The sequence below is a fragment of the Janthinobacterium sp. CG_23.4 genome, assembly GCF_029892305.1.
Classification (GTDB): Bacteria; Pseudomonadota; Gammaproteobacteria; order Burkholderiales; family Burkholderiaceae_D; genus Janthinobacterium; species Janthinobacterium lividum_D.
Window position 1 is genome coordinate 1 of record NZ_JARXUX010000001.1, and the last position, 57,671, is coordinate 57,671.

Annotated in this window: 43 protein-coding genes, 2 tRNA genes, 3 rRNA genes and 1 pseudogene; 36 read left to right on the forward strand and 13 right to left on the reverse strand. The window is 59.3% G+C overall.

The genetic code is table 11. The features are described from left to right. The first annotated feature begins 317 nt into the window (after positions 1-317). From H4V96_RS00005 to rrf, 5 genes are all read left to right on the forward strand, one after another. Positions 318-1,848, forward strand: a 16S ribosomal RNA gene (locus H4V96_RS00005). A 98-nt stretch (positions 1,849-1,946) separates the two neighbouring features. Beyond that, positions 1,947-2,023: transfer RNA gene (locus tag H4V96_RS00010), tRNA-Ile, on the forward strand. A 68-nt stretch (positions 2,024-2,091) separates the two neighbouring features. Beyond that, positions 2,092-2,167: transfer RNA gene (locus H4V96_RS00015), tRNA-Ala, on the forward strand. A gap of 246 nt (positions 2,168-2,413) precedes the next feature. Then, positions 2,414-5,391 (forward strand): 23S ribosomal RNA (locus H4V96_RS00020). A 137-nt stretch (positions 5,392-5,528) separates the two neighbouring features. Next, a 5S ribosomal RNA gene (gene rrf / locus H4V96_RS00025) occupies positions 5,529-5,641 on the forward strand. Together the 16S, 23S and 5S rRNA genes with 2 tRNA genes alongside form the textbook arrangement of a ribosomal RNA operon. A gap of 172 nt (positions 5,642-5,813) precedes the next feature. Here the strand turns inward: rrf and H4V96_RS00030 are convergent. The 3 genes from H4V96_RS00030 to H4V96_RS00040 form a co-directional block, all read right to left on the reverse strand. Continuing rightward, on the reverse strand, positions 5,814-6,125 hold the full coding sequence (locus tag H4V96_RS00030) for a hypothetical protein (protein ID WP_010394047.1): 312 nt from the start codon (positions 6,123-6,125) through the stop codon (positions 5,814-5,816). A 121-nt stretch (positions 6,126-6,246) separates the two neighbouring features. Beyond that, entirely contained in the window at positions 6,247-6,870 is a 624-nt protein-coding gene (locus tag H4V96_RS00035; RefSeq protein ID WP_010394049.1) for a TetR/AcrR family transcriptional regulator, read from the reverse strand. Between the two features lie 448 nt (positions 6,871-7,318). Continuing rightward, positions 7,319-7,651 (reverse strand): hypothetical protein, encoded by a 333-nt coding sequence (locus H4V96_RS00040; protein ID WP_029496098.1) that lies wholly within the window; start codon positions 7,649-7,651, stop codon positions 7,319-7,321. Positions 7,652-8,086: 435 nt separating this feature from the next. Here H4V96_RS00040 and H4V96_RS00045 point away from each other — a divergent pair, with 435 nt between their 5' ends. Together H4V96_RS00045 and H4V96_RS00050 are read left to right on the forward strand one after the other, a co-directional pair. Further along, complete coding sequence (locus H4V96_RS00045; protein WP_029496099.1) at positions 8,087-9,100, forward strand: substrate-binding domain-containing protein; 1,014 nt, start codon at positions 8,087-8,089, stop codon at positions 9,098-9,100. Between the two features lie 63 nt (positions 9,101-9,163). Further along, positions 9,164-10,533: pseudogene (locus H4V96_RS00050) on the forward strand (IS3 family transposase). 84 nt (positions 10,534-10,617) lie between these two features. Here H4V96_RS00050 and H4V96_RS00055 read toward each other — a convergent pair. The 3 genes from H4V96_RS00055 to H4V96_RS00065 all read right to left on the reverse strand — a co-directional run bounded on the left by H4V96_RS00055 (position 10,618) and on the right by H4V96_RS00065 (position 16,629). Beyond that, positions 10,618-14,214 carry an indolepyruvate ferredoxin oxidoreductase family protein gene (locus tag H4V96_RS00055; RefSeq protein ID WP_196856919.1) on the reverse strand — a complete coding sequence of 1,199 codons (3,597 nt, stop codon included), beginning with the start codon at positions 14,212-14,214 and terminating at the stop codon, positions 10,618-10,620. A gap of 241 nt (positions 14,215-14,455) precedes the next feature. Beyond that, a complete protein-coding gene (locus H4V96_RS00060) occupies positions 14,456-15,502 on the reverse strand; it encodes a hypothetical protein (protein WP_196856920.1) in 1,047 nt (348 codons plus the stop codon). A gap of 191 nt (positions 15,503-15,693) precedes the next feature. After that, positions 15,694-16,629 (reverse strand): LysR substrate-binding domain-containing protein, encoded by a 936-nt coding sequence (locus H4V96_RS00065; RefSeq protein WP_029496100.1) that lies wholly within the window; start codon positions 16,627-16,629, stop codon positions 15,694-15,696. A 175-nt stretch (positions 16,630-16,804) separates the two neighbouring features. Between H4V96_RS00065 and H4V96_RS00070 the strand changes: the two genes are divergently transcribed. Next, positions 16,805-18,031 (forward strand): HD-GYP domain-containing protein, encoded by a 1,227-nt coding sequence (locus tag H4V96_RS00070; protein ID WP_029496101.1) that lies wholly within the window; start codon positions 16,805-16,807, stop codon positions 18,029-18,031. A gap of 70 nt (positions 18,032-18,101) precedes the next feature. Here the strand turns inward: H4V96_RS00070 and H4V96_RS00075 are convergent, their stop codons facing one another. Further along, positions 18,102-19,148 carry a GGDEF domain-containing protein gene (locus H4V96_RS00075; protein ID WP_196856921.1) on the reverse strand — a complete coding sequence of 349 codons (1,047 nt, stop codon included), beginning with the start codon at positions 19,146-19,148 and terminating at the stop codon, positions 18,102-18,104. 203 nt (positions 19,149-19,351) lie between these two features. Between H4V96_RS00075 and H4V96_RS00080 the strand changes: the two genes are divergently transcribed. The 16 genes from H4V96_RS00080 to H4V96_RS00155 all read left to right on the forward strand — a co-directional run bounded on the left by H4V96_RS00080 (position 19,352) and on the right by H4V96_RS00155 (position 33,180). Continuing rightward, positions 19,352-19,609 (forward strand): hypothetical protein, encoded by a 258-nt coding sequence (locus tag H4V96_RS00080; protein ID WP_196856922.1) that lies wholly within the window; start codon positions 19,352-19,354, stop codon positions 19,607-19,609. Between the two features lie 20 nt (positions 19,610-19,629). Then, the gene (locus H4V96_RS00085) at positions 19,630-19,812 is read left to right on the forward strand and encodes a Flp family type IVb pilin (RefSeq protein ID WP_010394067.1); all 183 of its coding nucleotides are present in this window, start codon (positions 19,630-19,632) and stop codon (positions 19,810-19,812) included. 61 nt (positions 19,813-19,873) lie between these two features. Continuing rightward, a complete protein-coding gene (locus H4V96_RS00090) occupies positions 19,874-20,407 on the forward strand; it encodes an A24 family peptidase (protein ID WP_280720626.1) in 534 nt (177 codons plus the stop codon). Between the two features lie 93 nt (positions 20,408-20,500). Next, entirely contained in the window at positions 20,501-21,865 is a 1,365-nt protein-coding gene (locus H4V96_RS00095; protein ID WP_196856924.1) for an ATP-binding protein, read from the forward strand. Beyond that, positions 21,862-22,722, forward strand: coding sequence for a Flp pilus assembly protein CpaB (gene cpaB, locus H4V96_RS00100; protein WP_196856925.1), 861 nt, complete (start codon positions 21,862-21,864; stop codon positions 22,720-22,722). The genes H4V96_RS00095 and cpaB overlap by 4 nt, the downstream gene beginning before the upstream one ends. A gap of 27 nt (positions 22,723-22,749) precedes the next feature. After that, the gene (locus H4V96_RS00105; protein WP_196856926.1) at positions 22,750-24,207 is read left to right on the forward strand and encodes a type II and III secretion system protein family protein; all 1,458 of its coding nucleotides are present in this window, start codon (positions 22,750-22,752) and stop codon (positions 24,205-24,207) included. 16 nt (positions 24,208-24,223) lie between these two features. Continuing rightward, positions 24,224-24,526 carry a hypothetical protein gene (locus H4V96_RS00110; RefSeq protein WP_010394073.1) on the forward strand — a complete coding sequence of 101 codons (303 nt, stop codon included), beginning with the start codon at positions 24,224-24,226 and terminating at the stop codon, positions 24,524-24,526. Further along, positions 24,516-25,946 (forward strand): pilus assembly protein TadG-related protein, encoded by a 1,431-nt coding sequence (locus H4V96_RS00115; protein WP_280720627.1) that lies wholly within the window; start codon positions 24,516-24,518, stop codon positions 25,944-25,946. Before H4V96_RS00110 ends, H4V96_RS00115 begins: the two co-directional genes overlap by 11 nt. Continuing rightward, complete coding sequence (locus tag H4V96_RS00120; protein ID WP_196856928.1) at positions 25,943-26,425, forward strand: TadE/TadG family type IV pilus assembly protein; 483 nt, start codon at positions 25,943-25,945, stop codon at positions 26,423-26,425. Before H4V96_RS00115 ends, H4V96_RS00120 begins: the two co-directional genes overlap by 4 nt. Continuing rightward, entirely contained in the window at positions 26,415-27,026 is a 612-nt protein-coding gene (locus H4V96_RS00125; protein ID WP_010394078.1) for a TadE/TadG family type IV pilus assembly protein, read from the forward strand. The genes H4V96_RS00120 and H4V96_RS00125 overlap by 11 nt, the downstream gene beginning before the upstream one ends. Before the next feature lie 52 nt (positions 27,027-27,078). Beyond that, entirely contained in the window at positions 27,079-28,248 is a 1,170-nt protein-coding gene (locus tag H4V96_RS00130) for an AAA family ATPase (protein ID WP_196856929.1), read from the forward strand. 57 nt (positions 28,249-28,305) lie between these two features. Then, a complete protein-coding gene (locus H4V96_RS00135) occupies positions 28,306-29,652 on the forward strand; it encodes a CpaF family protein (RefSeq protein ID WP_196856930.1) in 1,347 nt (448 codons plus the stop codon). 11 nt (positions 29,653-29,663) lie between these two features. After that, positions 29,664-30,641, forward strand: coding sequence for a type II secretion system F family protein (locus tag H4V96_RS00140; RefSeq protein ID WP_196856931.1), 978 nt, complete (start codon positions 29,664-29,666; stop codon positions 30,639-30,641). An 18-nt stretch (positions 30,642-30,659) separates the two neighbouring features. Beyond that, complete coding sequence (locus H4V96_RS00145) at positions 30,660-31,598, forward strand: type II secretion system F family protein (protein ID WP_010394086.1); 939 nt, start codon at positions 30,660-30,662, stop codon at positions 31,596-31,598. Between the two features lie 11 nt (positions 31,599-31,609). Further along, positions 31,610-32,680, forward strand: coding sequence for a tetratricopeptide repeat protein (locus H4V96_RS00150; protein WP_196856932.1), 1,071 nt, complete (start codon positions 31,610-31,612; stop codon positions 32,678-32,680). A gap of 188 nt (positions 32,681-32,868) precedes the next feature. Beyond that, positions 32,869-33,180 (forward strand): hypothetical protein, encoded by a 312-nt coding sequence (locus tag H4V96_RS00155; RefSeq protein ID WP_010394090.1) that lies wholly within the window; start codon positions 32,869-32,871, stop codon positions 33,178-33,180. A gap of 18 nt (positions 33,181-33,198) precedes the next feature. Here H4V96_RS00155 and H4V96_RS00160 read toward each other — a convergent pair whose 3' ends face one another. Further along, positions 33,199-33,870, reverse strand: a complete 672-nt coding sequence (locus H4V96_RS00160; protein WP_128089115.1) for a hypothetical protein — start codon at positions 33,868-33,870, stop codon at positions 33,199-33,201. Between the two features lie 124 nt (positions 33,871-33,994). Here H4V96_RS00160 and H4V96_RS00165 point away from each other — a divergent pair, with 124 nt between their 5' ends. Beyond that, positions 33,995-34,984, forward strand: a complete 990-nt coding sequence (locus H4V96_RS00165) for an ABC transporter substrate-binding protein (protein ID WP_280720628.1) — start codon at positions 33,995-33,997, stop codon at positions 34,982-34,984. Then, positions 34,981-37,341 carry an ATP-binding protein gene (locus H4V96_RS00170; protein WP_196856934.1) on the forward strand — a complete coding sequence of 787 codons (2,361 nt, stop codon included), beginning with the start codon at positions 34,981-34,983 and terminating at the stop codon, positions 37,339-37,341. Before H4V96_RS00165 ends, H4V96_RS00170 begins: the two co-directional genes overlap by 4 nt. Here H4V96_RS00170 and H4V96_RS00175 read toward each other — a convergent pair. Beyond that, complete coding sequence (locus tag H4V96_RS00175; RefSeq protein WP_029496103.1) at positions 37,301-37,960, reverse strand: response regulator transcription factor; 660 nt, start codon at positions 37,958-37,960, stop codon at positions 37,301-37,303. The genes H4V96_RS00170 and H4V96_RS00175 overlap by 41 nt on opposite strands. A gap of 241 nt (positions 37,961-38,201) precedes the next feature. On the opposite strand from H4V96_RS00175, the gene H4V96_RS00180 reads away from it, so the two are divergent. The 6 genes from H4V96_RS00180 (at position 38,202) to lnt (ending at position 46,737) form a co-directional block, all read left to right on the forward strand. Beyond that, positions 38,202-39,656 (forward strand): hypothetical protein, encoded by a 1,455-nt coding sequence (locus tag H4V96_RS00180; RefSeq protein WP_010394105.1) that lies wholly within the window; start codon positions 38,202-38,204, stop codon positions 39,654-39,656. A gap of 34 nt (positions 39,657-39,690) precedes the next feature. Then, positions 39,691-40,938 (forward strand): hypothetical protein, encoded by a 1,248-nt coding sequence (locus H4V96_RS00185; RefSeq protein WP_196856935.1) that lies wholly within the window; start codon positions 39,691-39,693, stop codon positions 40,936-40,938. Between the two features lie 403 nt (positions 40,939-41,341). Continuing rightward, complete coding sequence (locus tag H4V96_RS00190; RefSeq protein ID WP_196856936.1) at positions 41,342-41,761, forward strand: hypothetical protein; 420 nt, start codon at positions 41,342-41,344, stop codon at positions 41,759-41,761. A gap of 718 nt (positions 41,762-42,479) precedes the next feature. Then, the gene (locus H4V96_RS00195; RefSeq protein ID WP_196856937.1) at positions 42,480-43,574 is read left to right on the forward strand and encodes an SGNH/GDSL hydrolase family protein; all 1,095 of its coding nucleotides are present in this window, start codon (positions 42,480-42,482) and stop codon (positions 43,572-43,574) included. A 20-nt stretch (positions 43,575-43,594) separates the two neighbouring features. Further along, a complete protein-coding gene (locus tag H4V96_RS00200) occupies positions 43,595-44,266 on the forward strand; it encodes a hypothetical protein (RefSeq protein ID WP_196856938.1) in 672 nt (223 codons plus the stop codon). Positions 44,267-44,271: 5 nt separating this feature from the next. After that, positions 44,272-46,737: an apolipoprotein N-acyltransferase gene (gene lnt, locus H4V96_RS00205; RefSeq protein WP_280720629.1), complete on the forward strand. Its 2,466-nt coding sequence runs from the start codon at positions 44,272-44,274 to the stop codon at positions 46,735-46,737. A 276-nt stretch (positions 46,738-47,013) separates the two neighbouring features. Here the strand turns inward: lnt and H4V96_RS00210 are convergent, their stop codons facing one another. Next, complete coding sequence (locus tag H4V96_RS00210) at positions 47,014-48,360, reverse strand: type II toxin-antitoxin system HipA family toxin (RefSeq protein WP_196856939.1); 1,347 nt, start codon at positions 48,358-48,360, stop codon at positions 47,014-47,016. 2 nt (positions 48,361-48,362) lie between these two features. Beyond that, positions 48,363-48,626, reverse strand: coding sequence for a helix-turn-helix domain-containing protein (locus tag H4V96_RS00215; protein WP_196856940.1), 264 nt, complete (start codon positions 48,624-48,626; stop codon positions 48,363-48,365). Positions 48,627-49,047: 421 nt separating this feature from the next. Here H4V96_RS00215 and H4V96_RS00220 point away from each other — a divergent pair, with 421 nt between their 5' ends. From H4V96_RS00220 to H4V96_RS00230, 3 genes are all read left to right on the forward strand, one after another. Further along, positions 49,048-50,052: an IS481 family transposase gene (locus H4V96_RS00220; protein WP_280720630.1), complete on the forward strand. Its 1,005-nt coding sequence runs from the start codon at positions 49,048-49,050 to the stop codon at positions 50,050-50,052. Between the two features lie 976 nt (positions 50,053-51,028). Further along, positions 51,029-51,214, forward strand: coding sequence for a hypothetical protein (locus H4V96_RS00225; protein WP_196857166.1), 186 nt, complete (start codon positions 51,029-51,031; stop codon positions 51,212-51,214). Between the two features lie 17 nt (positions 51,215-51,231). Further along, positions 51,232-52,416 carry a helix-turn-helix transcriptional regulator gene (locus H4V96_RS00230; protein ID WP_196857165.1) on the forward strand — a complete coding sequence of 395 codons (1,185 nt, stop codon included), beginning with the start codon at positions 51,232-51,234 and terminating at the stop codon, positions 52,414-52,416. Between the two features lie 576 nt (positions 52,417-52,992). Here the strand turns inward: H4V96_RS00230 and H4V96_RS00235 are convergent. Together H4V96_RS00235 and H4V96_RS00240 are read right to left on the reverse strand one after the other, a co-directional pair. Then, a protein-coding gene (locus H4V96_RS00235; protein WP_280721166.1) for an IS3 family transposase occupies positions 52,993-54,500 on the reverse strand; the annotation gives its coding sequence in 2 pieces (ribosomal slippage) (positions 52,993-54,083 and positions 54,083-54,500; 1,509 coding nt in all). Between the two features lie 74 nt (positions 54,501-54,574). Continuing rightward, positions 54,575-55,381 (reverse strand): hypothetical protein, encoded by an 807-nt coding sequence (locus H4V96_RS00240; RefSeq protein ID WP_280720631.1) that lies wholly within the window; start codon positions 55,379-55,381, stop codon positions 54,575-54,577. A gap of 206 nt (positions 55,382-55,587) precedes the next feature. Between H4V96_RS00240 and H4V96_RS00245 the strand changes: the two genes are divergently transcribed. Continuing rightward, positions 55,588-57,095 (forward strand): IS3 family transposase gene (locus H4V96_RS00245; protein ID WP_280721167.1). Its coding sequence is split into 2 segments (ribosomal slippage): positions 55,588-56,005 and positions 56,005-57,095, totalling 1,509 coding nucleotides; the frame shifts between segments, so codons are not numbered across the junction. Positions 57,096-57,671: the final 576 nt, after the last annotated feature.

Genomic DNA, 57,671 nt, shown 5'->3' on the forward strand with positions numbered 1-57,671 from the left:
AAAAAAGAAGGTTGACGGATTTAGCGAAATGCTTCATACTCTTTCTTCTTCGCAGCTGACAAACACAACGCTTTGTCGATAGCGCGAGAGTGGTAAATAAGTAGTACCGAATACGTTCTTTAACAATTAACAGTCGATAAGTGTGGGCATTTGATGTAAGTGCAGCAGCGATCTTCGGATCGCTGTAAAACTTAAAATATCAAATGTTCACAAGAAATAATGAAATAGGCGCTACGAAAGTAGTGGCCTGTCAGTTTTTTGAGTGAGCGACCCATCAGCAATGATGGTGCCGGTAAAACGGCAAAGTAACAGAGATTAAACTGAAGAGTTTGATCCTGGCTCAGATTGAACGCTGGCGGCATGCCTTACACATGCAAGTCGAACGGCAGCACGGAGCTTGCTCTGGTGGCGAGTGGCGAACGGGTGAGTAATATATCGGAACGTACCCTAGAGTGGGGGATAACGTAGCGAAAGTTACGCTAATACCGCATACGATCTAAGGATGAAAGTGGGGGATCGCAAGACCTCATGCTCGTGGAGCGGCCGATATCTGATTAGCTAGTTGGTAGGGTAAAAGCCTACCAAGGCATCGATCAGTAGCTGGTCTGAGAGGACGACCAGCCACACTGGAACTGAGACACGGTCCAGACTCCTACGGGAGGCAGCAGTGGGGAATTTTGGACAATGGGCGAAAGCCTGATCCAGCAATGCCGCGTGAGTGAAGAAGGCCTTCGGGTTGTAAAGCTCTTTTGTCAGGGAAGAAACGGTGAGAGCTAATATCTTTTGCTAATGACGGTACCTGAAGAATAAGCACCGGCTAACTACGTGCCAGCAGCCGCGGTAATACGTAGGGTGCAAGCGTTAATCGGAATTACTGGGCGTAAAGCGTGCGCAGGCGGTTTTGTAAGTCTGATGTGAAATCCCCGGGCTCAACCTGGGAATTGCATTGGAGACTGCAAGGCTAGAATCTGGCAGAGGGGGGTAGAATTCCACGTGTAGCAGTGAAATGCGTAGATATGTGGAGGAACACCGATGGCGAAGGCAGCCCCCTGGGTCAAGATTGACGCTCATGCACGAAAGCGTGGGGAGCAAACAGGATTAGATACCCTGGTAGTCCACGCCCTAAACGATGTCTACTAGTTGTCGGGTCTTAATTGACTTGGTAACGCAGCTAACGCGTGAAGTAGACCGCCTGGGGAGTACGGTCGCAAGATTAAAACTCAAAGGAATTGACGGGGACCCGCACAAGCGGTGGATGATGTGGATTAATTCGATGCAACGCGAAAAACCTTACCTACCCTTGACATGGCTGGAATCCTGAAGAGATTTGGGAGTGCTCGAAAGAGAGCCAGTACACAGGTGCTGCATGGCTGTCGTCAGCTCGTGTCGTGAGATGTTGGGTTAAGTCCCGCAACGAGCGCAACCCTTGTCATTAGTTGCTACGAAAGGGCACTCTAATGAGACTGCCGGTGACAAACCGGAGGAAGGTGGGGATGACGTCAAGTCCTCATGGCCCTTATGGGTAGGGCTTCACACGTCATACAATGGTACATACAGAGCGCCGCCAACCCGCGAGGGGGAGCTAATCGCAGAAAGTGTATCGTAGTCCGGATTGTAGTCTGCAACTCGACTGCATGAAGTTGGAATCGCTAGTAATCGCGGATCAGCATGTCGCGGTGAATACGTTCCCGGGTCTTGTACACACCGCCCGTCACACCATGGGAGCGGGTTTTACCAGAAGTAGGTAGCTTAACCGTAAGGAGGGCGCTTACCACGGTAGGATTCGTGACTGGGGTGAAGTCGTAACAAGGTAGCCGTATCGGAAGGTGCGGCTGGATCACCTCCTTTCTAGAGTTTGCACGAATCAGCAATGATTCACGCATCAAATGTTCACACTTATCGGCTGTTTAATTAAGAAGAAACAGTAGTCGTAGTAGCACCGCGTTGGGGCTGTAGCTCAGCTGGTTAGAGCACCGTGTTGATAACGCGGGGGTCGTTGGTTCGAGTCCAACCAGCCCTACCAGTAAATACAAACCCGGGGGTAAGGTGGACACTAGTCCAGCCAGACCTACCAGTAATGTAATACGCACAGGGGGATTAGCTCAGCTGGGAGAGCACCTGCTTTGCAAGCAGGGGGTCGTCGGTTCGATCCCGTCATCCTCCACCAATACTTTGAAAGTGCAAACGTAAGCCAGTCAACAAGACTGTGGTTTAGGTTTGATCTTTTAGCGATCAAAGCTGTTTCGTTCTTTAACAATCTGGAAGAAGTAAAGATTATTTATTGATCGGTTTGCCGTAAAAAGCAAATCGATGGGTAATGATTGTATGTATCAACAAACAAGCAACAACGTTGTACTTTCTTATCCCTGTAGCGCTCTTTGGTCACCTCGGTGAACAGAGGCTAACGTTATAGGGACAAGCGAATAAGTGCACATGGTGGATGCCTTGGCGATTACAGGCGATGAAGGACGTAGTAGCTTGCGATAAGCTGCGGGGAGTGAGCAAACACACTTTGATCCGCAGATTTCCGAATGGGGCAACCCACCCTTTTAGGGTATTGCATACTGAATACATAGGTATGCAAGGCGAACGCGGCGAACTGAAACATCTAAGTAGCTGCAGGAAAAGAAATCAACCGAGATTCCCAAAGTAGCGGCGAGCGAAATGGGAAGAGCCTGTACGTGATAGTCGGACCGATAACAGAATCCTCTGGAAATAGGAGCCATAGTGGGTGATAGCCCCGTATGTGAAATCGGACCGGTGATACTAAGCGTACGACAAGTAGGGCGGGACACGTGACATCCTGTCTGAATATGGGGGGACCATCCTCCAAGGCTAAATACTCGTAATCGACCGATAGTGAACCAGTACCGTGAGGGAAAGGCGAAAAGAACCCCGGAAGGGGAGTGAAATAGATCCTGAAACCGTGTGCATACAAACAGTAGGAGCGGACTTGTTCCGTGACTGCGTACCTTTTGTATAATGGGTCAGCGACTTACATTCAGTGGCAAGGTTAACCGCATAGGGAAGCCGTAGAGAAATCGAGTCCGAATAGGGCGATCAGTCGCTGGGTGTAGACCCGAAACCAAGTGATCTACTCATGGCCAGGATGAAGGTGCGGTAACACGCCCTGGAGGTCCGAACCCACTAATGTTGAAAAATTAGGGGATGAGCTGTGGGTAGGGGTGAAAGGCTAAACAAACTTGGAAATAGCTGGTTCTCTCCGAAAACTATTTAGGTAGTGCCTCAAGTATCACCATCGGGGGTAGAGCACTGTTATGGCTAGGGGGTCATTGCGACTTACCAAACCATTGCAAACTCCGAATACCGATGAGTGCGAGCTTGGGAGACAGACGTCGGGTGCTAACGTCCGGCGTCAAGAGGGAAACAACCCAGACCGCCAGCTAAGGTCCCAAAGATTGGCTAAGTGGAAAACGAAGTGGGAAGGCTAAAACAGTCAGGATGTTGGCTTAGAAGCAGCCATCATTTAAAGAAAGCGTAATAGCTCACTGATCGAGTCGTCCTGCGCGGAAGATGTAACGGGGCTAAGCCAGTCACCGAAGCTGCGGATATGTGCGCTCCTTTAAGCGCATTGATAAAGCAGAGCTGGGCAATACTTACTTGCGAAGCAAGTTAGTAGAGACCAAAGCTCTTGCGAACATCGAGTGTATTTAAAGGAGCGCACATATGGTAGGAGAGCGTTCTGTAAGCCTGCGAAGGTGTCTTGTAAAGGATGCTGGAGGTATCAGAAGTGCGAATGCTGACATGAGTAGCGATAATGGGGGTGAAAAGCCTCCACGCCGTAAGCCCAAGGTTTCCTGTTCAACGTTCATCGGAGCAGGGTGAGTCGGCCCCTAAGGCGAGGCAGAGATGCGTAGCTGATGGGAAGCAGGTTAATATTCCTGCACCGTCGTATGATGCGATGGGGGGACGGATCGCGGAAGGTTGTCCAACTGTTGGAATAGTTGGTTTTTGGCTCATAGAAGGCACTTAGGCAAATCCGGGTGCGCAATTCAAGGGGTTGAGACGAGTGAACTTGTTCACGAAGCAATCGGAAGTGGTTCCAAGAAAAGCCTCTAAGCTTCAGTCATACGAGACCGTACCGCAAACCGACACAGGTGGGCGAGATGAGTATTCTAAGGCGCTTGAGAGAACTCGGGAGAAGGAACTCGGCAAATTGGTACCGTAACTTCGGGAAAAGGTACGCCCCGGTAGCTTGATTGGTTTACTCCATGAGGGTGAAAGGGTTGCAATAAACTGGTGGCTGCGACTGTTTAATAAAAACACAGCACTCTGCAAACACGAAAGTGGACGTATAGGGTGTGACGCCTGCCCGGTGCTGGAAGATTAAATGATGGGGTGCAAGCTCTTGATTGAAGTCCCAGTAAACGGCGGCCGTAACTATAACGGTCCTAAGGTAGCGAAATTCCTTGTCGGGTAAGTTCCGACCTGCACGAATGGCGTAACGATGGCCACACTGTCTCCTCCCGAGACTCAGCGAAGTTGAAATGTTTGTGATGATGCAATCTACCCGCGGCTAGACGGAAAGACCCCATGAACCTTTACTGTAGCTTTGCATTGGACTTTGAACCAATCTGTGTAGGATAGGTGGGAGGCTTTGAAGCGGGGACGCTAGTTCTCGTGGAGCCAACCTTGAAATACCACCCTGGTTTGTTTGAGGTTCTAACCTTGGTCCGTTATCCGGATCGGGGACAGTGCATGGTAGGCAGTTTGACTGGGGCGGTCTCCTCCTAAAGTGTAACGGAGGAGTTCGAAGGTACGCTAGATACGGTCGGACATCGTGTTGATAGTGCAATGGCATAAGCGTGCTTAACTGCGAGACTGACAAGTCGAGCAGGTACGAAAGTAGGACATAGTGATCCGGTGGTTCTGTATGGAAGGGCCATCGCTCAACGGATAAAAGGTACTCTGGGGATAACAGGCTGATTCCTCCCAAGAGTTCATATCGACGGGGGAGTTTGGCACCTCGATGTCGGCTCATCACATCCTGGGGCTGTAGCCGGTCCCAAGGGTATGGCTGTTCGCCATTTAAAGTGGTACGTGAGCTGGGTTTAAAACGTCGTGAGACAGTTTGGTCCCTATCTGCCGTGGGCGTTGGAAATTTGAAGGGGGCTGCTCCTAGTACGAGAGGACCGGAGTGGACGAACCTCTGGTGTACCGGTTGTCACGCCAGTGGCATTGCCGGGTAGCTAAGTTCGGAAGAGATAACCGCTGAAAGCATCTAAGCGGGAAACTTGCCTTGAGATGAGATTTCCCAGAGCCTTGAGCTCTTTGAAGGGTCGTTCGAGACCAGGACGTTGATAGGCTGGGTGTGGAAGTGCAGTAATGCATTAAGCTAACCAGTACTAATTGCCCGTACGGCTTGTCCCTATAACCTTAGCAGGTACAGAGGATAAGACGGTACAACGTTGTGAGTTTGTTGATACCATTCATTACCCAAAAATCTTTGCTTCTTCCAGATTCAGGCTTTGTCGTCCTACAGGAGACAAATGCCAGTACAAGTTATGCCTGATGACCATAGCAAGTTGGTCCCACCCCTTCCCATCCCGAACAGGACCGTGAAACAACTTTGCGCCGATGATAGTGCTGCAACCAGTGTGAAAGTAGGTTATCGTCAGGCTTGTTATTTGGTGCAACAGCTCCCGGCTGTTGCACCTAGAGAAAAACCCTGCCAGCAATGGTGGGGTTTTTTTTCGTCTGCCGGTTTTAGTAAAAGCAGCGCTATGCGCTGCCTTTGTCATGTGTGAAACCGGTCACCATCGAGGCGTGCGCTGTGCGCACGGGGGCTTGACTCAGGAGGGTTTGCCGCCCTTGAGCCGCTGCAGCAGCGTGTCCACGCTGTCGCTGACGGGCAAGCCGTGGCGGCGCAGTAGTTGCACGTGCAATACGAGGTTTTCCAGCACCAGCTTGGCCGCCACCGCCAGCAGGGCCAGGTTGCGGTCTTCCGGGCTGAAACTTTCCATGGCATCGGCCATCTCGCACAGGTGGTTGGCGATCAGGCCGCGCAATTCCTGCTCGTCAAAGGGCAGGTCGGCAAAATCGATGGGATCGGCCACTTCCACTTCCTGCATCAGCACGGCTAGTTCTTCCGGGGTAATCGTCATGCCTGGCCTCCTTGTTTACGCTGTTCTATTTTATGCCATGCGTCTTTGTATTGTCGGCAGTCTGGCATTGCGGAGATGAGGAAGAACATCGGCAGGCGGTGTCTGCCCAGTTGCCGCCTGTTTATGCAGTCGGTTTTGCCACGCTGTAGTAGCACAGGAAGATGTCGACAGCCAGTTGCGTCACTTCGTGTTGGCGTGCCGGGCCCAGCAAAGGTTCACCTAGGGTGATTTGCGGCCAGAATGCAAAGGTCTTCAGTGGCGACATCAGCAGGTGTGCCACTTCCAGCGTGTCGCCCGCCTTGATGCGCCCATCTTGCTGCGCCGCACGGATCCAGATATTGAGGCCTGTTTCCTTTTCATTCAGGCGTGCCACCATCGCTTGCGCACGCTCGGGCGAGTGGATGGTTTCGCCACAGATGACACGTGCTAGGTCGATGAATGCCGGGTCGCATAGCAAGACCATTTTCTGCTCGACCAAGGCCAGCACCTGCGGTCGCAGTGGCTGGTCCGCGACGTAGGGTACGGCAGGCTGTGCCACGATGCTTTCCCACATACGCTGCAGGATTTCCGCGAACAAACCGTCTTTGCTGGGAAAATGGTTGTATACGGTGCGCTTGGAAACGGCGGCCGTGGCGGCGATCTTGTCCATGCTGGTCGCGTCAAAACCGTGCTCGCGAAACTCGGCGATGGCGGCATCGACGATGGCGACGCGCTTGCGGTCGGTGAGGCGTTGCGGTGCGGCCATGGCGGGAAATCTCCTTTGAAAACAATATTTTACACCTCTCGGTTTACTTTGCCAGAAATGGGAACTGTACTGTGTAGTGCAACTTTATCCCTGTGTTTTATTCATTGCTCGTATAGGCATGCAGCGCAGCTTAGTCTTCGGGTTCCTGATCGTCATGCGTGCTGGCACCTTGCACACTGGGCCAGTGGCACCAACTTCTTCCCCAAGCTCGTCGTTACAACGCCACGCAGGCAAGTTGCACAATTCCGTGCAGATGCACAAGCTCGGTACGGTAGCAATGTTCAAGCTGATATGGATCTGGTTTGTTGCGATAAGCCCGACAGCACGCCGCCGGCCCCTGTCGTGCCCGTGCAGACGCTGAGCTAGGCGGTCGACTTGACGTAGCCAAAGAAGGGGAATAAATGGTGGTTGGCGATGCTGGAAGAGGAGATGGCCCGGTAAGAACGGCTCAGGCCGTCACATTGATCAGGCGGCCCAGACTCTGGCCATAACTGTTCAGCTGGGGCGCGCTTTTCGGCGCTGCCTGGCTCAGTTGTTGCGGTATGGCCACTTTGATCGCTTGGTCCAACTGCGGCGCCTTGACGATGCGCGTGTCGCTGTCCTGGGCTTGCCGGCTGCTGCGCTGTGTCCGGCTCAAGGTTTCCTGTTCCCGCGCCAGCGATTGGCGGCTTTGCGCCAGCTGTTCACTGTCGCGCTGTACCTGGTTCTGGCCTTGCTCGACCTTGCGCTGTGCCGTGGCCAGCGAGGCTTGCAGATTATTGACGGACGTTAGCGTGACCATATTGTTCACCTTTGAAAGTAGGCCCAGGCGTGCGCAGAGGGGGAAGGGCAGGCCGGTGAGGCGCGACATGTCGCCAGATAATATTTACCTGCATCAAGACTAGGATAGATTCTCGCATAGTTCCAGTTAATTATGCTTTCTTGATAATTTTATTGTGCACGTCTTGTGTTGCCAAAATAGCATTTTTAAGTCAGTGCGCATCTTTTTAAAGTGAGCACACGCTGTCGCTCATAGCTACTGGCTGTATGTCATCGTCGCTGCCATTTTGTGGACGCAGCGAAAATGGCGCGCGTCAAAAGCTCCTCTTCAGCGTGTCAATATGTTGTTGTTTTTTTACCATTGTGGTGCTCGGTAATGCCCGGCCTGCTTAGCGCCCTGGGCTATAATTGTCGGCTAGAGTTGGTTTCTTTTGCCATACAGACAGGTAGTTAATACATGAATCTCAAGAGCCTCGCAATTGCCCTCGGCATGTCGAAAACGACAGTCAGCCGGGCGTTGAACGGCTATCCGGAAGTCAATTCCCGCACCCGTGAAATCGTCCTGGCCGCAGCCAAGAAAGTCGGCTACCGGCCCAATCCGCTGGCGCGCAGCCTGGCCGTTGGCCGTACCAATGTGCTGGGCATGATCTATCCCTTGCTGCCCAGCGACCTGGGCGACAGCGTCTTTCTTTCCGTGGTCAATGGCATGTCAGACGCAGTCGAAGCGTCGAAGATGAGCCTCATTATCGCCCCCGTGTCGCCGCCGAACGAACAGCCCTCATATGAAACGATGGTGCGCGGACGCCAGGTCGATGGCCTGGTGGTGGGCCGCACCAAGGTGATCGATGAGCGCATCGCGTATTTGACCAAGGTGGGTTTTCCCTTTGTGGCCAATGGCCGCACGCGCATCGACGCGCCGTACGCGTATTTTGACTACGACCATGACACGGGCATCGACCTGGCCGTGTCCTTCCTGACGGCACACGGCCACCAGCGCATCGCCCTGCTGAGCGCGCCGCTGGAATTGCATTTCGCCTACGAGCGTAAGGAAAGCTTTATCCGCTGCATGGCGCAGGCGGGCTTGCCGCTGGACCCCAATTATCTGCTCGACAATACCTTCGATCGCCGCAGCGGCTACCAGGCCATGCAGCAATTACTGGCTTGCTCGCCGCGTCCCACGGCCGTGATCGTCGACAACCATTTGTCCGGCGTAGGCGTGGTGCGCGCTCTGATGGATGCGGGCATCGAGATCGGCAAGGAAATCTCCGTCATCGTCTGGGGCAATGTGGAAGACACCTTGATCGGCATCAACGTCACCACCATAGCCCAGCCCGACCTGCGCCGCGCCGGCGCCAAGATGGTCGAAATGCTGCAATCCTTGCTGGCCGGCACGCCGCCGGAAAAGCTGCAGGAAATCTGGCAACCGGTGCTGTTGCCGGGGGCGACGGTGGGACGTTGTCCCGACGCATAAAAAAACGCAGAGCCGAGGTGAACTGACCCCAATAAGTTGGACACCAACCTATTGGGGTTTTTCATGTCGAAGTACGCAGAACAGTTCAAGCTGGCAGTGGTCAAGCAATACCTTGCCGGCGCGAGTGGTTTCCAATTCTTGGCGAACCAGCATGGTGTTCCTTACTCCATGGTTCGCAAGTGGGTGGGACTATTTCGCCAGCATGGTGAGGACGGCTTGCGAAAGAAGTTCAGCCACTATGATGCAGACTTCAAGCTTTCGGTATTGCAACATATGTGGGCCAATGACTTGTCTTATGGCAAGACTGCTGCAGTTTTCAATATTCGGCATCATGCCGCCGTGGGCGTATGGGAGCGCTGCTATCATACGGGCGGTATAGACGCCCTCATGCCACGTCGCCGTGGCAGACCCACGAAAATGCCCAGCCCTCCAGACACAAAGCCATCTTTGCCCGTTAATGATTCAGAGCGTACCCACGAGGAGTTGGTCGCAGAGGTGAATCAGTTGCGCATGGAGGTGGCCTACCTAAAAAAGTTGCGGGCCTTAGTTCAATCACAGCAGCTACCGCAGGCGACAGCACGCAAAAAGCGCAAGTAATTATTGAACTAAGGCAGCACTTTCCCCTGGCTGGCCTGCTCAAGCTGGCCGGCTTGGCGCGCAGCACTTTTTACTATCAACAGAAGGCGGCGCAGGTCTGCGACAAGCATCAGGAACTGAAAAAGCAGATTGGCATCATCTTTGCCTTCCATAAGGGGCGCTACGGCTATCGGAGGGTCACAGCGGCGATTCGGCAGCTGGGCGAAAAGGTCAACCACAAGACCGTTCAAAGCATGATGGGCAAGCTCGGTCTCAAGTCACTGGTGCGGCCAAAGAAATACCGTTCGTACAAAGGCGAAGTAGGCCACGCTGCCCCTAACGTTCTGAAGCGGCAATTTGATGCACCATGCGCCAATCAGAAATGGGTCACCGACGTGACGGAATTCAATGTCTCTGGCGAGAAGCTGTATCTATCTCCGGTGATGGACTTGTACAACGGCGAAATCGTTGCATTTGAGACCGCCAGGCGGCCAGCGTTCGAACTGGTGGGTGTCATGCTCAAGAAGGCGCTGGCGAAGCTTAAAGCGGGCGAGAACCCCATTCTTCATTCGGACCAGGGATGGCAATACCGAATGCCTGCGTATCAGCGGGCGTTGCGGAACAAGCACGTTGTGCAAAGCATGTCGCGTAAGGGCAACTGCCTCGATAACGCGGCAATGGAGAGCTTCTTCGCAGTGCTGAAATCGGAGTTCTTTTACCTGAACAAATTCAGCAGCGTCGAAGAGCTACAAACCGGCATCAAGAAATACATTCACTACTATAATCACGACCGTATTAAGATGAAACTAAAAGGGCTGAGTCCCGTGCAATACAGAACCCAGCCCTTGGCCGCCTAACAAACTTAACCGTCCAACTTTACGGGGTCAGTTCAGAGGTCCGGCGTTTTTTATTCAAGCAGCGCTGGCTGCGGGTTTGCTAATTTACGCCACGTGCTTCCTGCCATCGGCCAGCACAGCCAACAATCTCACTTTGTCCTGGCGGTAGGTGGCGACGGCCGCTTCCTTGACGTGGCCGAAGCCGCGGATTTTCTCTGGCAGCGAAACCAGTTCCACGCAGGTCGCCAGGTTCTCCGCAGTCAGGTTGACCAGCAGGCCGGCCAGCAATTCGCGGTATTCGACGATCAGCGCGCGTTCCATCTTGCGCTCGTTTGTATAGCCGAAGACGTCGAAGGTGCCGCCGCGCAGACCCTTGGCTTTGGCCAGCAGCTTGAAGGCGCGCCACATCCAGGAACCGAACTCCGCTTTTACCAGATGCCCCTTCGCATCTTTCTTGGCAAACAGCGGCGGCGCCAGGTTGAATTTCACCGAAAAATTCCCTTCGAACTGCTGCTGCAATTGCTCCACGAAATGGCCATCCGTGTACAGGCGCGCCACTTCATACTCGTCCTTGTAGGCCAGCAATTTGAAATAGCTCTTGGCGACAGCCATCGACAGTTTCTGCCCCAGTCCCAGGGTGTTTTCCCGGTCGCGCACCTGTTTTACCAGGGTCAGATAACCGTCCGCGTACGTGGCGTTCTGGTAGGCGGTAAGGAACTCCACGCGCTTCTTGATGACGCTATCGAGGCTTTGCGGCATTTGCACAAGGATGGCTTGCGACGGCGTGGCGATCTGCGTGACACGACGCACGTCGATGGCGGCGCGGCGGCCCCACAGGAAACTTTTCTTGTTCGACTCTATACCCACGCCATTCAATTCGATGGCGCGCAGCAGCGCCGCTTCTGTCAATGGAATGCGGCCCTTTTGCCAGGCGTAGCCGAGCATGAACAGGTTGGCGGCAATCGAGTCGCCCATCAGCGCGGTAGCCAATTTGGTGGCGTCGATGAAGTCGGCCGCGTCGGCGCCGCCCACGGATTCTTCGATCAACTGGCGCACTTCCGCCGTCGGATATTGCCAGTCGGCATTCTGCGCAAACGTGCCCGGCGGTTGCTCGTGCAGGTTGACGACGGCCAGGCTGCGGCCAGGGCGCATCTTTGATACGGCATCGTGCGCGCCGGCCGTCAGCATGTCGCAGCCTAAAATCAGGTCCGCTTCACCCGTGGCGATGCGCTGGGCGCGGATGTGCGCGGGGGATTTTGCAATTTTCACGTGCGAGGTGACGGAACCGTTCTTTTGCGACATGCCCGTCATGTCCAGCACGGACGCGCCCTTGCCTTCCAGGTGGGCCGCCATGCCCATCAGCGCGCCCACGGTGATGACGCCCGTGCCGCCGATGCCATTGATGAGGATGTTATACGGTGCGTCGCAGGCGGGCAGGACGGGTTCCGGCAGGGGGCCGAAGTTGTCCGTCTCGCCCGTCTTGCCGGCACCCGTCTTGGTTTTCTTCAGGCTGCCGCCCTCGACGGTGACGAAGCTGGGGCAAAAACCCTTGGCGCACGAGTAATCCTTGTTGCACGAGGATTGATCGATGGTGCGCTTGCGTCCAAATTGCGTCTCTTTCGGCAAGATAGACACGCAGTTCGACTGCACGCCGCAGTCGCCACAGCCTTCGCAGACGGCATCGTTGATGACCATGCGTTTGGCGATGTCCGGATACTCGCCTTTTTTCCGGCGCCGGCGTTTCTCGGCCGCACAGGTCTGGTCGTAGATCAGCACGGACACGCCTTGCACCTCGCGCAATTCGCGCTGCACGGCATCCATGTCCTTGCGGTCATGCAAAGTCAGGTGCGCGGGCAAGTTGCTGCGGTCGCTGTAGCGGCTTAAATCTTCCGTCACCAGCGCGATGCGGGCGATGCCTTCGGCTGCCACTTGCTGCGCCATCATCGGCACGGTGATGAGGCCGTCCACCGGCTGGCCGCCCGTCATGGCGACGGCGTCGTTGTACAGAATCTTGTAGGTGATATTGACCTTGGCGGCTTGCGCGGCGCGGATGGCCAAGTAGCCCGAGTGGAAATACGTGCCGTCGCCCAAGTTCTGGAACACGTGCGGCAGTGTGGAAAACGCGGCTTGCCCGATCCACGGCGCGCCCTCGCCGCCCATGTGCGTGGTCAGCTTGTTCATTTCCGGGTAGATCGAGGTGGCCATCACGTGGCAGCCGATGCCAGCCAGGGCCAGGCTGCCGTCCGGCACCTTGGTCGAGGTATTGTGCGGGCAGCCGGAGCAGTAGAAGGCGGGACGGAATGGCGTATTCACGGCCTTTTTCAGGACCGCGTCCTTGGCGTCGAGGAAACTCAATCTCGCCTTGATCAGGTCGCAGGTGACGGGATCGGAAATCAGGCGCGCGATGCGACTGGCGATGACACGTGCCACTTGCGAGACGGAAAAGTCCACCTTGGAGGTGAGCAGCCATTCGCCGCGCGGCGCCACCCATTCGCCTTTTTCATCGAACTTGCCGATGACACGCGGACGCACGTCGTCGCGCCAGTTGTACAGCTGCTCTTTCAACTGGTATTCGACGATTTGGCGCTTCTCTTCCACCACGAGAATTTCATCGAGACCTTGCGCAAACTCACGCACGCTGTCCGGTTCCAGCGGCCACGGCATGGCCACCTTGAACAGGCGCATGCCGACAGCGGCCGCCATCTGCTCGTCGATGCCCAGCTCTTCCAGCGCTTCGAGCACGTCGAGATAGGACTTACCGGAAGCGATGATGCCCAGCTTGGCGTTCGGGCTGTCGATGGTGGTGTGGTTGAGCTTGTTTTCGCGCGCGTAGGCCAGGGCCGCATAGATCTTGTAGTCCTGCATCAGCGCTTCCTGATTGCGCGCCTGCTGGCCCAGCGGGATGCTCGACAGGCGTGCGTTCAGGCCGCCTTCGGGCATGACGAAATCCTGCGGAATTTTCACTTCTACGCGGAACGGATCGGCATCGATGGAAGCCGACGACTCGACCGTATCGGCCAGCGCCTTGAAGGCTACCGTGCAGCCGGAAAAGCGTGACATGGCCCAGCCGTGGATGCCCAGGTCCAGATATTCCTGCACATTGCAAGGATACAAGACGGGGATCATTGAGGCAGAGAACAGATGGTCGGATTGGTGCGGCAGGGTCGACGAATACGCGCCATGGTCGTCGCCGGCCACCAGCAGCACGCCGCCCAGTTTTGACGTGCCTGCATGGTTCATGTGCTTGAAGACATCGCCGCAGCGGTCCACGCCCGGGCCCTTGCCGTACCACATGGCGAACACGCCGTCGTACTTGGCCGGGCCGATCAGATCGACTTGCTGCGAACCCCAGACGGCCGTGGCCGCCAAGTCTTCGTTGACGCCGGGCACGAACTGCACGTGGTGTGCTTCCAGCTGTTTCTTGGCTTTCCACAGGTTCTCGTCGAGGCCGCCTAAGGGCGAGCCACGGTAGCCGGAAATGAAGCCGGCCGTGTTGAGGCCAGCGGCCTGGTCGCGCAGGCGCTGCATCATGGGCAGGCGCACCAGGGCCTGGATGCCGGACAGGAAGATGGCGCCGGAAGTGGCCGTGTATTTGTCGTCGAGGCTGACGCTGGTCAAGCGGGAAGATTCAAGCGGTGTAGATGGCGCGGCACCGGCGTTTCTAGCGAACGCTGCGGAGCCGTTTTCCGTGGTCACGGACATGGCTGTCTCCAAAAGGGTGTTTCAGATAGCGGCTGTACCAGGGCCGCGCCCGGTAAGGCGCGCGCTGTGCAGACGGGATGGCCGCGTGTGGGCGGCACATAACTATATTAAATATAAAATAGTTAATGTGCTCAGTGTAGAACGCGCGTGGGGAAGGAGCAAATACGCTTTGGCGATGGGGGTATAAGAAAAAATGATGGCCTGCCTTGCGCTGCAAGACAGGCCATGCAGCAAGGCACGCTTAGGGCTGCGTCCAGTAAACGGGGCGAGCCCGCTGCGGGTGGGACGCAGGTGTCGCTTCCGGCAAGAGAAGATTGGTCGACTTCAGGGCCAGCGTCAGGGCCTGGGCGGCATCGATTCTGTCCACATTCGTTTTGTTGAACAGTCCTCTGGATAAACGCAGATACACAGGGGCGCCGCCGGCTTCGATATCCACGCTATACGGTTCTGTCGTGAAAGACACTTCGTATTTCCCGGGTACTAATTGCAAGGCAACGTAACTCTTGTAGACGGCATTATAAAAAGCGAAATTGGTTTTTTCTGGCAAGTGCTGTGCCTTCAGATGGTACGGACGCCCGTAATAAGCATCGCTGCTATGCTTGCTGATGTTGCTGTAGTCGTTGAAGATGATCAGGTTGGCTTTTGTATTCAGGGCCGTGCCGGGAGGTGCGACGGCCGGATCAGCTTCCATTGCCGTGCTGCGGAGCAAGCCGGCGGCGTCCCTGCGCTGCGCCTGGTTTTCTGCCAGTACAGGAATGAGTGCCCTGGAGATCGCCTCCGGTCCCATGGTCGGGCCAGTTTTTTCATCATAGTGATCGGAGAAAATGGCACTGGGAATATTCTGGATAGAGTGCCAGATCAACTTGTTGTCGAGGCGGTCAACGACAGCGATTTCGCTGCTCATGGTGAAGGAAAAAACGCAGGCGATGAAGCTGCAGCTTGACGTTGAGGAGACGTTTTCGATATGCCAATCGACGAGGGCGGCATAGCGGCGTCCCGTCGGGCTCGCTGGCAATGCCAGCGCGGTAGCCAGCGCGGAAGGCTGTTTTGCGCTCGACAACGAGGGGATGAACGCCAGTTTTTGCGTCGGATCTGCGGCCGCTTCGACCAGTGCGCGGCAGGTCCAGCTATGCAGCATGGAAGTATTGTCCATCGCTAAGACTTTACCGAACAGGTTCTTGGTGGTGGCTGGCGTGCATTCTTCCGGTGACATGAAGGCGATGACGTCGATATCCTCATTCTTGATAGGCTGGTTGATATCGCGCACCAGCAATTCGAAGGCGGGCATGGATGTTTCTGGTACGCCCGCCGTGGCGCCGTGCCATGTGCTAAGGGCGCCAGTGCAGACAAACAGGAAAGATAAGGTAGGGCGAAGGAATGGCATAAGGCATTATTATGAAATAGATAATGCAGCATGATATTTCCTTGTGGAAATAATTGATAGTGTTTTTAGTACTTTACTGCACTGCGTGCACGATGCTACGCGGATAGCACGTGCGCCCCCACCCAGCGTCCGCTGCCGCACAGCTCGGCGGCCACTTGCAGCACCAGGTTTTTGACGGCGTTGCCTGCATTCGTCAGGGGAATGTTCTTCGACGCGCACAGCGCCACCGTGCGCGACAGCACGGGGCTGTGGATGGCATAGCTGCGCATGGCGCCGCTGTCCAGTTCGGCCAGCAGGGGCGCGGCCGGCAGGATGGTGGCGCCCATGCCAGCCAGGATGGCCGATTTCAGGATGGCGATCGAGTTGATCTCGATCACGTTCGCTGTCTCCAGGCCCAGTTCGCGGGCGCGGCTGTCGATGCGCGGACGCACGCCATGCTGCAAGCCGGGCAGGATCAGGGTGGCGCGCAATGCCTGTGGGAACGATAGGGCCAGGCCCGCAGGCGCGAAGGGCGAATCGCTGCGGCAGATAAAACGCATCTCTTCTTCCACTAAAGGGCTGCAGGCAAAGGGCGTCAACTGGCCATCGTCAAACAGTACGGCCAGGTTGATGCGGCCCGATTTCAATTGTTCGTTCAGGTTGCCCGTGATCTCTTCCGTCAGCTGCAGCGTGATTTCGGGGTAGCGTTCGCGCGCGGCCAGCAGCAAGGGCAGGGCGAGCGCGCCGGAGATGCTATGCGGCAAGCCGAGGGTGACATTGCCGGACGGTCGCGTGGCGCTTTGCGTGACGGCTGAACGGGCGTCGGCCACCTGTTTCAGGATCGCCTGCGCGTGTTCGTAAAAGACCTTGCCCGCATCCGTGCTGAGCACCCCCTGGGCCGAGCGGTGCAGCAGCTGCACCCCCAGTTCTTCCTCCAGTTGGCGCAGCTGCTGCGTCAGGGCCGGCTGCGCCACATGCAGGATCAGGGCTGCGCGCGACAGCGAGCCATGGTCGACGATAGCAACAAAGTAGCGTAATTGGCGCAGTTCCATGGGTCCCAGAAGCGGTGCATGCGCCATTGCCCGGCAAGTTTGCCGACAACAGCGCGGTGACAGGAAAAAACACGATGTTGCGCCGCAGCGCCAAACGTGGCCAGCAGAATAACAATTTTGTTATACTCATTCTAGCGCCTTCGGTGTTCCAGGCGCGCATTTGTGGGATGACAGCATGCTCAAGAAAGTGGATTCGTCTCAGCTAAAAGTGGGTATGTATATCCACGACCTCAGTTGCGATTGGATGACGCATCCGTTCGTGCGCAACCGTTTCCTGTTGCGCAGCGACGAAGAAATCAGCAAGATTGTGCAAGCCGGCATCCACGACGTGGTGATCGATAGCGGCAAGGGCCTCGATGTGGAGGATGCGCCAACCGTCGCGCAGGCGCAGGCCGAGACGGAACGCGAACTGGTGCTGATCGCTACTGCGCCACAGGTGGTCACGCGCGTGTCGCTGGGCATGGAGCTGGCGCGCGCCGCCCAAGTGCGGCGGCAGGCATCGAGCCTGGTGCGCACGGTGATGGCCGATGTGCGCCTGGGCAAGGCCGTCGAGATCGACCGCGTGCAGCACACGGTGCAAGATATCACCGAATCGATCTTGCGCAATCCCGGTGCCTTGGTCGGCTTGTTGCGTATCAAGAGCAAGGACGATTACACCTTCTTGCATTCCGTTAGCGTATGCGCGCTACTGGTGGCGTTTTGCCGCTCGCGCGGTGTCGATAGTGCCACCACGCACCAGGCCGGCCTGGGCGGCTTGCTGCACGACACGGGCAAGGCGCTGGTGTCTGACAGCGTGCTGAACAAACCCGGCCCCCTGACGACGGAAGAATTTGCCCTGATCAAGCGCCATCCGCGCGATGGCTACGACATCCTGTGCCGCGTGCCCGAGCTGGGCCCGATTCCCCTCGACATCACCCTGCACCACCATGAGCGGCGCGACGGCAGCGGCTACCCCGACCAGTTGGCAGGTGATGCCATCAGCGAGTTGGCGCAGATGGCCGCCATCGTCGACGTGTATGACGCGCTGACGTCCGACCGCAGCTATCACAAGGGCATCGCCGCCGCCGAAGCCTTGCGCAAGATTTATGAATGGAGCAAATTCCATTTCAATCCTGTGTTTGCGCAGGATTTCATGCGCTGTGTGGGGATTTATCCGGTGGGCACCATGGTGATGCTGGAATCGGGCCGTCTGGCCGTCGTCATCGAGGCGCACGAGAGCAACCTGCTGGCGCCAAAGGTGAATGTATTTTTCAGTACCAAGAGCAATGCCTACATCAAGCCGGAAACGCTCGATTTGTCGCGCGGCTTCGGCTTCGGCGGCGGCGACAAGATCGTCGGCCATGAGTCGGCTGCCAAGTGGCAGGTCGATCCCATGCGCTTTCTCTCCCTTGCGGACGCCTGATCAGGTTTTTTTGTTTTTGACTGAGAGCGCCTGCAACGCCGCCATGGACGTTTTCTCAGGTGTTCAACACTCAAAAAAATTCCGCTGTGTCATTGGAGGCAATCGCCGACAACAGGCCCTTTTCGACCAGCTCGTCATAGTGGCAAGCCAGGTTGCGGCCATGGCTTTTCGCGTAGTACAGAGCCTGGTCGGCACGTCCGAGAATGATGACGGGCGCCTCGTAGGCATTGAGGCTGACGAAGCCCACGCTGACGGTCACTCTGCCCACTTGCGGGAAGTCGTGTGCTTCGACATTGGCGCGGAAGCGGTCGATGATTTTCTGCGCATTTTCCAGGGTGATCGAGCGCAGCAGCACGACGAATTCTTCGCCGCCGAAGCGGAAGATGCGATCTTGCGAGCGGAACGATGATTGCAGCTGGTTGGCGATCAGGATCAGCACTTCATCGCCATACAGGTGGCCAAACTTATCATTGACCATTTTGAAATGATCGACGTCGATCACGGCCAGCCATTGCCGTTCCATGTCCGTATGATGGCGCCGTTCTTCATCGACGGGACGCTGCTTCTCCGTTTCCTGTTCACCATGGTTTTGCAGGATTTTCGCCAGTTGGTCGTCGAAAGTCTTGCGATTTAACAAGCCGGTGAGTGAATCGCGTTCGCTGTAGTCGAGCAGGTTCTGGAAATTGCGGTACACGCTGACGATGCCCCCAATCACCTGGATGGTGGCGCCCGTGTAGGGTGTGGGGTTGGTGATTTCCAGGCAGGTGGTGACTTGGTCGCCGATCCAGATGGGCAGCCACAGCAAGTGCCGGCCGTCTGCGCACAAGGTGTCGGCGCTCACCTCATGGCACGCGATGCACGCGGCCAGCGCTGGATAGTCCGACAGCGGTTCCCCCGGCAGCGACGGATCGGGATTATCTTCCATGCGCGCCACGCTGCCGGCCACGATGACGGCCCGCGACCGCACGTATATCTTGCCCTGCAGGGGGGTGAGTGCCAGCACACGGGTCTGCGACGCGCAAGCGAGTTCCTGCACCGCCGATATCACCGAGATGTCGAGCATCGTGTGGTCGCGGTGCCCGGTCATGTCCACCATGTGTTTCAGTAGGGAATCCATTGTCGTTCTCTGAAAAGTAGTCACACAAGTGTTGTCATAACAGCATTGCGTCAAGCAAGAGCATGTTCGCGTCCGTCTACAAGAAAGCAAGATTTATTTGGTGGCATGACGCTCTTTACCGCAGGGCGAGAGGCCTTTCCAAAGGAGAGCTAAGCAGGATAATGTCTTTTTGCCTAATAGGCAATTAACGTATGCAATATTTCATGAAAATACATGAGATTCATGCGCCGCGTTGCAAAAAACTTGCCCTGACGAAGGCTTTCAATCCTGATCGCAGCATCTGTTCGCGTCAGGCTTCATTTCAACAAGGTTTGATAATTTCCATGTGGAAACTTGTGACGCGTCAATTTGCCAAAACGTGGGCGCTTTATAGTCTATGCAATGGCGCAGAAATTTACGGCAGGAAACATGTTAGCTGGAATGAGCAATGTTTTACACCCGATTGTGCCAGGGACTTGTGATTCACTTTTGGGAGTTTGTCATGCATACCTTCCTGTCGGCAGTACAGCAGTTTCTCAAGGATGAGGATGGCATTACGGCCATCGAATACGGCTTGATTGCGGCCGTGATGGCAACCGCTATTACGGCCGGTTTCTTGCTGATCAAGACCAATTTGCTGGCCGTCCTCACCGACATTTCGTCGAACCTGGTATTGACGCCCTAAGCGGGTGCCCGCCGCTGGCCGGCACGTAGTCCGGTGGCGGGTTTTTTTCAGGGAGTGTGCCATGCCTGCAACTGCCTTGTGCGACCTGCTGTTGTTGTGCTTTGTGACGGCTGCCGCCGTCAGTGATTTGATCCAACGCAAAATTCCGAATTGGCTGGTGCTCGCTGGCATGCTGGCCGCGCTGGCTTTGCATTGGTGGCTGTGGCCGCACCGCGTGCCGCAGTTGGTGTTCGGTGGCATGGCGACGGGCTTCTTCCTGTTCCTGCCTTTATACGTGCTGCGCGGGATGGCCGCAGGCGACGTCAAGCTGGTCGCCATGGTGGGTGCCTTCGCCGGTCCGTGGCCCGTGCTGCTGATCTGTTTCGCCACCTTTGTGCTGGGCGGCCTGATGGCCGCGCTGATGCTCACTTACCAGGGAAAATGGCGCGCCTGCCTGGGCAATTTGCGCCAGCTGTTGTGGCCGATGATCGCGCGCCTGGCCGGCATTCCCCTGCTACCCATCGCATTGGGCAGCAGCGCTAGCGTGGGTAATTTGCCGTACGGACTGGCCATTGCCCTGGACTGCCTGGTGGTGCAAGGGCGACATTATTTCTGATTGTCATTTATTGCTTTGAATCAATGGGTGCCAGTCCCCGCTGGCTAGAATGACTTCTGTTCAATGCAGTCTTAACTGGCTTGGAGGCACAGGATGACCGTGGTCGACTATTCCATCAGCGCCGAGAGTGCGCCGCGTTCCGCCGACGCGAACCTGATGCCGCCCTTGCCGCCGCAGCCGAAAAGCTTGCGCGAAACAGGCCTGGAGCGCCCGCTGGTGGTCGAGCTGATCGCCAAGCTGATGTTTGTGAGCGGCAAGACGCACCTGTCCGCATTGACGACGCGCTTGCGCCTGTCGCTCAATGTCTTGCGCGAAGTGCTCGATTTCATGCTGACCGAGCAGATGGCCGAAGTGGCCTGGCGTGGCGAATCCGAGATCGACGTACAGTACCAGCTGACGGCTGCCGGCAAGCAGCGCGCCAGCGCCTTCCTCGAGCGCTGTGCGTATATCGGCGCCGCTCCCGTCACCCTGGAAGCCTACCGCGCCATGGTGGCGCGCCAGTCGTGGCTGGCGCAGGAGCAGCGTGTGAGCAGCGATGACCTCGCTGCCGTGCTGCGCTGCACCCATGCGGCGCCGGGCATGCTCGATGTGGTGGGGGCGGCGCTGCACTCGGGGCGCTCGCTGCTGCTGTACGGTCCGCCTGGCAGCGGCAAGTCGACGCTGGCGCTGCAACTGGGACAATTGTTGCAAGGGCTGGTCGCCGTGCCGTACGCCATCGTGGTCGGCCAGGACATTATCCAATTGTATGATCCGACGCAGCACTTGCCACCGGCACCGCAGCATGTCAGCCATGCGCGCCAGGCTCTGGAGCGGCGCAGCACCGACATTCGCTGGGTGCTATGTCAGCGTCCCGTGATCCATGTGGGTGCCGAGCTCGACGCCGGCATGCTGGAGCTGCGCCATGACGCCAGCGGCGGCTGTTACCAGGCGCCGCCACATGTGAGGGCAAATAACGGCATGCTGATCATCGACGACCTGGGCTGTCAGCGCCTGGGTGCACCGGAACTGCTGACGCGGCTGCTGGCGCGTGGCAGCGATCAGCTGGGCCTGCCTGGTGGCGTGCAGATTAGCGTGCCCTTCGACAACGCCCTGGTGCTAGCCACGAATGTGGCGCCGGGCGAGCTGTTCGATCCGACCTTGCTGCGCCGCATCGGCTACAAGGTGCAGGTGGGGCCGCTGGCCGAAAGCGCCTATTGCGCCTTGTTCCGCCAGCAATGCCGCCAGGTCGGCATGGCCATCAATGAGGCGGCGCTGAACCATCTGCTACAGTTGCATGGCGCCCAGGGACGACCCTTGCTGGCCAGTTATCCGCAGGAATTGCTGGCACGCATAGGCGACTTTGCTGGCTTTGCCGGCTGCGAAGCGCGCCTGACAGTGGCCACCCTGGAGCAGGCTTGGAGCAGCTTGTTTGCCAGCTGCGACATACCGGCCGCCAGCCTGTGCGAGCGCATCGCATGAAGAACCGGCGCGCCCTACTGATGATGGCCCTGGCGGTTTTGCTGGGCCTGCTTGCCGTGCTGCTGGCCTCGCACTGGCTGCTGCGCCAGACGCCAGCGGGCAAGGGCAAGATCGTCGTGGCCGCCAGCGATGTCAACCTGGGCCAGCGTCTGACGCCTGAAATGCTGCGCCTGGCCGAGTGGCCGGCGGAAAGCTTGCCACAGGGCGCGCTGCAAGACCCGACAAAACTGGCGGGACGGGTGCTGAAAACCAGCGTGCTGCGCGGCGAGCCGCTGAGCGAAGCCAAGTTCGCGCCGGTGGGCACGCTGGGCGGCCTGTCGGCCCTGATTACGCAAGGGCGGCGCGCCATCACCGTGCGCGTCAACGACGTGATCGGCGTGGCCGGCTTTGCCTTGCCGGGCAATTATGTCGACATCATCGTGAGCACCCAGCAAGATGCCAGCGATCGCGCGTTTCCGCAAAGTCGCAACATTTCCAAGATCGTCCTCGAACGTATCCTGGTACTGGCCGTGGCGCAGGAAGTGGGACGCGACGAGACCAAGCCGCGCGTGGTCAATGCGGTGACCTTGGAAGTGACGCCGGAACAGGCGGAAAACCTCGATCTGGCGCGCAGCGTGGGCAGCCTGTCGCTGGTGCTGCGCAACCAGGTCGACCCGCAGCCTGGCGTGACGGCGGGCGCCACCAAGCTGACCCTGCTGGGCGGGCCGCACGAAGCCGAGCCGATTTCCGCGCCTGCCGCCGTGCCACTACCTGCCGTGGTGCCGCGCCCGGTACGCGTGGCGAAGGCGCCGCTGCCGCCACTGCGCCAGTGCAGCGGCGTCATCGATGCGACGCGTCAGTCGCGCGAATGTTTTTAGCTACCTAGCTCAACCATGGACACGCTCATGAACCGCGCCCTGCTGACACTGTGCTGCCTGCTGTTACCGCTTGCCAGCGCGGTGGCCGATCCTGGCCTGCGCTGCGGCGGAGAAGCGGCGACACCCGGTAACTTGCAGTTGCAGGTGGGCAAGTCGAGCATGCTGCGCCTGCCCGAGACAGTGCTCGCGCGCAGCGTTGGCAATCCGGCTGTGCTGCAAGCCATGCTGGTAGCGCCCGATACTTTATATATGCTCGGCGTCGACGTCGGCAGCACCAACATGATCATCCAGGGACGCAGCGGCGTGTGCAGCGTGGTGAACGTCAGCGTCAGCATGGACCCGGCCGGCTTGCAGGCCACGCTGGCGGCCTTGATGCCGGAAGAAAAAGCCATCCGCGTGACGGCCGTGGCCGACACCTTGGTGCTGTCGGGTACGGTACAGGATGCGGGCGCCGTGCTGCGCGCCGTCGAGTTGGCGTACGCTTATGTGCGTCGCGCAACGTCGCCGCTGGCGCTGCCCAAGAGCGCCGCTGGCGCTGCCGGGCCGCTGGCAGCCACGGCACCCGCTGGTGGCGCGGGCAGCGTGAATAGCCGCGTCATCAATATGCTCGACATCAGTGCGCCGCAGCAAGTCATGCTGGCCGTGCAGATCGCCGAAGTGTCGAAGTCCCTGCTGGAGCGGCTGGAAGCAGGCGCTACCCTACGGTTTGCGTCCGGCAGCTGGGCCACCACCTTGCTATCGAATTTTTTGAGCGGTACGGCCAAGGGCTTGCTCGACGTGCGCAAATCGAATGGCCAGCAACTGAGCATCGCGGCGCAGAAACAGGATGGCCTGGTGCGCATCCTGGCCGAACCGACGGTGATGGCGATCAGCGGGCAAGAGGGCAGTTTTTTGGCCGGTGGCAAGATCTTCATTCCCGTCGGTCAAGACAATAACAAGATCACGCTGGAAGAGCGCGAGTATGGCGTCGGCCTGCGCTTCACGCCCACCGTGCTGTCGGGCGGGCGCATCAACCTGAAGGTGGCGCCGGAAGTGTCGGAACTGTCGCGCGACGGGGTGGGCATTTCCGCAGCTGGTGTCAGCGGGCGCTCTATTTTGCCCGTCATCACCACGCGGCGCGCCTCGACCACGGTGCAGTTGTACGACGGCCAGAGCTACGCCATCGGCGGCCTGATCAAGAACAACCAGGTGAGCAACATCAGCGGCGTGCCCTGGCTCAGCGAAGTGCCTATCCTCGGTGCGCTGTTTCGCAGCACGGATTTCCAGCATGACCGCACGGAATTGCTGTTTGTCATTACCGCGCACCTGGTCAAACCCTTGCCTGCGGACGCCGTGCTGCCGACGGCGCAGCTGGCGCCTCCTACGCGCACGGACTTGATGTTGGACGGCAAGATGGAAGGGACGCTGGCGCCGACATCCGTGTCGCCGCCCGTGCGGCAGCCCCTGCCGACAATGCGCGCAGCCAACGGCTTCGAGCTCAAATGAGACGGGGAGATATACCATGCCAAACTCGCTTTTGATGTTGTTGCGGCGCTTGGCGGCGCTGCTGCTGGCGCTGCAGCTGGCTGCCTGTACGCATGGCAGCACGCCGCAGCTGGACCGGCGCTTTGGCGACGCCGTGCGCCTGGCCATGGCGCAGCAGGTGCGCGATCCGTCCAGCGCCGGCAACCGCCTGCCGGCCGATGGCCTTGATGGCCCCAGCGCGCACGCCATCATGCAGCGCTACCGTGCCGCGTTTGCCGAACCGCACGGGCAGGCCCCGCAGCCCGTGCAATTTATGCTGGGAGGCGGCAATGGCAAATAGAAGTCAGCGCCAGCGTGGGGCGATACTGATCGCCTTTTCCATCCTGCTGATCGTGGTGCTGGGCTTTATCGGCCTGGCATTAGACGTGGGACAGGTCATCGGTCGCAAGACGGAACTGCAGAACCTGGCCGACAATGCGGCGCTGGCAGCGGCGGCGGAACTGGTGGGCACGCCCGAGGGCCTGCTCGTTGCCGTGGAAAGAGCCAAGCACAGTGCGGCCGACCGGAGTGTATGGCGGCGCCGCATGGAGGGCGCCATCCTGTCCGATGCCAGCATCCGCTTCGCCAGCGCATCCGACGCGCCCGCCAGTGAGTGGTATGCGGCGGGTGCCGTGCCCGACCCTGCCACGGCGCTGTTCGCGCGCGTCGATACGCAGGCCAATACACCCTCGCTGGGGCAGGTGGCGACGGCGTTTCTGGGTGCCTGGTCGCCGGCGCTGCGCACGCTGGACACGCGCGCGCGCGCCGTGGCTGGACGGTCCAGCTTGCACTTGACGCCACTGGCCATCTGCGCGCTGTCGGGCAGTGCCGCCAGCGCGCGCACGAATGCGGCCCTGCTACCGGCCGTCGAGTTGCTGGAATATGGCTTCCGGCGTGGCGTGGCGTATAACTTGTTGAAGCTTAATGCGCATGGCGCGGTACCCGAACACTTCGTGCTCAATCCGCTGGGCCAGCCGGGCCTGGTGGGGCCGTCGCAGCAGGTCAGCGAGTCGAGCGTGCTGCCGTTTGTCTGCAGCGGCACGGTGCTGTATCGGCGCATCGGCAGCGCCCAGGTGCATGTGCACCGACCTTTTCCCAGCGCGCTGTGGCCGGCCTTCAATGCGCGCTTCAACCAGTATGCGGGCAGCGGCTGCCACCCCGTCACGGCGCCACCGGACATGAATATCCGCGCGTATCCGAATACGGCCGCGAACTGGTGGATGATGAATATGCCCGATGCCCCCAGCGCCCTGAGCAGCGGCAACCCGTTGTTGTCCGTGGCCGATCCGGAATCGAATGCGACGCCGCCCGCCGTCGGCAGTTACGGACCGCTGTGGTCGTTTGGCAGGGCGGCCAGGTACAGCAATCCGAAGCCGGCTGGCGGCTACTTGTCGTTTGCCATCAGCGACTGGGCCAAGCTGTATCCCGCGGCCCCGACCGCGCCGGTCGCCAAGTCCCTCTATCCAAGCGATAAAGCGCCGTATCTGACAACGGCTTACCAGACTGCGCTTAGCGGCAACACGGGTGTGGCACAGCGGCGCTTGCTGCACATTGCGTTGCTGGCCTGCCCCTTGCCAGCCGGTAATGACGTGCTGGCGCAGGTGCGCGGTATCGGCCGCTTCTTCATGACGGCGCCGGCCAGCAATGGCATGCTGAGCGCCGAATTTGCCGGCTTGGCGAACGAGGGATCGTTGCTCGGTCCGGCGGAGCTGCTGCAATGAAGCCGCGCCGCCGCGCGCCACGGCGCCAGGATGGTGTCGCCGCCATCGAGCTGGCCTTGATCCTGCTGTTTTTCATAGGGCTGTTGCCTTTCGTGCTCTTGTTCGGGCGCGCACTGCTGGTGTACACGGCCCTGCAAAAAAGTACGCACGATGCGGCGCGCTACCTGGCGACCATGCCGCTGTCACAGATGGGCAGCATTGGCACGGCAACCCAGGGCGTTGCGTTTTCCCGGCAAATGGTGGTCGAGGCGATGGCCGAAAGCTGGCCGCACATGGAGACCGTCCGGGTGATCGTGGACTGCGTGTACGCCGATGAGTCCTATAACTGCGGCAACTTCCCCACGGCACCGCTGCAGGTGCGCATCAAGGTCGCCGTGGACATGCCGGTCGATTTCCTGCCCGAGCTGACGCGTAAATGGTTACCGCAACTGGCGCCTATCCCGCTGCGGGCGAATGCGATATTGCGCTATGTCAATTAACCTGTCTATCGAGCAGCGGCGGCAGCACCAGGGCGGCGTCTTCGCTGTCGAATTCGCCATGCTGGCGCTGCTGTTCTTTTTCTTCCTGTTTGCCATGCTGGAAGTGGCGCGCGCCGTCTACATGTGGAACCTGGTGCACGAGATCACCCGGCGCGCGGCGCGCGCCGCCGCCGTCACCGATTTCAGCAATGCCGCTGCGCTGCAGGCGGTGCGCACGCACGCCGTGCTGCGCACTACGCCGGGCGCGTTGCCGCTCGGTGGCGGCCTTAGCGATGCGTATGTGCGCATCGACTATCTGTCGCAGGCGGGCGGCGGCGCGTTGGCGGCAGTGCCGGTGACGGTCATGCCAGGCTGCCCGCAACGCAACCGCATCAATTGCCTGGACGATCCGCATGGTGCCAGCTGCATCCGCTTCGTGCGCGCGCGCCTGTGCGTGCCGAGCGACGATGTGCGCTGCGAGACAGTGCCGTACCGGCCCGTGCTGCCGCTGCTGGGGATGATGTTTCCCTCCGGCGCAGGGGCCATACGGTTGCCCAGCGCGGCCACCATGGCGGCGGCCGAGTCGCTGGGCTATCCGGACAATCCCGATTTTTGTCCATGAGCGCCGATCCTCCGGCGCAGCCGAATATGTTGCCTTGAATGAAGGAGGGTTGATGAAAGCCTTGATGATTAGCCGCGACGCCGGCTTGCATGATGAAATCGCGGCGCAGGGTGCGGCCCGCATGCCGGTGCTGCGTCTGCTGGAGCGACGCAGCGGCCTGCGCGACGCCGTCGAGCGCATGTTGCCCGAAGCGCCGGAATTGGTGATCGTCGATGCCAGCGGCCTTGACGCCGACGAGGCGGACTTGCTGGAACGACTGGCGCGCCAGTATCCGCTGGCCGTGCTGATGCTGCTTACGCGCGGCCAGCAGCAGGATGTGCTGATCCGCGCCATGCGCGCCGGCATGCGCGAAGTGCTGCAACTACCGCTGGTGCACAAGGCCTTTCATGAAGCGATGGACCGTGTCGATATCCAGGCCGGCGTGACGCAGATGCGCGATGGCAAGGTCCTCGCTTTCATCTCGTGCAAGGGCGGCAGCGGCGCTACCTTTTTGTCGACGAATTTTTCCTACGCGCTGGCAAGCCTGGCCGGTTGCAAGGTGCTCTTGATCGACCTGCACGGCCAGTTCGGCGACGCTACCTTGTATGTCTCGGACCAGAAACCGGCCATGACCCTGTCCGACATTTGCGCGCAGATCGCACGCATGGATGGCGCTTTTCTCGCCTCGTGTCTGGTGCACGTGACGCCCAATTTTGGCGTGCTGGCGGCGGCCGACGACCCGGCGCACAAGGTCGACATGCAGCCCGATCACATGGACCGCATCCTGGCCGTGGCGCGCCAGCACTATGATTACATTGTGCTCGACGTCGGGCGCCAGATCGATGCGCTGTCGCTGCGCGCACTCGACAACGCCGACGCCATCTATCCGGTGCTGCAGTTGGCCTTGCCTGACATCCGCGATGGACGCCGCCTGCTCGACATTTTCCGCTCGCTCGGTTATCCGGCCGAGCGTTTGCGCCTGCTCGTCAATCGCTATGAAAAGGGCGGGCGCCTGCGCCTGGCGGACCTGGAGCAAGCGCTGGGCGCGGAAGTGGTGCATACGGTGCCCAACGATTACATTGCCGCTACGGACTCGGTCAACCAGGGCATTGCGCTGCTGCGGTTGTCGCGCACCAGCGCCGTGGCGCGCAGCCTGGCCGAACTGGTGGAACTGGTGACGGCGCGCCGCGTGACGGAAAGCCGTGGCCTATTCGACCGCCTGTTCAGCCGCAGCGAGGTTTGACGGGGCGGAAAATGACTGATATCAAGGCTCCCGCCGGGGGCCATCATGGGAGCCGAGATGACTTTACGCGAACGCCTGGCGGCGAATGAAACGGTGCGCCCCGTCAGCAATGGGCAAGGGGCGCTGGCGCTGCACGCCTACCAGGAATTGAAGAAGAGCATGCACCAGACGATACTCGACCGCATCGACCTGGAACGCTTGAAACGTCTGACGGCCGAGCAGTTCAAGCACGAGCTGGCGCTGCTGGTGCAGCGCGTGATCGAGGAAGAGCGCATCGTGCTGAACCAGCATGAGCGACATAGCCTGGTGCTCGATATCCAGTACGAGATGCTGGGCTTTGGTCCGCTGGAACCCTTGCTGGCCGATGCCAGCGTGTCCGATATCCTCGTCAATACCTGCGACAAGGTGTATGTCGAACGGGGCGGGCGGCTGCAACTGACGGACGTGACCTTTCACGATAATGCGCATCTGATGAAGATCATCGAAAAAATCGTCTCGCGCGTGGGACGACGCGTCGATGAATCGAGCCCGATGGTCGATGCGCGCCTGCCCGATGGCTCCAGGGTCAACGCCATCATTCCGCCATTGGCCGTCGATGGGCCTATCCTGTCGATCCGCCGTTTTGCCGTGCAACCTTTGAGCATCGCCAACCTGCTCGACTACAAAAGCTTGACGCCGCCCATGGTGCAGGTGCTGCAGGCGCTGGGCCAGGCCAAAGTGAATATCTTGATCTCGGGCGGCACGGGCAGCGGCAAGACGACCTTGCTCAACGTGCTGTCCGGTTTCATTCCCGGAAGCGAGCGCATCGTCACCATCGAGGATGCGGCCGAACTGGCGCTGCGCCAGCCGCATGTGGTGCGCCTGGAAACGCGGCCGCCGAATATCGAGGGCAAGGGAGAAGTGAGCCAGCGCGCGCTGGTGCGCAACGCGCTGCGCATGCGCCCTGATCGCATCATCCTGGGCGAGGTGCGCGGCGCCGAGGCACTCGACATGCTGCAGGCGATGAACACGGGCCATGAGGGTTCGCTGGCGACCATCCATTCGAACACGGCGAGGGACGCGTTGGCGCGGCTGGAAAACATGGTCGGCATGGCTAATGTAAACTTGACGCCGCGCGCCACGCGCCAGCAGATTTGCTCGGCCGTGACGGTGGTGATGCAAGTGTCGCGTCTGACAGACGGCGCGCGCAAGCTCGTCAGCCTGCAGGAAGTGACGGGCATGGAAGGCGACATCATCGCCATGCATGAAATCTTTCGCTTCGAGCAGACGGGGGTGGATGCCGACGGCAAGGTGCAGGGTCACTTCTGCGCCACGGGCGTGCGGCCTCGCTTCATGGAGCGCCTGCGCATGTTTGGCGCGCCGGTGCCCGATAGTGTCTTCGACCCGGATCGTATTTATGCCTAAGGAGTGGTGTCATGGACCTGGTGTTCTACGGCTTTGCCGTGCTGCTGTTTGCCGCCTGCATCCTGCTGGTGGAAGGCGCCTGGCTGTGGTGGTCGGGCACGCATGGCAGCGCGGCGCGGCGCATCAACCGGCGCTTGCGGCTGATGGTGGCGCGCGGCGAGGCGGGCGGCGAGCGCGTTTCCATCCTCAAGCAGCGCCGCTATGCGCGTGCGCCCGGCCTGGAGCGTTTGCTGCGGCGCGCGCCGCAGGCGGCGCAGCTCGACCACCTGCTGCTGCAATCGGGCTTGTCCTGGTCGGTAGCGCAATTCATCGGCGTTACCGGCGCCCTGTTGCTGGCAGCGCTGCTGCTGTTGGCAGCCTGCTCCATACCTTTGCCGGGGGCCTTGCTGCTGCTGTCCGGCGCCGTCAGCGCACCGTGCCTGTGCGTGCTGCGCGCGCGCGCGGCGCGGCTGAAAAAGATCGAGGCGCAATTGCCGGAAGCGGCCGATTTCCTGGCCCGCGCGCTGCGCGCCGGGCACTCATTTTCGAATGTGTTGCAGATGGTGGGCGACGAACTCAATGAGCCGATCAGCGGCGAATTCAGGATGGCGCACGAGGAAATCAATTACGGCGTGCCGATGAACGAGGCGTTGCAAAACCTGGCTGCGCGCATTCCGCTGACGGACTTGCGCTACCTCGTCATCGCCGTGCTGGTGCAGCGTGAATCGGGCGGCAATCTGGCTGAAGTGCTGGTCAGCATCGCGCGCATCATCCGCGCACGCTTGAAGTTGCTGTGGCAGGTGCGCGTGCTGTCGGCCGAGGGGCGCATGTCGGCCTGGGTGCTGGGACTGATGCCGGTGGTGATGATCGGCGTCATGGCGCTGGTAAATCCGCAATACATCCGCCTGCTGTGGACCGACCCTGCCGGCATCAAGCTGCTGTGGTATGCGGCCGGCATGGTGGCGCTGGGCGTGCTCTGGATGCGCAATGTCATGCGCATCCGCATTTAACAAGGTGGAGAAAACGTCATGACTGGCCCGCAATTGCTGTTCTTGTTGATCGTCTTTGCCGTGGTGGTGACGCTGGCCCTGCTGGCGTGGCTGATCTTCTTTCCTGGCACCTTGCGCCAGCGCCTGTTTGGCACCATGACGCCGGCCGCCAGCGATGCGGTGGCCGACACTGGGTGGGCCGAGCGGGTGGCGCGCGTGGCGCAGCCGTTCAGCAAGCTGTCGCTGCCGGAAGAGGGGTGGGAGCGCTCGCCGCTGCGCACGCGCTTCATGAACGCGGGCTGGCGGCAAGCGAGCGCGCCAGCCTTGTATTTTGCGGCGAAAACCGTGCTGGCCCTGCTGTTGCCCAGCATGCTGGGGCTGTATGCCGCCAGCGCCATGGCCGCGCAGTTGCGCAGCGTGCTGCTGTTGCTGCTGTGCGTCAGCGCCACCATCGGCTACTACCTGCCCAACCTGGTGCTGGTCAGCACGGCCAAGCGGCGCCAGCGCGATATTTTTGAAAACATCCCCGATGCGCTCGACTTGCTGACCGTGTGCGTGGAAGCGGGCCTGAGCCTGGAGCGCGCGCTGGTCAAGGTGGCGGGCGAAATCCACATCAAAAGCGTGGTGCTGGCGCAGGAATTGCAGCTGGTGCTGATGGAAATGCGCGCCGGCTTTTCCAAGGAAAAGGCGCTGCGCAACCTGGCCCTGCGCAGCGGCGTGGAAGATGTCGACACCCTCGTCGCCATGCTGATCCAATCGGAACGCTTCGGCACCAGCATGGGCGATTCGCTGCGCGTGCATTCGGAAAACCTGCGCAGCAAGCGCAGCCTGCTGGCCGAGGAGGCAGCAGCGAAGATCGCCTTGAAATTACTGTTCCCGCTGATTTTTTGCGTCTTTCCCACCCTGATGCTGGTGCTCATGGGGCCGGCCGTGATCGAAGTCTATCGCGTGCTCGTGCCGGCCATGGCCAGCCGCTGAAAGGAGCTTGCATGCGCTTGACACTCTCCTGCCTGGCCGTCGCCTGCGTCGGTCTGGGCCAGCTTGCCTGTACCACGCAATTGGCCCATGCACCGGTGCCCGCGTGGCCTGATGCCGATGCCGCCTATGTGGCGGGGCGCACGCATTTCGAACGGGGCGACTTGCCTGCCGCGCAAGTGGCCTATGAGCAAGCACTGCGCCATGCACCGCGCCATGTGAATGCGCGCAACGGCCTGGCGGTGCTGCACGCGCAGCGCGGCGAGCACGTCGCTGCCATTGCGCACTGGCAGGCGCTGACGCAGCAAGCGGGCATGGCGCGGCCGCAGCAAGCCTATCTGTTCAGCAATCTTGGCCATGCCTATTATCTGAGCGGGCGCGACGCGCAAGCCTTGCCCGCGCTCGAGCAAGCGTGTTTGCTGGATCCGCTCAATGCACTGGCTTGGCAACACTTGGCGCAGGTGCTGGAACGCCTGGGACAGCATGAGCGCGCCGCCATCATGCGGCGCCAGGCTGCCAGCTTGCAGGAACACGACTTGCGACGCGACATGGCTGTATTGCGCGGCACGGCGCCGCAGCAGTCCGCACCGGCACCGGCCCAGGAGATGCCCGCCATGGCGCGCGTGGAGATCACGCAGCGCGATGGCATGGCCCAGCTGCAGCGCCTGCCGGCGGCGCGCAGCCTGCCCGCTAGCGCCTTGGTGCAATTGTTGCCGCTGCGACCCATGCCGGTGGCAGGCGCGCCACCGCCGCGCCTGGAAATTGTGAATGGCAATGGCGTGCCTGGCTTGGCCGCCGCCCTGGCGCGCAGCCTGGCAGGCGATCCCGTGCAGGTGGTGCGCCTGGCTAATGAAACCAGCTTCCAGGTGGCGCGCACGCGCGTCGAACATCGTCCCGCGCAAGCGCAGGCGGCACGCCGGCTGGCCCGGCAACTGGGTGGCCAGGTGCAGACCCTGGCTGCCGATTGCCCTGCCAGCGAGCTGCGCCTGGTACTCGGGCGCGACCTGAGCGATCCGGCCATGTTGCACCGCTATTATTTGCAGCAGCTGCAACTGGCGCGCCAGGCGTTGGCACGGCTCGGTTGACACGCCTCTGCTGGCGTAAAAACGCGGCGCCTTGGCGGGCGCCGCCCATGTTGAATATGCCGCTTGGGCAGTGGATCAGGAAAATGCCCCAGCGTCCGAGCGCGCCACAGCGCGGCAGCACGTCGCGCAATGCGCGAAAGCAAGCCAGGTCTTCGGGCAGCAGCGTGTCGACGGCGGTAAAATAAGCGATGGCAAACAAACCCCCCACCTTCCCCGGCGCACGCACGGGTCGCGGCCAGGTCCTGGCCGTACTGCTGTCGCACCGCGACCAGTCCGGCGCCGAACCGCTGCAAGGCCGCGTCTCCCTGGCCGCCATCGTCAAGGCGCTCAAACGCAAATACCACTGGCCCATCGAAACGCACAGCTTTCCCGCCAACACGCAGGATGGCCGCGCCAGCTGGGCGACCGTGTACAGCTTGCCGGAAAAAGTGATTTACGCCGCACTGGAGGCCGGTGGCCGCGAGTGGCTGGAGAGCCGGGGAGGGGACGGGCGGCGGTGAGTGTGTCGCCTTGCTGTTCTAGTTACAAACGGTCGACGGTCCTTCTTTGTAATTCGGATCCCGGTAACCGACCAAGATTTCTCCCAGCATGTCGCCGCGCGCCAGCGCCTTGGCCAGTACCCGGTCGGTTCCGCGTTTGGTCAGATACGCATACACGCGTCGTGCGTGACACGCGTCGATCGCAGCAATCTCCCAGATCTCAATCTTGCTGTTGCTCGCACCACCGGCGCGCGTGGTGTCCGTGGCCGACAAGATCCCCCACGGATTGCTATCGAGCGGATCGGCGCCGCCTTCCATTGCAGTGACGGTGGTGCGCGGGAATACGCAGTCATTCGGGCAGTTGGCGACCGTCATCAAGGTGCCGGTTTCCTTCAACACCGTTTTGTTGGTGGCGGTGTCTGTCTGACTTTCCACATCGGGAATGCAGCCATATTGATTCACGGTAGCGTCACCAAAATACTTGCTGCCACGGCCTTTCTGGAACACCAACAAGAGCATGTATTGATGGGGTATGAGCTTATTGGAGGGTTGATCGCTCACGGGGCCAAGCGCGCCGGATGCGCATTTCGGTGAGAGCTGCTTATGAACGATCGGTATTTGCGGCGTTCCTGGCGCGGCGACGGACGCATGGGAGAAGGCTGCAACTAAGGAAAGTGCGGCCAGGAGCTGGCATGTGAAGGATATGGACATGACTTTCCTTGAGAAGGGGAGTTCAAAATAGGGAAACTTAATCATTGAAACATTTTCTATAAGGTAAGACAATGTAATTCTACTGTCGTCTTTTGATGTGCTGACACGGGAGTGCCTGCAAGAAATGTCGCCAGATAAAATGAAGCCTCCATGCAGGATGCGTCGGTTGTTAATTGCCGTTGCGGCTGTTCCCATCCTTGTGCACGGGCGGGCAAGCCCTCGTTTCCACATTGCTTGCCTGTCGTCATCCGGGCAAAGCACGACGGCGTTCGATGCCTTCCAGGCTGCGTTTGGCGCACACGATCCAGCCATGGCGGTCCAGGTGCGCTTTACCCACGCGTTCGCTGACTTTGATCCGCAACGCTTGCGCCATCTTGCGCTCAAGCTCGACGCTGCGGACCCAGATTTGATTCTCTGCTTCGACTTTGATGCGGCGCAGGCGGTCTTGAGCGCGCGCGGAAAAACCGAGATTCCAGTGGTATTTCGTGCTCACGATGATCCCGTCAAGCGTGGCCTCGTCGATAGTTACTCCCGTCCGGGGCGAGGTATGACCGGAATCACTACCTTTCGCTGCATCGACGACAAACTGGTGGAGATCATGCGCGACGCCTTGCCGGCAGCCCGGCGGATTGGTTTTATGCGCGACGCCAGCATCCCCGACGGTGGCTGTCATGCGAAAGCGCAGGAATATGCGCGCAAGCGTGGCGTCGAGTTGCTCGACTACAGTGTGTCGGCGCAGACGGACTTGCCGGCCCTGCTCGCGCGAATCGGATATGCCAAGCCGGACGCCGTGATTGTTTCTGCCACTGCAATAACGTGGAATGGACGCCGTGACGTGATTGCGAAGATGGATGCCCTCGCCTTGCCCGCTCTGTATGAGGCGCAGGTGTTTGTCGATGATGGGGGGCTGATGTACTTTGGTGCAGTGCAATCGGACGCTTACATGCGCCTGGCCCGTGCTGTCGCCCATGTCCTTCGAGGTGGCAAAGCCGGTGAATTCCCGGTCAGCCGGCCAGTCCAGTTCGAATTACTCATCAACTTCAAGGCCAAGCACGCGCATTCGTACGCCCTCAGCGCCGAGATTTTACGCCGTGCCGACCGGATACTCGAGTGAGCTTTCGGCAGCCACTGTTTCGCAAGTACTTGTTGGTATTGACGGGCATGATCGCTGCCACCTTGATTATTGCCAGCGTTGTGCAGACCGCATTGAGCGTACGTGCCCAGCGCGCGCGCGTCGACGAGTTACTCATGGCACAATCTCAGCTCGCGATCGTGCAGATTCAGTCTTTCCTCTCCAGTATTACGGATTCGATGTTGTGGGCGCTCGACTATGACCAACCTGGACGCCCCGTCGACCTCGCCGGCGTGCGAGATGTTATCCACCGCCTGCTGCGAAAAGTACCGTCGCTATTGCAGTTGCGCTACGTCAGCGCCGACGGTTGCGTGCGCATCGAGGTAGCGCGGGTGAGTGTGGATAGCAGTGATGGCTGCGCTAGCATCCCCCTGCTCGAACACGAACGTACTTTGCTGCGGGAAGCACGCCATAGGCCGGTGGCATATGGCCGCGTCTTGTTTCGCGATGGCTCAGAACCCTATGTCGATATCGCAATCGCATCGCGCAGCCGACTCGGTGGTGCGCTGCTGGCACAAGTGGACCTGCGGCAGATCCATTCGACGGTCACTGCGATTCGCGCCGGCGCCAGCGGATCTGCCTATATTGTCGATCAGGACTGGCAGCTGATCGCCCATCCAGACGCCAATCTGGTGCTCCGCCATCTGGACCTTCGTGCCTCCGATGCGGTGGCCGCCGTGCTCTCCGGTGGCTTGGCTACAAGCCCGACTATGACGTATGACTTCAACGGGAACACCGTGCTCTCGGTGGCTGCACCCGTGCGGGGACCGCGGTGGTGGCTGTTCGTCCAGCAGCCGGCGCGCGAAGCATTCCATCCCATTCTGGAATCGCTGGGCGCGACGCTATTTGTGGTTCTGGTCGCTTTGGTTGCTGCTGTGGCGGTGAGCTATCTGCTGGCACGGCGTATGTCCAGCCCCATCCTTGCTGTGCGTGTCGGGGCCGAACGCATCGGTGCCGGGGATCTGCAGACGCGCATCGTTATCGAGACCGGCGATGAGGTGGAGTTGTTGGCGCATGAGTTCAACCGGATGGCCATCGCCCTGGGCGAGAGCCACGAACACCTGGAGGCAAAGGTCAGTCAGCGAACAGCGGCGCTAGAACTTGTCGGGGCCAAGGTACGGCGCCAGGCCGCCGAGTTAGCCGCTGTGAATGCCGAGCTTTCCAGCCGGCTCGGTGAACTGGCGCTGCGCAAGGATGAGGCGGAGCGCGCCAGCGCGGCCAAGACCCGGTTTCTTGCCGCTGCCAGCCATGATCTGATGCAGCCGATGCATGCGGTAGGGCTGCTGCTCGGGGTATTGTACGAGCGTTTGCATAATCCGGATGAGAGTAACCTGGTTAGCAAGATCCAGGCCGCCGTGCACGGGATGGAGTCGCTGTTTTCCGGCCTGCTCGATATTTCGAAACTCGATTCACACACCGTGACTCTGGATATGCAGACTATCGAGCTTGAAGATCTGTTCGCTTTTGTCGAGCTCAATTACCAGCCGCTGGCGCAGGAGAAAAATCTGAGTTTGCGATTCGCACGCTGCCGCTACGGGGTCAGGAGCGATTCGGCTTTGCTGGAAAGAATTGTGGCTAATTTGGTGAGCAACGCGATCCGCTACACCGTTGCAGGCAAGGTCTTGATAGGTTGCCGCCGAGTGGGTAATACTGTGCGGTTACAAGTGCATGACACCGGGGTCGGTATCGCGGCGGCTTTGCAAGGCCATATTTTTGAAGAGTTTTATCAAATCGACACCCAGCGGTGCGAGCCCAGACAGGGCTTGGGGCTCGGGCTCTCCATTGTGCAGCGCTCCGCCGCCTTGCTCGGAGTGGCCATCCATTTAACGTCGACGCCCGGGCGCGGTTCAATGTTCGAGATTACCTTGCCATTAGCGCATCGACAGGCTGCGGCCGTATCCCCGGTTCCTGGCTTAAATACGCAGCGCTTACGCGGGGCCTTCATCGTCGTTGTTGATGACGACGTGAATGCCCTGTATGCCATGGAGCAGCTGTTCGGTCTGGTGGGCTGCCACGTCATCGCTGCGCGTTCTACGGCTGAGATTCACGACTTACTGAGCTGTCATATACGCATACCCGATCTCATCGTCACCGACTTGCGCCTCGGTGGTGCTGACAGTGGTCTGCATGCGATTGACTACATTCGTCGCGACAGCGAACAGAGTATCGCCGCTATCATCGTGACGGGTGAAAGTAATCCACCATCGCAGGCATCACTGCCTGATCACTGCATGCTGCTGCGCAAGCCAGTCCGGCCAGCGAGCCTGTTTAATGCGTGCATCGCCATGCTCGGCATATCTAACCCGGAAACGCCAGTCCCAGCTTATTTGCTGCAATAACGGCTTGCGTACGAGTGGTAACGTTTAAGGCCCGCAGCGCGGCCGAGGTATGTGCCTTGATTGTGCTGAGCGAAAGATCGAGCTCGCGACAGATGATTTTTGTCGATTTGCCCTGTAAGACCAAGTGCAGCACATCCGATTGGCGCTGGGTCATGCCAAGGTCGGCGCAGGTGCGTGCCCGAGGGGTGGCCGGCGCGCTTGGACCCGGGCTGGGAACGTTCCTGTCAGACAGGAATACCGTTGCTGGCAGATAGACCCCTTTCGCCAGAATCAGCCTTAATGCACCGGCCAGCACGCCCGAAGTGGAACTCTTCGGGATGAATCCCATTGCCCCACCATCGATGGCCTGCATCACGCTCGCCCGATCTTCATTTGAAGACAGCACGACCACGGGCACGTCCGGATGGTCGCGCCGCACAGCCGCTAAGCCTTCAAACCCACTCATGCCCGGCAAACCCAGGTCGAGCAGCACAAGGTCCACTCGGTGCGAATCGAGGTGCTCGAGAGCCTGCTCACAGCTGCCGGCTTCGCTGGTGCTGACATCGTCCATCAAAGAGTGCAACACCAGCGACAGGCCCTCGCGGAAGAGGGGGTGATCGTCAACGAGAAGGATGTTCATAAAGCTCCGAGGAGAGTTCATAGGCTGTTGTACCACAGCTGGAACTCGCTTGGGTATGGGCCAGATAGCCGATCCTTCTGGCCAGTAGCGCTGCGGTTTGGGAAAAATCAGAATGGACTCGTTACTTGTCCTCAAACAAGCAATGTCCTCATCGGATTCACCGTCCACGTTGTTGTGACGGGTGGCTGTGTGATCCGCCTTCATCTCTGCCTTCGGGCTTTCAGTTATTGGGAAAACTAATATGAACTTTTTTGACGATGCCGTCGGAGCCCTCGGTAAAAGCCTTGCCAAATCTGCCACCAGTTATCTGGACGATACCACTGGCATGGATGTGGGCGGTACCTTGGCATTTTTGTTCGGTAATGATCAAGCTGCAGCCGGCCAGGACCTGGGCGACCTGGTCAATAGCATCAGTGGTGATTTCAAGCCGGGTCCAGGAGCTGAACTGACACTGTTGCAAGATAGCTTGAACGCGCAAACGGAGCAGATCGGCCAGATCGCCAGCCAGCTCACGGCAATGGGAGCGGCGATCGCTGATATCTATGGCGAGATCAAGGGTATCGAAGCCATGCTCAAGGCAATCGGACAGGACGTGCTCTACGGCAACTGGTTACAGCAAGATAACAGCATCAAAGCCTATTTGGTGCAGATCAGGACTGCATATAGCCAGTACACCCTTTACATCGACCCTGCCAATAGCGTCAAGCCGAGGGACATTGCCGACCTCGTCGCGTCCATTCTTGATCCGAATAATGGCGAAGTGACGGCGGCCAATGGCATCAACTCTTTCATGATGTCCGATGGGTCCAATAAAGGCGCGCTCGCGGACTGGGCAAACATGGTCTGCCCGCTGATCGAGGATGGTGCACTCGATTACCGACAAGCGGTCGACCAGTTTCAGGCTTACTATGTCAAGCTGACCTGGGCGCAGCTGCGCGCCACTAACCTGGTCATCGAGGCACACAACTTCAACGGCGATAACATATTAGCCAAGGATGCCTGGTATGCTTATCAGGCGCTGATCCTCGAACAGGAATCGGCGTACATCCAGAATCTGGTTCAGATTGTGCGTTCCGGCCTGGTGGGTTCAACCAAGAGCGGCTATGGTTTCCTGGCGTACCACGCTGCTTGGCAATTCCACCCTGACATGAGTCCGCTGTATAGCGGCAATGTGCGCATTGCGCATTCTTACTATGCGATTTCGCCCATTTTTAACACTGCAGAAGCGCTCTTGGCGCGCTTGGCATTGACCGATCCGGCCGACCGCCGCTTGGTCGTTCACATGACCTATTTCGGTGATGCGTTCAAAACGGCGATCGATGGCGCCACGATGACTCTTACGCCGCAAAGTGCCGAAGCAAATACTGCAGTGGCTCCGGATGACGCGTCACTGGTTGTCGGCCCGATGGGTTCGCCCGAGCAGCATTCCGGCAGCTTCGTGGTAGATCCAATTTGGGTGACGGATTCGACCTTCTATGTAAAGCGGCTGGTCTACAGTGGTTCGGATGACTCGGCGCTGGCTGATTGTAAGTATCGCCTGACGAATCAGAACGGACAAGGTCCGCTGCAAGCAATGCAAACCTACAACGGGGTAGCGACCTCGTTTCAGTCCGACGCCGTTCTCAACTATGAGATGCAAATCAATGCGGCCCAGCCGTTTGATTTCATGAATTTTGGCGCATACTTTGGCGGCTAGTCCAGCCGCCTCTGGTCAGGGACGGAAGTCCCTCATGCGCTTGCTTCTGATCGGCCTGCACACCGCAGGCAGCGGGCTGACTGGCGTCGGGATGAGCTTGGCCAGAGCGCTGTCTGACGGTTGCGAGGTCGGTTATGCCGGCATCGACCCTACGGATGCAAGACAACGCTATGGACAACTACCGCTGCTTGCGTTTGCAGTCACGTTGCGCGGATGTGGTCCGCGTTTTCAGGTTCATCCCGATGATCTGAAGGCAGCTGTGGCGTCATTCCGGCCCACCTTGATCTTGGTCATCGGGCCGCCCTACTTGGCGCGCCCCTTGTTGGCGCAACTGCAAGCGTTTCGTCCCGCTGTGAAGGTCGCGCTGTACGCGGCCATGGAGGCCGAGCTCACCGACCCCATTGCGCTGCATATTTTTCATGCCTGTGATCTTGTGCTCACTTATAGCGATTTCGCACGCGTATCGGTGGCGCGCCTGGCGGCGCAAAGCGAGAGCGGCCTGTATCTACCGCCGGTTGTGGCGGTGGGGCATGGCATAGGGTCTTGTACTGAGTTTTACTCTTTGCCGGACCAGGCGGGCAGCCAGGGCAACAATGGCGCTTTGCGCCAAAAAATTTTTGACTCGTCGCTTGGCATCAGGCCTTCTTCATTTGTGGTGCTCAATGCCAATCGCGCCTACTTTCGCAAGCGTCTGGATCTGTCTGTTGCCGGCTTCGCGCATTTCGTTTCGTGCACCGATGCGGACGCCCATTTGTACCTTCACGCGCTCTTTATACCGGATCGCGAACGTGCTTCGATCAACTCCCTGGCCGCCGCCGCAGGGCTGGCTGACCGGATTCATCTGATACCCAAGGATGAAGCCGACAATCCGAAGTGCTTGGCCGATCTGAACTTGCTGTACAACGCGGCGGACGTCGGTTTGAACACAGCCATGGGGGAAGGTTTCGGGCTGGTGAGCTTCGAGCATGCGCTGACGGGAAAAGCCCAAGTTGTCCCCGCGCACACGGGATTGCTTGAGGTTTGGCAGGGTGTGGCGGAACTCGTACCCGCAGTGGAACGTCAAGCCATATTTTATGAATACGGCGATATGTTCGCGGTGTCGGCGAGCGCAGTGGCTGATGCTTTGTCTAGGCTCTACGCCGATGCGTCGTATCGCCACAGCCGCGGTGCGGCTGCTCGGGCACTAGCACAGTCAGAGCGGTTTTCATGGGATACGGTGGCGCAGCGTATCCAAGGTGCTGTGAACGGTACGGTGAACAACTGCGGTCTGCATTGCGCCTGAAACGTTCGCCGAAAGGGTGTCGTGAAGGTGAAAAAAGAACGCAGTAAAAATGTCCACGGATTGACACGATGTCGAATCTCATGAACTGACTGGTTTAAAAACAATTGCTTAGGTCAACTTGCGTAGTGATGTGCAAAAAGATCGACGCCGCGCATCTTCTTGCCTGCTTAATGTGATGCACAGGTGGCTGGCGTAGCACGAAGGCAGCAAGGATGCCGACCCTTGAGGCCGATACATGAACGAAACTATTCGTTGCCATTTGTCGCATCGGAAAACCACGTCATCTATTTGAAGAAAGGAGTGCCCGAAAATACGACAAAAAATTTGTCCTGCATTTGCGCTGCTAGAAATAACCGTTGCCCAAGGGCGCTGACTCTTGCCGTTATATCACTTTGGAGAATGTATGTTGAAACTTAAATTGGTCGTAGCTACCTTGCTCGTCGCCAGCACCACTGTTGCGCTCGCGGCTGTGCCAACCCCGAAAGTTTGTCACGATGGATTCAAGTTGAAAGGGAAAACGGATACTGCCTGGAAGGACGTGACGCTCAATGCATGGAATGGAAAAATGCTGCCGGTACTCTGGACCGACAAGGGCGGGCATTTTCTGTCGCAGGTCAAGAAGCGCGGCAACGATGTTGCCATTCAAACCCCGGGTGACCTGGAATCGTTTTTGCGTGGCACCACTGCAGTGCTGGACCCCCAAGACGGACGCTATCACATGGGTAAGAACGAAGGTGGAAAATCAGTACAAGTCATTTTCGATATTAATGCCGCGAGCAAAAAATGTGAGCTAGTGACATTTTTGATCAAGTCAGCAAGCTGAGCCGTCAGCGTCTTGCCGGAGCCTTCTTGAGTTGAGCGGGGTGTTGCGCGATGATGGCATCACGCCGCTGGTAATCTGCGCTGCGAAGTGCTGGGGCAGGAATTCGTCGACCCGGTTGAGCGGGAGGCAGCGATGTGTGTGAGCACATGGCTTAGCCCGGCCTCAAAATCGACGCCATTGAGCTTGGCCGTTCCGATCAACGAGTCGATCGCGGTGCCGCGTTTGATCGGCCGGCTCGGTGCTGGCGCCTGCCCGATCGCGTCGCAGCAGGAACCAGCCAGTTTGAGACGCAGGTGGCGGATCTCATGGCAGCTGGCCCGAGCATGTGCCACGCTTACGCGAGGCTTGTGACGTTTATAGGGCCGATGTCGTTTTCCACGTCGGTTCCGCCTGCAGCCAGTCTATGCCCCCAAGCAGTACCGATCCAACATTTGCGCCAGCGTGGCCGCGTCTCGCGCACGGCGGCTGTGAACGCGGCGCCACACACGACCGGTCCTGTCGGGGCATTCGCATTTTTTTCGCGATAGCGGCTGCGCAGTTGAGTCGCCTCTCTGTCCGTGAGGTAATATGAGTTGTTTGCTAACACGTAATTGATCTGGACGATGGCAGCCTGACCTCCGCGCTATGATGGCTCGCGCGGCCGAGGTTGTCGTACGTCGTAGCGCGAGAAAAATCACATAATGAGCCATCTTGCACAGACACTGACCGGAGACGCCCCATGTCGTACACCCGCTTTCACAAGAAATCGTTGCCTACGCTGTTGTCCACCCTTGTCTTGTTCGCCGTCGCGGGCCACGCGGCAGCGAGCACCCTGAACCAAAACGTTTCCTGGACCATCGACCGTCCCGGCTCCTCCACCGTCTACCGCGTGGTGGCCTATGGCGATTCGATCTTTGCCGGTTACAACGGCTCCGTCTCCAGCGCCGCCAAGTACTCGGCGCCGACGGTGGACGCGGAATACCTGTCCGCGCTGTGGAACGCCGACATCGAAAGCGTCCGCCGCACCAAGTCCGGCGCGATCGCCTCGGATGTCTACAACAACAAGATCGTGGCCGAACGCTCGTATATGCAGTCGAGTAACACGCGCGTGGTGGCCTTCGAGATGTGCGGCAACGATGGCTTGCAGGCCCGCACCGCCTTCAAAAGCCAATCTGGCACCTGCGACGACAGTGTGCTGACGGCGGCGGAAAACAGCTGCAGGACCTATGTCGAGGCGGCGATGAATTACATCAACGCCAATGCCTATTCCGGCGTCAAGCTCAAGCTGGTGTCGAACTTGCATTACCCCGGCTATGCCGCCGACAATGTCCAAAGCGCGTGCAAGGACCCATCCACCGGCAAGACGGTGAACATGCAGGACAAGTTCCTGCCTTCCCTGGTCAGGATCAACTTCGCGATGTGCGACCTGGCGCGCCAAAAGGGCTTTGCCTGCGCCGACAACTTCGCCCAGTACATGGGGGCCGACTACGACAGCAACGGCGACGGCAAGATCGATTCCGAAGCGCTGCGCTACGTCGCCGGCGAGAGCCAGGCCAGCTATCTGACTCGGATCAGCACCACCTTGCGCTCGACGCTGCGCGACGCCCACACGCACTTTGTGTCGTCCGGCAGCAGCTACGACTACATCCAGTCGGACGACACCCATCCGACCTACAGCGGCAGCACGGTAACGTCCGGCCTGTTTGGCAGCACCACCGGCAGCGGTGCGCCGCGCTACAACACTTTCTCGGGCGGTAAGAATCCGATCTGGAACCAATATGGTCATGAGCGGATGGGTTGGGCGGTCTCGACCTACAACGTCGCGACGCCTTGATGCCCGGCTGAGCGGATCCCATGGACAAGCCTCCCAAGCGGCCGTCGGATGACACCCCGGGCGCACACCGCGCCTGGCGTCCGCGCGCCGTCTATCTTGCGGTCGCGCTGGTGCTTGCCGTGATCGGCTGTGGCGTATTGGTCTACCTGGTGACGACGCCCGATATCGGCTTGGTCACCGCAGCGTCGTCGCCAGCGTCCGCCGGCGCGGCGCAGCCGGCCTGGCCGCAGCCCGCGCCTGCTGCATCAGCCATGCCGCAAGCCGCGGCGCACATTCCATCGCGCGCGCCCGAGGGCGACGCCGATCCCACGCGCGACCTGAAAAGCTACGTCGCCCGAGGCGAAAATCCGACCATGCCCGAAGTGATAGAACGTCTGCATGAGCGTGGCATATACAGCGGCCTGGGCGCGTTTTCGCCGCCGGGCACGCGTCCCCCCATGATCGGCCTGGCGGTGCCCGAGGACTTCGAGCTGCCGCCCGGCTACGTGCGCCACCACCAGGCTACCGATGATGGCCAGCGCATCGAGGCCATCCTGATGTTCGCGCCGGATTTCCAGCTGTATGACGCCGCCCATAATCCGATCGACATGCCCAAGGACCGCATCGTGCCGCCGGAGCTGGCGCTGCCCGGTCTGCCGATCCGGCGCATCGTCATTCCCAAGCCGGTGGACCCGGTCGGTCCCGGCCGCTGACCTGCATGCGACAACACCTGAACTCTGCCACCGCGCGCATGGCCGCCGGCATCCTGGCCAGCGCCGTGCTGTCGGCCCTGTATGCGCGCGGCGGCGCCGGCTGGTTGCTGGGCTTCGTGATGCTGGTGCCGTGGCTGCTCACGCTGAACGCCAGCCGCTCGCTGGCGGCCACGCTGGGCTGGGCCTATTTGATGTCGCTGGCCTTCACGGCGGCCGTCTTCCCCTGGTTCGGCACCGCGCTCGGACGCTATACGCAGGTCGGCGCGACCACTGGCCTGGCCGTGCTGCTGCTGGCCGCGCCCTTGTTCCAGCCGCAGTTCCTCGTGTTCGCGCTGGTGCGCCATGCGAGTGGACGCGGGTACGGTCCGCTGTGGCGCGCGCTGGCGGCGGCGGCGGCCTGGGTGGCGGCGGAATGGTTGCTGCCCAAGCTGCTCGGCGACACGCTCGGTCACGGCCTGTATCCATCGCCATTGATGCGCCAGGGCGCCGCCGTGGGGGGCGCTGCAGGTTTGACCGTACTGCTGTTGCTGGCCAATGAAGGCGTGGTGGTGGCGCTGACGCGGCGGCGCGATGGCTGGCGCGCGATCGCCCACCCGCTCGCCTTGTCCGCACTGGGACCGCTGCTGCTGGCTGGCTACGGGCTGGCGGTGCTCGCGGACAGCGGCGGCAACAGCGCCGCCGTCGTCGCCAAGCCGCTGCGCGTGGGCCTGGTCCAGGCGAACATGGTGGACTATGAAGGCATGCGCCGGCAAATGGGCACCCGTGCCGTGGTGCAGGAAGTGCTCGCGACGCACTTCGCCATGAGCTATGACGCGGTGGTGCGGCGCCATGCGCAGGTGGTGCTGTGGTCGGAGACCGCCTATCCCACCACCTTCGGCCACCCCAAAAGCGCAGCCGGTGCGGATTTCGACCGCGAGATCCTCGCCAACGTCCGCGCCTCAGGAGTGCCCTTCGTGTTCGGCACCTACGACAGCGACAGCGACGGTGAATACAACGCGGCCGCCTTCGTGCAGCCCGACGCCGGCCTGACGGGCTTGTATCGCAAGACGCGCCTGTTCCCCTTCACCGAATACGTGCCGGCCTGGCTCGACGGGCCGCGCTTGCGCAATCTGCTGCAGTGGACCGGCAACTGGCGCGCGGGCAATGGCGCGCGCGTGTTCCCGCTGCGTTTGGCCGACGGCCGCGAGATCCCGGTGCTGCCGCTGATCTGCCTCGACGACGTCGATGCCGACCTGGCGCTCACCGGCGCCCGGCTGGGAGCGCAGGCCATCGTCACCATGTCGAACGATTCCTGGTTCAGCTCCGATCCCGAGGGCGCGCGCCTGCACCAGACGGTGGCGGCGTTTCGCAGCATCGAAACACGGCTGGCGCAGGTGCGCGTCACCACCAACGGCTACAGCGCGGTGTTCGACGCCACCGGCGCCGTGCTGGCCGGCACCAGCATGGGCGTGCCCGCGCTGGTGATCGCCGACCTTGTGCCGAGCCGGCCGGCGCCGACCTTGATGGTCCGGTGGGGCGACTGGGTGGGACGAGCCGCCAGCGTGTTGCTGCTGTTGCTGGCGGCCAGGGCGGCCATTCCCTCGTGGCGTGCACCAGCAGCGCACGCGCAGTCGCCTGCCATGCGTTTCCCGGTCAGGGTAGCGGTGTTGCCGCCGGCGGCGCGGCTGGCCGCAGCGCTGCTGCGCACCTTGGCGCGCGCAGGCTTGCTCGGCATCTGTGTGGCGCTGCTGCTCAACGAACCGTTGCGGACCAACACGCTGGCACAGATCCGCCTGTTCTCGGGCCTGTTCCTCGCGCCGGAAATTGCCTCGTGGTGCGTGCTGCTGGCGTTTGCCGCGCAGGCCTCGATCAGCGATACGGCCTTGGTGCTGAGCCGCGGCGCGCAGCGCATCGAACTTGCGCTGAGCGAGATTGCCTCGGTCGAGTTGTGGCGCTTGCAGACTCCTGCCGCCGGCGTCGCGTTGCGCTTGGTCTCGGGGCAGCGCTGGCACTACGGGCTGGCGCTGGCCAACCCGCTCGCTTTTTCCGCAGCGCTGGCCGGCGCTGGCGGTGCGCGGGAACCCGAGTACTCCGGCGCGGTGATGTGCGTGTATGCGCGCGCCCGCCTGGCGCTGCGTCAACGCAAGCTCGACCTGCCGCTGGCCAAGTTCGTCCTGCTGCCGCTGGCGCTGGCGATACCCGCCTTCCATTTGCATCAGCATATCGCCTACGGCAGCGCCTTCGGCGAGTACTACAGCTACGGCCTGAAGGCTTACCTGCTGGCTTTCTCGCTGTGGTGGGCGGCCTGGTCGATCGGCGTCTCCCTGAGCGCGGCCTTGCTGCGCCTGGCGATTGAAATTGGCACGCTGTTAGCGGCGCTGCTGCGTCCGGGACTAGCCATTGAAGTGCGCGGCTGGCTGGAGCGCGCCAGCCGCCTGGTGCTGTATCTCGGCCTGCCCGGCTGGCTGCTGGCGAACCTGTATGGCGCATGAGGGGCGATGCTCGCTGTTTTCATAGCGATTTTTTCGCCACCATTGGCCTGCCCTGCTTGTGCGACGTCGGCTTCGGTAGCTGCCTGCTGACGGCGCCGGTTCGCTTCGACCAGCCCACGCCTCAGCTCAGGGGTTTGAGGTGCAGTTCGAGGCGTGTGCGCTTTTAGAGGAGGGATAAGGGAATAGCCGACCAGAAGATGCTGCTGATTTTCCGCACGTTTTACCGAGGTTAAGATGCTGGCCATTTTCGCGTTAGTGTCCGCTGCGCGGCACTGGTCAGGCTGGCGGCATCCGTTGAAGGGCAGCTGCGGCATCAAGCAGGCCGTCCAGAATTCTGTCGGCTACCTTTTCCGAAAACCCCACAGGCAGTTCGCTGCGGACCTTTTCTACGATGGTGGGTGTGCGGGCAATGAAGTCGAGCAGGAGCGGTTCGGCGTGCGCGCCATAGCCGACCGCTTTTGCAGTGCTGTTGAAGTGTCGCCGCTGTATCCCATGCGCGAGGTAGTGCCGGTTTCTTTCGAGTAGTGCCATCGCCATCTTGAGCTTGCGTTCGGACCACTGGTTGGGGCCAGGGCCGATCACAGGGTAGCCGGACATCACATCATAGATGGGCGTCAGCTTGAACCGGCCGGCACCAGCCAGGAGCTGGATACTGAAGTTCTTGGCGTGGCCATCGGGTGCGCGCAGCATCCAGAACAGAAGTTGGGAGGCCATCAGCGTGTGCATGTCGGCAGCGCTTTGCTGCGATTGCTGCAGCAGGGTAAACATCTGTTTTAACCCCGGTCCACCGTCATTTTCGTATTTCAGCAGCGGTGATGTTCCCGTCGCCTGGCAAAAATCCTCCTGAACCAGCCGGAACAGCTGTTTGCCATCGCTTGATCGCACGCGGTCAAAACGCTCGACGACGAGCACCCGTTGCGCGCCGAACGTCGCAATTTCGGCGTTTGCCGTGGGCAGCCCGTACTCCTTGAACAGCCGCAGGCATAGCCATTCGTTATCGACCGACGTGGTGAAGTCGGCTTTTTTTCCGCCCACCATCCCGATCGGAAGCTTGAAGATGTGCGTTGTGGGCGTCGCGCCACGCGGCTTCATCCATTTCCCATCCCACCACAAGAAGGCGTCTTTTTCTTGCGCGCCAGCCAGCGAAATACGGAAATCATCGTCCGCGTCATCTGCGGCGCCGTGCCGCTCCGAGCTGACCACTTCGAGCAAGTGCCGCTCGATGTCTTCCTCGTCAAGGGCGATGCCATCGACCTGGGCCAGCCCTTCCGGTTTGCCGCCTTCGGGCAGCAGCTGCAAGGCGCCGACGCAGTCCCGGCCGATAGCCGCGAGCAAGTCGAACGGTTCGAGAGAGCCTGTCTTGAAGCGGGTCGCAACGCGTTTGCGAATGATGTCACTGTCCGGCAGCAAGCCCTCGAAGTAGTTGGCAACACGGGCACCCTTGAGTGGTTCATTGCGTAGATTGAACGGCAGCGACAGCGAGATCGGGCGCCCGAGCCTTGAGCTTTGCCAGGACGCATCGTACTGGAGTTCGGAGTCGCCGTTGGCCTTGACCGTCCAGCGGCCGACGTAATCGCCATTTGCCCCAAGATGGAGCGTCTGGCTGTGTGAGCGGCGCCCCATGACTACCACTCGGCCGTATTGCTTGTGGCGGACGTATCGCGCTCGCCCAACTGCAGCTCCAGCTCGAGCGCGGAGCACCAGCTGAGTAACTGCTTGACGCTGATTTCGTCAGGATGACTCTCCAGGTAGGAGATGCGATTCTGGCTCAAGCCGACACGCGTGCCTACAGTCGCCTGGGTGATCTTGTGCCGTTTGCGGGTCGATGCGAGCAACTGACCGAGCTGCGACGCCGTGAGGAGACGGTGGGTGGTAGGCGAGAAGGACATGTGTAGTATCCGTTATTCAGATATATCAATATTATCTGAAATACAGATAAAGTCAAGATATCTGAATAACGGATGTGTCAGAAATAGCTGAGGGACAGATAAAGCGGGGAAGAGATAAGAAACAGTTGGCCGGAAGATGCTGCAGATTTCCTCGCGCTTCACCGGGGTATGCGAGGCACCAAGGCCGACTGTCACGCGACGGTCGGCCTTGGCTGTTCAATCAGTCGTAGAAAGTGTATTCAGTCTCGTCCGGTTGGAGTTTCAGCAGAAGTCCGGTGTACTTTGCCTGAAGCATCGCCGCGCTGATCGACACTACATGTTTAGATATGGGTGATCATATTCCAACTCGCAGCCTGCCATTTTTCAGGGCCAGGTTGCTTTTGAGTACACTGTTGAATCCTGTCACCTAACTACCAGCGCCATGAGCCAAGCCCTTCACAGCCAAGCCCGCACTACTCATCTGATCCGTGACGAAATCCGCAAATCGACGCTCTCTCAACGGGAACTGGCTGAGCGCTACAACGTTAGTCGTCTGACGATCCGCAAATGGCAGAACCGCGACAGCGCCGAGGATCTTTCGCACCGGCCACGTATCATGCACACCACGCTCACGCCTGCGCAGGAATTGATCGTCGTGGAGCTGCGCACCACGCTGCTGCTGCCCACCGACGACCTGCTGGCGGTGGCCCGCGAGTTCGTCAATCCAGCGCTTTCGCGCGCCGCCCTGGGGCGCTGCCTGCGTCGCCATGGTGTCTCCAGCCTGCTTGAACTGGCCGCCCGGGAAACCGATAAGCCCGTCACCAAAAAGTCGTTCAAGGACTACGAGCCCGGCTTTTTACATATGGATATCAAGTACTTGCCGCAGATGCCTGACGAAACCGAACGCCGTTACCTGTTCGTCGCCATCGACCGCGCCACGCGTTGGGTCTTCATGGAGATCTATGCCGACCAGTCCGACAGTAGTAGCACCGACTTCCTGATCAAGCTCAACAAAGCCTGTCCGATCGCCATCGTCAAGCTGCTCACCGACAATGGCAGCCAGTTCACCGACCGCTTTAGCAGCAAGAAAAAAGACCCGGAAACGGGCGACCGGATTCCCAGCGGCAAGCACGCGTTTGACGTGCTATGCAGACAACTGGCGATCGAACATCGCCTGATCCCGCCACGTCATCCGCAGACCAACGGCATGGTGGAACGCTTCAACGGCCGCATCAGCGAGGTCGTCAATCAGACCCGTTTCGCATCCAGGGCCGAGCTCGAATCAACACTACGCAATTACCTGAAAATCTATAACCACAACATCCCACAGCGTGCTCTCAACAACGAAACGCCGATTCAGGCAATGAAGAAATGGCAGGCAAAAAAGCCACAATTATTCGTTAAACGTGTTTATAACCAGGCGGGTCTTGACAACTACAAAGAATAGTGCAGTAATCGCGAGAATGTCCGCCCATTCGCCCAAAAGAAAAGGGCTTACATCTCTGTAAGCCCTTGATATTCTTGGTGCGACTGCCGGTATCATATTCTTCTATGAAAAATAGGAAAAAATCAGATGGATACCAACAAAAATACCAACAAAAATAAGGTGTCTCAGGCTGTAATCGAAAAACAACGGCCGCACTTAGTTCGCGCCGAGTTTCGCGCCGGGACGTCCACAGGTCGGGTGGTGCGGCTGGCCAACTGGGAGGCGGCATCAGAAATTGGAAGCTCCTTGTCGGAGCTGGTGCCGGCGCTGCACTTGGTGAGAGTGGCCGTTCCTGGTGGTCGCGTGTGTCGTCGTTGCTCCGTGCCGTCGTGTTAGCTGTATGCTCATGAAGCTATATGTAACGGCTCGCGTTTGAAACTGGTCGTGCTCGCATTCGACGCTGATTTCGGCTCACGATAACCGAAAATGAAACGGTGCCCGTGCTCACGCTATCTGTAAATGAGCTTGCAATCGACCGCGCCGGCTCGCACTCCATGTTGGCATGCTCGCGCTAGCTGCAAGCATCGGAAGAGCATGGGTATCGTTTCGTTGGGGTCTAGACAATCGGGCGACGATGTCTCGAAGGTGCCATATCAAACCATGTGAGACACGAAAAGCATCTCGATGGCAGCGCCTCGCTTGGGTGTACCTGTACGGTACAATCGCCCGAAGGCAACTTATGCTTTCGGCCAGAAGTGGACGCTCCCAAAACCATTCAAGTAACAAATCATTGTTCTTAAGCGATGACCGTAAAAAATAATGGCGACTGCTCGTAATACCGCAGCGGTTTCATGTTGGCCTCACCCACGTGGCCTCGGTCGCTGCTTCGCCTACCTGGCGCCAGGGGCATGTCCGAATATGTCCCAATCGAGGACGTGACTGGACAGCGGTGCTGCCTTATCGTTCCTCCGGTAATAATCAATTTATGGAGGAAACCATGACGAAGCAGACGAAGGCAGTCCAGGGTAAAGCCACGGCCGACAAGATCCCGATGACGCAGGACCGCGCCTCGGCTATCCAGAGCCGCACGATGAAGGACAAGGGTACGGTCTCAAAGGACGATTTCGCCGCCCGCGCAACGCGCGCGGCGGCCCGCAACGGCAAGGCCGGCGGCGTACGATGAGGGCCAGGAACGAGACGATGCCGAAAGACACTATCCAACTGGATCCCGACAAGGTCTGCCTGCGCATCGCTGTGGCCGGCGGGCCAATCAAGGCTCTCGCGGTGGGCATGAGCGAAAAGACCATCCACCGCATCAAGAAGGGGGCACCTACGAGCCTGGGCACGGCGCACCGGCTGGCGGCGATCTTGGGCACGACCGTCGAGGACCTGCTGCTTCCGCCTGGACGCGACGAGGTGGAACGGCAGTTGCCGCGTAACTGGCTGTACGAGAGCGTTGCGCCGTCCGGCGAGCTGCGCCGGCATTTCCCGGCGCAGCTCGCCATTGGTGGCGGCCACGAGGGCTACGTCGTCGACGGGCCGCCGTCGGGATGGCAAGGCCCGCTCGACGCACTGCTGAAGTGGCACACGCAAGGCGGCAGGAAGATCGTCCTGCGCCGTGCGGCACATGCTTACCTGGTGGAGCTGCACTATTTTGAATACACGCCGGATCATACGCAGGAACTCGATTACCACGGGGCGAGCGCCTGCCGGTTCTTCGCGCTAGCGCGCACCGGCGACGATTTCAGGAAAGCGGCGTTGAACGAGTTCAATGCCGACTGGGTCTGGAGCGATCTGCGGCGCCTAGCGATGGAGAGAGCTGATATCGTCGATGTGGAGGGGGGTGTCGCCCCCGCGCACCCGCGCGACTACGTGCCGGTCGCACGGTTCTACCGTGGCCTGATCGTTCGGCGCAGAATGGAAGGCATGCGCGTGTTCGACCAGTTGCATCGTGACTTCCGGCGGGCGCTGATCGAGTATCTGGACGGACTGGATCCGCGCCGGGTACACGTGTCGACGTACGGATTGGGCATCCAGATCCGGATCGCCGCCGTTCGGCCTGCTGTGTACGACCCGTATTGGCAGGAAGACGAACTGTGCATCGAGGTCGACCTGGCGTGGTGGACGCCGGACGGACGCCTGGCATACGCGCCGTGGCGTCTGGAGCACCGCGAACGCATCGCCGCCGCGCTCGGCGAGCGCAACTGGGCGGCCGTCTATTCACCTGGCCTGCCGCGAGCCTACCTGACTGACAGCCCGGACGACGAGGAGGAACCGCCGCTGGCGCCCGACCTGCACGTCCCGGCACGCGTGGCAGAGGCCGTGATGGCCCTGTACTGCCTGGAGCCCGAACAGTGGGAGGTATCGGTCGGTACCGCCGCCTAATTCATTCCTACCGCGCTAGCGCCGCCACGGTCCGGTCCGCGACAATGCGCAATTGTGCGATGTCGGCTGACTGCGCGGCGTGCGACTTGAGCGACTCGACTGCACGCCGCGACACGACGCGGAAGCGCACGTGCGGTACTGTCTGGCGAGGATCTTGGTCAATGACCGCTTCGGGGTGGAAGTTGCCTGCCGACGTAGGCATCATTTCATTTGCAGTTAGCGCGAGTCCGCTGTGGTCGAATGCAAGCCGGCGCCATAGATTGCGAGCATATCTGCCGATAGCGTGAGCACGAGCCGTCCGTCATTTGCACCTAATCTGAGCCGGGAAACGAGTCGAATGCGAGCAGGGCCCGTTTCAAACGCGAGCCGCTACAGCTATAGGTCATCCAGTGCCTTGGAAATCCGGGTTACGGCATCCTTTAATGACTTGTCGCTCATAGTCTGTGTAAAAAGGACCGCTAGCTATCAACGTCGAAGTTCCCAAATATTTTCCATGTTGTCGCCGTATGATCCTCAAAAGTACCACCGAGATCTAGGCCGGCTTTCGGTAGTTGTCAACAAAGATGTCGCGTCAAGTCATGCAGCTTTTCTTAATTCCTCTGGTGGTTTCCGTTCTGGATTCAGCCAGACTTCATCGTTCAATTCCCAATCCCGCGTAGTCCCGGCCCAGCGCTCAGGATGGCGTTGTTTGGCGGCCTCGTAGACTTGCTTGCGGTATTTTAGGATCGCTCCGTCCCGACCATCATGGCGCTGCGCAGGCGTCACGAATTTCAGGCCGCTGTGCTTGTGCTGATGGTTGTACCACTGCACAAATGACAGCGTCCATTGTCGCGCCTTTTCGATACTTTCAAACGGTTTGCTCGGATAGTTTGGCCGGTATTTGCAAGTCCGGAACAGCGACTCGGCGTAGGCGTTATCGTTGCTCACACGGGGTCTGCTGAACGACGGCATGATCCCAAGCTTTTCCAGCGTCGCCAACATTGTGGAGCCTTTCATTGAGCTGCCATTATCCGAGTGGAGCACCACCTCACGCCCGGCCAGCCCCTCGGCCAAGCTGGCCTTGCGCATCAGCAGCGACGCCATTTCCGCAGACTCGGCGACGTTCACTTCGTGCGCGACGATCTTGCGGCTGTAGACGTCAAGAACCATGTACCAGTAAAGATACAAGCCTCGCACGCTGGTCGGCAGCCAAGTGATGTCCCACGCCCACAAGCGGTTCGGCTCGGTTGCGCAGTGGCTTGTGACGACCCTTGTGCTGGGCTTCTTGGCTCGGCCGCGGTGATGCTGCTGCTTCTCGTCTTTCAATATCCGGTAGACGGTCGATTCTGATGCTAGATACTCGCCCCGATCAGCCAAGGTCGGCACGATCTGGCTAGGTGGACTACTGGCAAATTCAGGGCTGTTGGCAACCTTCACAATCTGCTGGCGTTCCTCTTCGCTCAATTTGTTGGCCGGTGCCACGCGCCGACTGCCTTTGCGCCCGTCCGCCTGACTGCCATCACTGCCCTGCATCCAGCGCTGGTAGGTTCGAAGGCTGATCTCCAGCGCACCACACGCCTGCGCACGGCGACATCCGCCGTCAACAGCTTCTTCAACTAGCGTAATCACTTGCTGGCGATCTGGGGCGCAGATCAATCGTCCTCTGGCTCCCCCCAGATCGCCTGGGCTTTTTTTCTGAGAATGATCAGCGCCGCCGCCTCCGCCAGTGCCTTCTCTTTACGCTGCAAATCCTTCTTCAATTGCTTGATTTCCTTGCGGTCGCTTTTGCCTTGCGCGCGCAGTTCGCGGTGACGCTCGGCCGGCGCTTCATTGGCCTGCTGGCAGGCCTCGCGCCAATCGGCAACCTGCTCGACGAACAAGCCTTTGCTCCTGCAGTATTGAGCCAGTTCGGCCTCGTTCATGCGTGCTGTCTCCAGCACCACCCCAAATTTATCCGCCGACGACCACACCACGGCATTCTTTCCATTTCCCGGCACCGCCACTCCCTGAGATTGTAGATTTCGTCGCCAAGTATAAAGTGTCTGTTCCGAGATACCATTCTCCTTCGCCAAGGCCGATACCGGCCTGTTCTCCGGCGGCATCATTTGCCGAAGGATGGCTTCCTTGCGCTCTGCTGGATACTGATTCACTATACGTCTTTGCTCCGCCCCCGGATGGATTAAAGTGATTCAAGTGACGCGACATCTATCCTGACATAGGGGGCTTTCTGAACTCGAACTTTTAGTCCGGCGTTCACAGTGAAATCATCGTCATAGTTTACTGATAACGAAAATTTCGACAGGCCAAATTTCATTCGGCCTTGCGCAACTGCTTGCCAGGTTGGTTCATGCTGAAACCATACAAGATCCTCGGGAATTGAAGGCAGACTGTCATTTTTTAACTTAGCTTCGAATACTAGAGAGTGCCCACTTTTCGCGGACTGGCCAAGGCTAGCGTCTACTTCGGCCCCTGCTAATGGAGTCGAAATTTTGGCTGAAAATTCTCTAGACCAACCGCGCACATGCTCGACAGTAATCGTTTTTGCCCCAAGGGACATTAGTAGCATGATGGCTTCAGAGAATTTATGTTCGAACGCCATTCGATGAAAGGTAGCCGTTGTGTAGTAAACGGAGGGTTTCGCAGGGTGTGCGACGTAAAGCGTCTGCTGACGAGGATGCCCCGGGGGAAATTGAATTGATTGCGCCTCAGTCGTTCCTATTTGCAGAACGTTTAATCCGCTTTCTCGTGCCTTCGCAACTGCATTAATCGCCTCTATCGTAATGGTGATGATAGGTCCATATGGTAAGAAAAACGCTGACTTAGCGACGCGTGCAGCTGCAGCCTTCCAGTCGAAAGGTCCATCCTCAGGTGCTAGATTTTGTGTTGGTCGACGTGATGCTGCTGCTACTTCGTCTGGCTGAACAACAATCAGCTGTCGCTCTGATGACGGCAAATTTCGGAAATCTTCAGGTGGAATATTATTCATAATTTTTTATTTCTTAGGTGACTACTAAATATACTTCACCACCTAATCCTAATGGTTCGCTTAAATACACTGATTCGGATCGCACCATCCCCCTATGTCAGGATAGATGTCGCGTCACTTGAATCACTTTAATCCATCCGGGGGCGGAGCAAAGACGTATAGTGAATCAGTATCCAGCAGAGCGCAAGGAAGCCATCCTTCGGCAAATGATGCCGCAGGAGAACAGGCCGGTATCGGCCTTGGCGAAGGAGAATGGTATCTCGGAACAGACACTTTATACTTGGCGACGAAATCTACAATCTCAGGGAGTGGCGGTGCCGGGAAATGGAAAGAATGCCGTGGTGTGGTCGTCGGCGGATAAATTTGGGGTGGTGCTGGAGACAGCACGCATGAACGAGGCCGAACTGGCTCAATACTGCAGGAGCAAAGGCTTGTTCGTCGAGCAGGTTGCCGATTGGCGCGAGGCCTGCCAGCAGGCCAATGAAGCGCCGGCCGAGCGTCACCGCGAACTGCGCGCGCAAGGCAAAAGCGACCGCAAGGAAATCAAGCAATTGAAGAAGGATTTGCAGCGTAAAGAGAAGGCACTGGCGGAGGCGGCGGCGCTGATCATTCTCAGAAAAAAAGCCCAGGCGATCTGGGGGGAGCCAGAGGACGATTGATCTGCGCCCCAGATCGCCAGCAAGTGATTACGCTAGTTGAAGAAGCTGTTGACGGCGGATGTCGCCGTGCGCAGGCGTGTGGTGCGCTGGAGATCAGCCTTCGAACCTACCAGCGCTGGATGCAGGGCAGTGATGGCAGTCAGGCGGACGGGCGCAAAGGCAGTCGGCGCGTGGCACCGGCCAACAAATTGAGCGAAGAGGAACGCCAGCAGATTGTGAAGGTTGCCAACAGCCCTGAATTTGCCAGTAGTCCACCTAGCCAGATCGTGCCGACCTTGGCTGATCGGGGCGAGTATCTAGCATCAGAATCGACCGTCTACCGGATATTGAAAGACGAGAAGCAGCAGCATCACCGCGGCCGAGCCAAGAAGCCCAGCACAAGGGTCGTCACAAGCCACTGCGCAACCGAGCCGAACCGCTTGTGGGCGTGGGACATCACTTGGCTGCCGACCAGCGTGCGAGGCTTGTATCTTTACTGGTACATGGTTCTTGACGTCTACAGCCGCAAGATCGTCGCGCACGAAGTGAACGTCGCCGAGTCTGCGGAAATGGCGTCGCTGCTGATGCGCAAGGCCAGCTTGGCCGAGGGGCTGGCCGGGCGTGAGGTGGTGCTCCACTCGGATAATGGCAGCTCAATGAAAGGCTCCACAATGTTGGCGACGCTGGAAAAGCTTGGGATCATGCCGTCGTTCAGCAGACCCCGTGTGAGCAACGATAACGCCTACGCCGAGTCGCTGTTCCGGACTTGCAAATACCGGCCAAACTATCCGAGCAAACCGTTTGAAAATATCGAAAAGGCGCGACAATGGACGCTGTCATTTGTGCAGTGGTACAACCATCAGCACAAGCACAGCGGCCTGAAATTCGTGACGCCTGCGCAGCGCCATGATGGTCGGGACGGAGCGATCCTAAAATACCGCAAGCAAGTCTACGAGGCCGCCAAACAACGCCATCCTGAGCGCTGGGCCGGGACTACGCGGGATTGGGAATTGAACGATGAAGTCTGGCTGAATCCAGAACGGAAACCACCAGAGGAATTAAGAAAAGCTGCATGACTTGACGCGACATCTTTGTTGACAACTACCGCCATCACTGAAGTCCGCTTTTGGTTGAACTCGGCTGGTGACCATGGAGGATAACATCTTGCTCATCGGAAAAATACGCGAAATTTCTCAGCTCGTCACCAACAAATACATCCCGCCACCGTCGCTGAGCTTGTCGCCGGCAGGTGCACCGCTGTGCTTGACCTGTCGAATGCCTGTATCTGTCAGTGCCATGGTATTACCCTCTGTTGGTATGCGCTTTGCGGCTTCTTGCCGATACCAACAAAAGTGCCATCATTTTGTTGGTATTCCATGATACGCGGTAACACGGGGCAACATAACAAAAAACCCGCTTCCCCTATGAAGGGAGCGGGCTTTGAGACTGCGTGATACGGGGTAAAACATGTTCTTGGTGCCGACTGCCGGTTTCGAACTGGCCACCTAATGATTAAAAATTTTTTTGTTGCAACAACAGCAGATGACATTACGTAACAAAATTAATAGCTTATGTACAAGTCGCTAACTCTGTACAAACACTGTCTAACAACAGCGTCGACAATCGGTTGACTGTATAGCTCCCCGATATAT

Coding starts and splice junctions, on each gene's coding strand:
- H4V96_RS00155 (WP_010394090.1), top strand. CDS start 32,869: ATGGCAAACAAACCCCCCACCTTCCCCGGCGCACGCACGGGTCGCGGC.
- cpaB (WP_196856925.1), top strand. CDS start 21,862: ATGAAGAACCGGCGCGCCCTACTGATGATGGCCCTGGCGGTTTTGCTG.
- H4V96_RS00195 (WP_196856937.1), top strand. CDS start 42,480: ATGTCGTACACCCGCTTTCACAAGAAATCGTTGCCTACGCTGTTGTCC.
- H4V96_RS00190 (WP_196856936.1), top strand. CDS start 41,342: ATGTTGAAACTTAAATTGGTCGTAGCTACCTTGCTCGTCGCCAGCACC.
- H4V96_RS00215 (WP_196856940.1), bottom strand. CDS start 48,626: ATGTCCTTCTCGCCTACCACCCACCGTCTCCTCACGGCGTCGCAGCTC.
- H4V96_RS00055 (WP_196856919.1), bottom strand. CDS start 14,214: ATGTCCGTGACCACGGAAAACGGCTCCGCAGCGTTCGCTAGAAACGCC.
- H4V96_RS00200 (WP_196856938.1), top strand. CDS start 43,595: ATGGACAAGCCTCCCAAGCGGCCGTCGGATGACACCCCGGGCGCACAC.
- lnt (WP_280720629.1), top strand. CDS start 44,272: ATGCGACAACACCTGAACTCTGCCACCGCGCGCATGGCCGCCGGCATC.
- H4V96_RS00165 (WP_280720628.1), top strand. CDS start 33,995: ATGTCGCCAGATAAAATGAAGCCTCCATGCAGGATGCGTCGGTTGTTA.
- H4V96_RS00120 (WP_196856928.1), top strand. CDS start 25,943: ATGAAGCCGCGCCGCCGCGCGCCACGGCGCCAGGATGGTGTCGCCGCC.
- H4V96_RS00180 (WP_010394105.1), top strand. CDS start 38,202: ATGAACTTTTTTGACGATGCCGTCGGAGCCCTCGGTAAAAGCCTTGCC.
- H4V96_RS00080 (WP_196856922.1), top strand. CDS start 19,352: ATGAAAATACATGAGATTCATGCGCCGCGTTGCAAAAAACTTGCCCTG.
- H4V96_RS00095 (WP_196856924.1), top strand. CDS start 20,501: ATGACCGTGGTCGACTATTCCATCAGCGCCGAGAGTGCGCCGCGTTCC.
- H4V96_RS00085 (WP_010394067.1), top strand. CDS start 19,630: ATGCATACCTTCCTGTCGGCAGTACAGCAGTTTCTCAAGGATGAGGAT.
- H4V96_RS00110 (WP_010394073.1), top strand. CDS start 24,224: ATGCCAAACTCGCTTTTGATGTTGTTGCGGCGCTTGGCGGCGCTGCTG.
- H4V96_RS00185 (WP_196856935.1), top strand. CDS start 39,691: ATGCGCTTGCTTCTGATCGGCCTGCACACCGCAGGCAGCGGGCTGACT.
- H4V96_RS00075 (WP_196856921.1), bottom strand. CDS start 19,148: ATGGATTCCCTACTGAAACACATGGTGGACATGACCGGGCACCGCGAC.
- H4V96_RS00115 (WP_280720627.1), top strand. CDS start 24,516: ATGGCAAATAGAAGTCAGCGCCAGCGTGGGGCGATACTGATCGCCTTT.
- H4V96_RS00125 (WP_010394078.1), top strand. CDS start 26,415: ATGTCAATTAACCTGTCTATCGAGCAGCGGCGGCAGCACCAGGGCGGC.
- H4V96_RS00210 (WP_196856939.1), bottom strand. CDS start 48,360: ATGGGGCGCCGCTCACACAGCCAGACGCTCCATCTTGGGGCAAATGGC.
- H4V96_RS00230 (WP_196857165.1), top strand. CDS start 51,232: ATGCCGAAAGACACTATCCAACTGGATCCCGACAAGGTCTGCCTGCGC.
- H4V96_RS00105 (WP_196856926.1), top strand. CDS start 22,750: ATGAACCGCGCCCTGCTGACACTGTGCTGCCTGCTGTTACCGCTTGCC.
- H4V96_RS00145 (WP_010394086.1), top strand. CDS start 30,660: ATGACTGGCCCGCAATTGCTGTTCTTGTTGATCGTCTTTGCCGTGGTG.
- H4V96_RS00140 (WP_196856931.1), top strand. CDS start 29,664: ATGGACCTGGTGTTCTACGGCTTTGCCGTGCTGCTGTTTGCCGCCTGC.
- H4V96_RS00135 (WP_196856930.1), top strand. CDS start 28,306: ATGACTTTACGCGAACGCCTGGCGGCGAATGAAACGGTGCGCCCCGTC.
- H4V96_RS00065 (WP_029496100.1), bottom strand. CDS start 16,629: ATGGAACTGCGCCAATTACGCTACTTTGTTGCTATCGTCGACCATGGC.
- H4V96_RS00150 (WP_196856932.1), top strand. CDS start 31,610: ATGCGCTTGACACTCTCCTGCCTGGCCGTCGCCTGCGTCGGTCTGGGC.
- H4V96_RS00175 (WP_029496103.1), bottom strand. CDS start 37,960: ATGAACATCCTTCTCGTTGACGATCACCCCCTCTTCCGCGAGGGCCTG.
- H4V96_RS00130 (WP_196856929.1), top strand. CDS start 27,079: ATGAAAGCCTTGATGATTAGCCGCGACGCCGGCTTGCATGATGAAATC.
- H4V96_RS00035 (WP_010394049.1), bottom strand. CDS start 6,870: ATGGCCGCACCGCAACGCCTCACCGACCGCAAGCGCGTCGCCATCGTC.
- H4V96_RS00070 (WP_029496101.1), top strand. CDS start 16,805: ATGCTCAAGAAAGTGGATTCGTCTCAGCTAAAAGTGGGTATGTATATC.
- H4V96_RS00060 (WP_196856920.1), bottom strand. CDS start 15,502: ATGCCCGCCTTCGAATTGCTGGTGCGCGATATCAACCAGCCTATCAAG.
- H4V96_RS00090 (WP_280720626.1), top strand. CDS start 19,874: ATGCCTGCAACTGCCTTGTGCGACCTGCTGTTGTTGTGCTTTGTGACG.
- H4V96_RS00045 (WP_029496099.1), top strand. CDS start 8,087: ATGAATCTCAAGAGCCTCGCAATTGCCCTCGGCATGTCGAAAACGACA.
- H4V96_RS00160 (WP_128089115.1), bottom strand. CDS start 33,870: ATGTCCATATCCTTCACATGCCAGCTCCTGGCCGCACTTTCCTTAGTT.
- H4V96_RS00040 (WP_029496098.1), bottom strand. CDS start 7,651: ATGGTCACGCTAACGTCCGTCAATAATCTGCAAGCCTCGCTGGCCACG.
- H4V96_RS00220 (WP_280720630.1), top strand. CDS start 49,048: ATGAGCCAAGCCCTTCACAGCCAAGCCCGCACTACTCATCTGATCCGT.
- H4V96_RS00240 (WP_280720631.1), bottom strand. CDS start 55,381: ATGAATAATATTCCACCTGAAGATTTCCGAAATTTGCCGTCATCAGAG.
- H4V96_RS00030 (WP_010394047.1), bottom strand. CDS start 6,125: ATGACGATTACCCCGGAAGAACTAGCCGTGCTGATGCAGGAAGTGGAA.
- H4V96_RS00225 (WP_196857166.1), top strand. CDS start 51,029: ATGACGAAGCAGACGAAGGCAGTCCAGGGTAAAGCCACGGCCGACAAG.